Here is a 51943-nt window from a genome sequence, read left to right on the forward strand (position 1 = left end):
TGCTTTTGTATGTGTGGCATCGACAATAATAGTTTTACTTTTAATGATTTCTTTTTCTAATGCAATTTCAACCGTCTTTCCAATGAGCATGTCTAATAAACCCACATCTTGAAGACGGAGTTTACGGAATTTCGTTAATGAACTTGGATTGATAACTGGATCCTCAGGTGCCATATCTAAGAAATATTTAAATGACATATCATATATTGAGCGTTCAACTAGATCTACGTCTGATAAATCATAGATTGATTTCAATAGTAAATATTTGAACATACGGATTGGAGATACTGCATTTCTGCCATTATCAAGGCAATATTTTGTTTTTAGTTCTTCTAGAATGAAATTGAAGTCCACTAGTTCATTAATTTGACGAAGCATATTATCCTTCGGCACGACGATATCATAAATCGCCATAAACGGACTAAGTTTGAGGGTTTCTTGATTTGAAATCATTTCGATACCACCTACACACATTGATATCTTTAGTATAAAGCAAAAGAGGGTCAATCGCTCGACTAATATCGAGCAATTGACCCCCTGATTGTAAAAGCGGACTTTTTCAGTGCCCTCGATTGTTAGGGTGAGTTTTTTCTAATGAATAATTTACACAGTATGTAAGTGTAGAAGAAAGCATTTTATGGAATGATGAATTAAAAGAATACTAAAGTATTTATAATGAAAGGCGTTAGATAAATGGTTTCTAATTTTGGAAGATTTTCATTAGATAATATTTGGTTATCGCAAGATACTCTCTTGTATATGATTTTGGAATGGCTATGGTTGGAGTTTCTGCTGGGATGCCTTTTAAGCTCAAACCTTGGTCTTTAGCAATGGACTGGGAACGGTATAGATGGAAGTCATTTGTTACAAGTAATCCCGTTTCGAGATAATTCGGAATTAGTTGTTTGGAAAATTTGATATTCTCTTTCGTATCCGTTGATTTATCTTCTAATAAAATTCTGTTTCCATCAATGCCTTGTGCAAGTAATCCTCTTTTTATCGCTTCTGCCTCAGTAATTTCCTCTCCTGGACCTTTTCCTCCGGAAGCGATCGCAATCGTTTCTTTATTTTTCTTCAAGTAGCTTGCCGCTGCGTCTATTCGATATTGAAGAGCCAACGAAGGTATCTCTCCCTTAACGCGTGCCCCTAGAATAATAATATAGTCAGCATGATTAGGTATTTCTATATTCGTATGTTCTCTAATTTTAAAATGTAAAAAAGCAAAGTATAGCAGCATAATTAGTGTAAAAATACCTATGCAGGTAAAAAAAGTCTTCCGTGTCCTCATCATTCAAATCCATCCCTCTATAACTAATCTTAACTCCACTTTATTCTACCATAGTTTTCCATGTTGATAACCAGAGTTTAAGTCCCTATACATGCTAAATTACTGGGAATTATTTTATAGTGCCTTGGCATACTAAACGAGACAATGTGTAAAGGAGTTTGGTATATGAACTTTTATCCATATGAAGAAGATTCACTGCTTTTTTCAAAAAAATCCGCACGAAATGTTTTTATCGTATTAGTAGTTGTATTTTTTTCTATTTATATTGGATCTGAACAATTTGGATATTTTGATATGGCCTTATACGGGTATTTATGGGCAACTATTTTGTGCTTTGTTCTATTAACTATAAGAATCACCTCATGGACCTTACGACCTCCAACCAGAAGGCTGTGGAAGCAGGGAATCAAAATGATGTTTAGCGCCAAGGGGCTAGCGTTTGTCTTGAAGACTCTGTATACCAATATAGGAGAGCAAAAGTTTATTAGAAATCGATCAGTCTATCGCTGGGCACAGCATATGTTTATTTCTTGGGGAGTATTGTTTTCATTTGGAATTACCTTTGCACTTGTACTTAATTGGCTTCATTTTGAATTAGTTGAACCGAAGACATATGCAGCAGTAGTTTTTGGTATTCCATTATTCCGTATGGGAGTAGACTCACCTCTCGCTATTGCCATTTATCACGGTTTAAATTGGACGGGTATCGCCGTTATTATTGGCTGCGGTATGGCACTGTATCGAAGAGTAACAGACGAAAAAAAGATTGTCGAACAATCAAAGGAATATGATTTTTTTCCACTCTTTCTACTAATAGCAATCTCCATAACTGGCTCCTTATTAACCGTATCAGCTTTGTGGATGGAGGGGGCTTTCTACTTAGGTATTGGTCTTGCGCATCAAATAACCGTCATTGTTTTTCTCTTATATTTTCCTTTCAGTAAGTTCTGGCATTTACCGCTGCGATTTTTAGCTGTGATCGTTCCTATGTATCATGCGATGGGGGAACAGAAACAATGTGCAAGATGTGGGATAGAATATGCGACAGCCACACAAATCAAGGATGTTCAATTAGCATTAGAAAAAAGACATTTGACTGTCCCCATTGATCAGACAACCCTCCATTTTTCAGACCTGTGTTCACAGTGCCGAAGAATTAGTCACAGATTAGGAGCCTATGGCTCCGATGTTCATTTCCGTAAGGCGAACCTCGTGTTAGAAAGCAATGAGAAAAATGGACTTCAATTGAAGAAGGGAGGAGGCCAGTAGATGGGTCATGCACAAAATAAGGATTACTCGCAAAGAGATTATGATGCGATTTTACGAGATGGCGAGGAGCTGATATCTACCCATTGTTGTTTCTGCGGCATGCAATGCGGGATGAACATTCGTGTCAGCAAAGAGGATAAAAAAGTCCTTGGAGTCGAGCCAAGATATGATTTTCCGATGAATGGAGGCAGGCTTTGTCCGAAAGGAGTAAGTGCTTATCGGCAGGCAGAGCATGTGGAGCGGCTTACTCACCCGCTTATTCGAAAAAATGGAAAGCTTGAACAAGCTACCTGGGATGAAGCAATGGATTTGATTGTATCAAAAATCCAAGAAATTCAAGGCAAGTATGGGAAAGATGCCTTTGGGATTTATAGCGGTTCATCTATGACAAACGAAAAGTGTTACTTAATGGGTAAATTCGCACGGATAGGACTTGGGACAAAAAATATCGATTATAATGGCCGTTATTGTATGTCATCGGCATCTGTCGGGTTTAATCAAAGTATTGGAATTGATAGAGGATCGACCAATCCTTGGTCAGATATTAAATTCTCTGATGTCTTGCTAATCGCAGGCTCAAACACAGCAGAGTGTCATCCTCTGTCAATGCCGTACATTTGGGGCGCAAGAGATAGAGGAGCTAAATTAATTGTCGTCGACCCTAGACAAACAAAAACAGCTTTAGTAGCAGATGTCCATCTAAATATTCGACCAGGTACCGATGTTGCTCTCGCAAATGGTTTACTGCATGTCATGATTGAAGATGATTTAATCGACCATGACTTTATACAAAACCATACAACTGGCATTGAAGAATTAAAGGGACTTGTAAAGAAATATACACCTGCATATGTTTCTGAGATTACGGGGGTTGCTGTTGACAAAATCATAACGGCTGCTCGAATATTCGGCCAGGCAAAGAACGGGATGACGATGTTTGCCCGCGGAGTCGAACAACACGCGACGGGTACGGACTCTGTTTCAAATTATGTCAATCTATGCTTAGTAACTGGGAAAATGGGACGAAAAGGATCAGGTGTTGCAACCTTTACAGGCCAGGGCAATGGTCAAGGTGGCAGGGAACACGGTCAAAAAACAGACCAGCTGCCAGGATTCCGGAAAATTACCGACCCGAAAGCAAGAGAGTATATTGCAGGAGTTTGGGGTGTAGATGAATCGGAAATCCCTGGTCCAGGATTATCTGCCTTTGAAATGTTACAGGCACTCGGAAAAGAAATTAAGGGGTTATTATTAATCTGCAGCAATCCGATCGTCTCATCACCAACTGTTGGTGATGTAGGTGAGTATCTTAAGGGGTTAGATTTTTTTGTTTGTATGGATTTCTTTTTATCAGAATCTGCCGAATTAGCCGATGTTGTTCTGCCATCAACCGTTTGGATTGAAGACAATGGAACAATGACTAATGTTGAAGGCCGTGTGTTGCGTGTGAAAGGAATTGACCGTACACCAGGTGAATCGAAACGAGACTGGAAGGTCATTTGTGAAATTGCTGAACGACTTGGCAGGGGGCAATACTTCCAATTTAACTCTCCAGAGGAAATCTTTAATGAATTGCGTGTTGCAAGTAAAGGTGGGACCGCAGATTATTACGGAATCACCTATGAAAAGCTTGATAAAATGCAGGGGGTATTTTGGCCTTGCCCAACAGAGGAGTCGCAAGGGTTGCCAAGATTGTTTGAGGATTTGAAATTTAATTTCCCTGATGGAAAAGCAAGAATCCTAGCATTTGAACATAAGGGACCAAATGAAAAAACGAGTAAAGAATACCCAATCATTTTATCGACTGGACGAGTTGTATTTCACTATTTAAGCGGAAATCAAACCCGAAGAATAGAGGCACTTCGAAATCTTTGTCCAGACCCGTATGTGGAAATTCATCCTAATTTAGCGAAAAAGTATAACATTGCCCAAGGAGAACCTGTTAAGGTATCAAGTCCAAGGGGTAGTATCGAGCTCCCAGCGAGAATTACAAAAATCACGAGAGAGGACATGGTGTTCGTTCCCTATCATTGGGGGAAATCCTTGGCAATTAATCATTTGACGAATCCAGCCCTTGAACCAAAATCAAAGATACCAGAATTTAAGGTTTGTGCTGTCAAATTAGAAAAGATTTCCTCGCATGTAGGTGAAAAGCATGGGTAAGGTCTTATATATTGATTACGAAAGATGTATTGGCTGCCGGGCTTGTGTCATCGGATGTGAGGAATGCAGCGGACATGACCATTTATCGAGAATGTTTGTTGACGAATTAAATCCAGGGGAAACGGTGGCAGCTTCGCCAACCCCCTGTATGCACTGTGTTACACCAGCATGTGCTGAATCATGTCCAGTGCAAGCCATTTCAGTCGCGGACGATGGAACGGTATTATCTGCCTCCTTAGAAAAATGCATTGGCTGTAAAAACTGTACGTACGCTTGTCCATTTGGAATTCCAAGAGTAGATGATGTAAAAAAAGTTATGTACAAGTGTGATATGTGCTATGACCGTACTTCAAAAGGAAGACCGCCAATGTGTGCTAGTGTATGTCCGACAGACACGATTCGTTTTGTTGATGAAGACGATATTAAATTCGAACCACCGAAACCTGTACAATTTCAATGGGATTTTGGCGGTACTGTCATTGAAACTCGTACGGTTATTGGAATGCCGGATACGGAAACAAACAGATATGGATATAGAGAAGGCGATGGTGTTTAATCATGAAGAAAATAGAAGAATTTCTTCGTAGGTTGTCTTTTAATATCAAAAGAGATAAAGAATTAGAATTAAATCGAAGAGGTTTTATTGCCTCTTCCTTATCCCTTATGGGCGTATTATTTGTAAGTTCAACCCCATTAATAGCGTTATCCAAAAATCGTGTAAAAGAAGCCCATGAGTCTGAGGTATTTATCGTTAAAGAAAAAGATATTGATGTGGGTCAGAGTGTTTCATTCTATTATCCTGATGAAAATGATTCTGCAATATTGGTAAGAATTTCTGAAAAAGAATATAGGGCTTATAACAGCAAATGTACTCATTTAATGTGTCCTGTCTATTGGGAAAAGGATACTGGGAAGCTAACTTGCCCATGTCATAATGGCTTCTTTAATGTGGAGGATGGATCAGTTCTCGCTGGTCCGCCGCCACGTGCTCTCCCATCCATTAAGTTGAAATTTAAGAATAAAAAAATCTACGCTGTTGGAATTACTCATGCGCAGCATTAGGAGGCGGCTTATATGAAAATGGCATGGTGGATTTTTATGAGTCTGCTGACCGTGCAAATTATCCTTATTCAATACATGGTAGAGGAATATCTAGCAGGGCATTACGGAAATCTTTTATACTATGTACTGGCCTTAGGCTTTATGTTTGTTTTGACGCTGATTACTTATCTATTCTTTAGAAGAGTGGACAAGGTAATGGATCATTAAAGGAGGTTGGAAGTGTTGCAAATAAATGATGAAAAAATAACTTCAGTCGTGAAAGACTTCTTTCAAAAAATTCATGCTGATGATCTTATGAGCAAATTTTTTAAGGACCATGACCAGGAGAGAATCCAGCATCATCCAAAGACATTTTTAGAGCATGGACTAGGTGAAGGAAAATACAGTAATGAACAAATAACAAACACACATAAAGATATCCCAATCAACGATGAACATTTTGAAGCAATGGTCGGGAACTTCATTTCCACACTGGATGAACATGGTTTTAGTGAGGATGACAAACAAAAAGCACATGGGATATTACAAGGATACAAAGGAAATATTTTAGGAAAATAAGAATGGTGGTGCCCCGTATTGGGACACCACCATTTTTTTAAGCAATAGTATCTTGTACTTTATCGGCTAATTCGTTGTATTTATCAAAGAGCAGGGATCCTCTTTTATATATAGAAGGTTCATAATCATCTTCTCTTGGAGCTAAGATTGGCATTTGGGCAATAAGATTTGTCCCCAATTTTGCTGCTAATTGCTCTGACCCGCCTTTGCCAAACAAATAATATTTTTGGTCGAGGTCTGGCGGCTGAAAATATGCCATATTTTCCACGATACCTAAAATATTATGACTATTGATTGCAGCCATTTTGCCTGCCCTTTCTGCTACATGTGAGGCAGTAGGATGTGGGGTTGTGACGACAATCTGATGGGAGCTTGGAATCAGGCGGTTTACGTCCATTGCAACATCACCTGTCCCTGGCGGCATATCGATTATGCAGTAATCAAGAGGACCCCATATCACCTCATTGATAAATTGATTGATTACTTTTCCTAGCATAGGTCCTCGCCAAACAACAGGATCATTATTTTTTACGATAAAGCCCATTGACATGATTTTTACGTTGTGTGATTCGACGGGGATAATCTTATTATTCATTGATTTCGGACCGTAACTAATATTCATCATATTGGGGATACTGCTTCCGTAAATGTCGAAATCAATTAAACCAACCGCTTTTCCCTGTCTGGCTAATGAAACTGCAAGGTTGGCTGAAACAGTCGATTTACCGACCCCGCCTTTACCCGAGATCACCGAAATGACTTTACCAGATAACATGCGCTCACCTCTTTTTTGTTTATAGACAATTTTTCATCGAGCTTTGAAGGTACTCTATCCAAGGCTCCCAATTTTTAATCATATATACTGGTTCCCCATCAGACAAATACCCTAAAAAACTTTTGGAATCGTCTACTATCACATCATTCCCTTGTTTTAATCGAGAGATAATGTCGTGAATAATGATATATTCCTCCAATAGTAATTCACTCGAGTACTCTAGTTTAATACTGATATTATTGATGTGGATATTGCCTAGCCCCTTGTCGGAGTTGTCAAGATAGATTTCATAGTGGCTATAAGACCTCTTTTTTAAAAAAGGTAAGTCATATTTGGCAAGGTCAACTTTTCTGTTAAATGTTAATGTAGTAGATAACAATCTGCGTTCCTCCTTTACACTCTATAACAGTATTTACCAATACCACTCAAAAAATCCCGATTTTGAAGGAAGTTAAGATATGCATAAAATATGTATAAACATACATTATTAAATGAAAGCGTTTTCAAAAATAGTGGTAAAAAAATTCGATAAAAACTGAAAATTAGGCAATTTATTTATTGAATAATTATTAATTAGAATGTATAATGATTCATTATATAGAAGACGCAGGAGTGAATGAAATGAAAGCAGCGATAATTGGAGGGACTGGTTACGGAGCCATTGAATTGATCCGATTGATTCAAAAGCATCCTTATTTAGATGTTGGTACGGTTATTTCAAATTCGCAAGCAGGTTCCGATTTTAGTGACAGTTATCCACACCTGTCAAACATTGTTAATCTAACACTTGAAAAATTTGATGCTGAAATGATAAGCAGGGAAAACGATATTGTATTTCTCGCAACGCCGTCGGGTGTTAGCAGCTCATTAGTTCCGCAACTTTTCGATAAGGGTATTAAAGTAATCGACCTTTCAGGGGATTTCCGGCTTAGGTCGCAAAATGAATATGAAACATGGTATAAGCATTCAGCACCAACCGAGGAGTATTTAAGCAAGGCAGTTTATGGGTTGAGTGAGATTTACGCAGAAGAAATTAAAGGTGCAACGCTAATTGCCAATCCGGGCTGCTACCCAACTGCAACTAGCCTAGGTTTGTTGCCAATCCTGAAAGCAAATCTTGCTGACTCGAAATCTATTATCATTGATGCAAAATCAGGGGTATCCGGTGCAGGCAGGGGTCTTTCATTAACATCGCATTATGCAGAAATAAATGAAAATCTTAAAGCCTATAAACTAGGTGCACATCAACATATTCCTGAAATAGAACAGGTTCTAACAGATGAGACTGGTGATCCAATAACTATCACATTTACTACACATTTAGTTCCGATGACGCGGGGAATTATGATCACCGCATATGTTAACTTAACAGAAAAGATTTCAACTAATACTGTTAATGATTTATACAAAGAGTTTTATGAAAATCATCCATTCGTAAGGATTAGACCAGAGGGAACTTATCCAGCAACAAAAGAAGTCTATGGAAGTAACTATTGTGATATCGGATTGCATGTTGACCCTCGAACGAATCGACTTACGATTATTTCGGTAATCGATAATTTAGTTAAAGGGGCAGCAGGGCAAGCGATACAGAATGCTAATTTAATGAATGGTTGGGCTGTTAGTACAGGGCTTGAAGACATACCATTATATCCTTAATAAAAATATTGATTGAATAATAGATGAAAAGTTTTATAGAGGCATGAGATGCCAAATAATGAAGACGATCAAGGGGGAATTAAATTGTTGCCAGCAATATCAAATAAAGAAATCGTTGTATTAGAAGAAGAAAGTGTTACGTTGCCAAAGGGATTTAAAGCAGGTGGCATGCATTGTGGGATAAAAAGAAAACGCCTTGATCTTGGTTATATTGTGTCCGAAGTTCCAGCTGTAGTTGCTGGCGTGTATACAACGAACATTTTTCAAGCAGCTCCCCTTTTAGTTACTCAAGAGAGTATAGCAAAAGAACATAAAATCCAAGCTATCATCGTCAATTCCGGTAATGCCAATGCCTGTACGGGGGAACAGGGATTGTTAGACGCTTTTGAAATGCAAAAAGGTTTTGCCAACGAGTTAGGCATCGAGGACCACCTCGTTGCAGTTACCTCAACAGGAGTTATTGGAGAACTGTTGCCGATGGATAAGGTGAAAACAGGCATAAATCAAATTCTTCAGACCAAATATGCAACGGAAGAAAATTTCAAGAATGCAATATTAACAACGGACACTTGTATCAAGCAGGTTGGCGTTCAAATGAAAATTGACGGGAAGACAGTCAGTATTGGCGGAGCGGCTAAAGGTTCTGGTATGATTCACCCGAATATGGCGACAATGCTCGGTTTTGTCACAACTGACGCCAATATTGCATATGAGGATTTGCTTTCTGCTCTTAAAGAGATAACGAATCAGACATTTAATATGATTACGGTTGATGGTGATACAAGTACAAATGATATGGTTTTAGTTTTAGCAAACGGGTTAGCAGGTAATGACCAGCTGACAAAAGACCATCCAGATTGGGACTTATTCAAATCAGGATTAAAACTAGTGAGTGAAGAGCTTGCTAAAAAAATTGCAAGAGATGGTGAAGGAGCAACCAAGCTCGTTGAAGTTCAAGTAAACGGAGCATACAGTCATGAAGCAGCAAGAGCTGTTGGAAAATCCATTATATCTTCAAATCTTGTGAAAACAGCTATCTACGGCACTGACCCTAATTGGGGACGAATTGTTACAGCCATTGGATATTCAGGAATTCCTGTTGAACCTAATAAATTGAAAGTAGCAATTGGTCCTTACAAAGTATTCGAAAATGGCTTACCAAGTCCTTTTGTAGAAGAAGAAGTTAAAGAGTACCTAGAACTGGAAACAGTTAAAATACTTGTTGAATTAAATCAAGGTAAAGAAAGTGCAACGGCATGGGGCTGCGATTTAACCTATGATTATGTGAAAATCAACGCATCCTACCGCACGTAAGTGGAGGGTTAAAGATGAACTATATAGTCATTAAGTGTGGCGGAAGTGTGTTAGAAAATCTGCCAAAGTCGTTCTATGAAGATGTCATATCCCTCCATCAAAAAGGAGAATGGACACCGATTATTGTCCATGGCGGCGGTCCACTTATTAACAAGCTATTAAAAAACTTAAATGTAGAAACTACCTTTGTAAATGGTTTAAGAGTAACCAACCACGAGGTATTAGATATTGTAGAAATGGTTTTAAGCGGAACGGTGAATAAACAAGTAGTACGGAACATCATTGAGGCAGGCGGTAGTTCATTTGGTGTAAGTGGAGTGGATGGGAGTTTGTTAAAAGCGATCCCGACTTCAGATGAAAGTTTAGGTTTTGTAGGAGAAGTCGTTGAAGTGAATACAGCAGTCATCGAAAGCATAGTAAACCAAGGACATATACCCGTCGTTTCACCAATAGGAATTGATTCAGATGGACAGCGATACAATATAAACGGAGACGTTGCAGCAAGTGCAGTTGCCAAGGCGCTCGGAGCCAATCTTTGCTTTATCAGTGATATACCAGGAATCTTAGTCGAAGAAAATGGTAAAAAAGCTAAATTAGATAAGGTTACCAAAGCAAGAGTGGAAGAACTAATCGAAAATAAAACGATTTATGGCGGGATGATCCCTAAGGTCAAAGCTGCCATCGATGGGTTAGTTCATAAAATACCGATGGTCGGTATCATTGATGGATTTGAAAAAAATAGCTTGGTAGAATACGTGAACGGTAAAAATATTGGAACAAAAATTGTTTTAGAAGAGGAGATTGCCTAATGACCATTAAAACTTCCGTCTCCCCAATTTCGCCAGTAATGGCTACGTATAGCCGCTTTCCTATTACATTGGTTAAGGGGAAAGGAAGCTATGTATGGGATGATCAAGGGAAAAAATATTTAGATTTTACTTCAGGCATTGCCACTTGTAACTTGGGGCATGTACCTGATGTCGTTAAAGAAAAGCTTGAAGAACAGCTTCAAAATCTTTGGCACTGTTCAAACCTTTATAACATTCCAAATCAGCAGGAGCTTGCTGCACTGCTTACTGCCAATAGCTGTGGGGATAAGGTCTTCTTTTGCAACAGCGGAGCGGAAGCAAATGAGGCTGCCATTAAGCTTGCAAGAAGATATGCACAGAAGGTTAAAGGAACAGATTCCTTCGGAGTCATTACCTTTCAGCAATCCTTTCATGGCAGAACATTGGCAACATTATCGGCCACAGGACAGGAAAAAATCCAACAGGGATTTGCTCCATTAGTCAAAGGCTTTAGTTATCTGCCATTTAATGATATTGAAGCACTTGATCAGTTAAAAAGACTTCAGCCAGCAGCGATTTTACTGGAGCTCGTCCAAGGTGAAGGCGGGGTCATTCCGGCAAATCCGGAATGGGTAAAGAAAATCGCAGAAATCTGCGAAGAGAAAGACATTCTTTTAATGGTTGACGAAATTCAAACAGGAATCGGCAGGACTGGAACACTGTTTGCTTATGAACAATATGGTATTCAACCGGATGTCATCAGTGTTGCAAAAGGTCTTGGCTCAGGTTTTCCAATTGGGGCAATCATTGCGAAAGAAAAGGCGGCAAAAGCGTTCGAACCTGGTACTCACGGAAGTACCTTTGGGGGAAATCCATTAGCAACAGCAGCGGGAGTAGCGACTGTAACCCATATTCTCGAAAGCAATTTGTTAAATCAAGTAAATGAAACTTCAGTGTACTTAGATGAACAGCTTAACAAGTTCAAAGAAAAGTACGCTTTTATAAAAGAAATAAGAGGAAAAGGTCTGCTTAAAGGGGTTGTTGTTGAAATCAATGCGCTAGAAATTGTCCAAAAAGCACATGAACATCAACTTCTAATTCTTACAGCCGGACCCAATGTGTTAAGAATATTACCGCCATTAACAGCATCTAAAGAAGAAATGAACGAATTCACCAAAGCATTGGAAAAAACTTTCCAAAGTATAGAGAAAGGCGAGTGAGTGTTTTGGAACAGGGATATCTTACTTTGGAAACCGGAGAAGTTTTTGAAGGAATACTAATAGGTGCAAACAAAGACACTTTTGGAGAAGTTGTATTTAATACAAGCATGACTGGCTATCAGGAAATCATTACAGATCCTTCATACGCTGGCCAGCTGATTACGTTCTGCTATCCAATTATCGGTAGCTATGGAATCAATGCGATGGACGATGAAGCTATTTCACCTGCCTTAGCTGGAGTAGTTATTGGAGATTTATGTGAAACTCCAAGCCATTACCAATCCATTAATAAATTCTCTGAAAAACTAATGCAGGCAGGCGTTCCTGGGATTGCAGGTGTGGATACAAGATTACTTGTGAAAACGATTCGCAGCCGCGGGACGGTAAAAGGATTTTTAAGTAAGGCTAAGCAAGAGAATTTCTCTGGATATGAAACAACACCATTTTGGGTGGAGAAGGTTTCTACAAAAAAAATCCAATATTTCTATAATAAAGGACCACACGTCGTACTAATGGATTTTGGATTTAAAAAATCAATTCTTAATGCGTTACTAGATCAAAATTGTTCGGTTACGATTGTACCTTTTAATACATCTTTTGAAAAAATCAATGCATTGAATCCAGACGGAGTGCTATTAAGCAACGGACCTGGAGATCCGATGGCGCTAAAGCAATGGTTCCCAGATATCAAAAGAATTACCCAGCATTATCCGACATTAGGAATTTGTCTTGGTCACCAGTTAATAGCCCTTGCATATGGTGCAAAAACAGAGAAACTTGCCTACGGACATCGTGGAGGGAATCATCCCGTTAAGGAATTGGGAACAGGTAAGGTGAAGATTACTGCTCAGAATCATGGGTATGTGGTGGTCGATGAAAGTATTGACGCGCAGGTATTTCAAATTACTTACCGTAATGTTAATGATAAATCGATCGAGGGATTAAAGCACAGACACTATCCAATTCAAACGGTTCAATTTCATCCGGAGGCACACCCTGGTCCAAGTGATACCGAATATATACTTGAGGATTTTGTATATCAGATAAATTCAGCAGGAGAAAAACGTTATGCCATTAAATAAAAACCTAAAAAAAGTATTAGTCATTGGATCAGGACCTATTGTAATAGGGCAGGCAGCGGAATTTGATTATGCAGGAACACAAGCCTGTATCGCTCTTAAAGAAGAGGGAATACAGGTAGTATTAATCAATAATAATCCTGCAACTATTATGACTGACGAAACTGTAGCCGATAAAGTATATATCGAACCATTAAACGTAGAAACCATTGAAAAAATTATCCAAAAGGAAAAGCCTGATGGAATTATCGGGACCTTAGGCGGACAGACCGGATTAAATCTAACCGTAGAACTCTATGAAAAAGGCATTCTTCAAAAATATAATGTACAGCTATTAGGAACCTCTGTAGAATCGATAAAAAATGGCGAGGACCGTGATCGGTTCCGCAGTTTAATGATAAAGATTGACGAACCAATCCCGGAATCAGCTATTATTCATACCTATGAAAAGGGTGTATCGTTCGTCAAAGAAATAGGTTTTCCCGTTATCATCAGACCGGCATATACACTAGGCGGACACGGCGGGGGCTTTGCCCATAATGATGAAGAGCTTGAAAATGTTCTGAAGAAGGGTTTAGCTGCAAGCCCGATTCATCAGGTACTTGTTGAACGAAGCATTAAAGGCTGGAAGGAAATTGAATATGAAGTCATAAGAGACGCCAATGACACATGTATTATTGTTTGTAATATGGAAAATATGGACCCTGTCGGAGTTCATACAGGTGATTCAATTGTAGTCGCTCCATCACAAACATTGACGGATGTCCAATACCAAATGCTGCGAAATTCTTCTCTAAAAGTAATTAGAGAATTAGAGATTATTGGCGGCTGCAATATCCAGTTTGCACTTAATCCAGAATCCAACCAATATTGCATTATTGAAGTAAATCCAAGGGTAAGCCGTTCTTCCGCATTAGCGTCAAAAGCAACCGGTTATCCGATTGCAAGGATGGCAGCAAAATGTGCCGTTGGTTATCATTTGGATGAGATTGTGAACCCTATAACAGGTAACACCTTTGCATCATTTGAGCCAGCGATTGATTATATTGTTGTAAAACTTCCACGCTTTCCATTTGATAAATTCCCAGAAGCGGATCGTACGTTAGGAACACAAATGAAAGCAACTGGGGAAGTAATGGCGATTGACAGGACCTTTGAAGGAGCACTGAACAAAGCCATCCGTTCGATGGAAATAAATATATTTGGACTTTGTTTGGAATCAAATAAAAATGTAGACAATGAGGTTTTATTTGAAAAATTAGAAAGACCAAATGACCAAAGATTATTTATGATAGCAGAAGCATTAAGAAGAGGGATTTCCCTTGATACAATTAAGGAACTGACAGAAATGGATTCATGGTTTTTATACAAGATCCACTCAATTGTTGCTTTAGAAGTGGAATTAGCTTCTTATGCATGGAATGATGTACCCCTTTCTTTGTTAAAAACAGCGAAGCGTCATAATATTTCCGATAAGCTGCTTTCACAAATTTACAGCATTGATGAAAAGCAAATAAGGAGTAAATGGAAAGAACTTAACTGGAAACCAGGCTATAAAATGGTCGATACGTGTTCTGCGGAATTTGATGCGGTCACCCCTTATTACTATTCAACATGGCTTGGAGCGGATGAGGTGGAGGTAACAAATACGAAGAAGATTCTTGTTCTTGGTTCAGGACCAATCCGAATTGGTCAAGGAATTGAATTTGATTACTGCTCTGTCCATGCTGCAAAAGCAATTAAGAAGATGGGCTATGAGGCAGTCGTAATCAATAATAATCCTGAGACAGTTAGTACGGATTACTCTGTGGCAGACCGCCTTTACTTTGAACCATTAACTGCTGAAGATGTTCTTACTGTTATTGAAAAAGAGAAGATTGAAGGTGTGTTAATTCAATTTGGCGGGCAAACAGCCATTAATTTAGCGCATGATCTTCAAGAAGAAGGTGTGAAAATTTTAGGCACAACTGTTGAAAGTGTCGATACCTTCGAGGATCGGAAAGAATTTTATCAATTGCTTGAAGACTTAAACATTCCACATATTGTGGGTGAGACTGTCCTTCATAAAGATGAATTATTTGATGCAGCTGCAAGACTTGGCTACCCAGTGCTGGTTCGACCGTCCTATGTAATTGGCGGGCAATCCATGTTTACTATTTTTACAGAAGAAGAACTAAACTACTATATCAAGCAGCTTGAGGAGAACTCCTCACAGGAAAAAATGTGGCCGTTATTAGTGGATCGATATATACCTGGATTAGAATGTGAAGTCGATGTCATTAGTGATGGAAAGAACGTAATCGTCCCAGGAATCTTTGAACATATCGAAAGAGCGGGAGTACATTCTGGAGATAGTATTAGTGTTTTTCCACCTATCTCATTAGCGAAAGAGATGAAAGAAACATTAATTGATTACGCTGAAAAAATCGCCAAATCGGCACCGATTGTTGGCATTATGAATATCCAATTTGTTATTTATCAGAATCAAGTTCTTGTTTTAGAAGTAAATCCGCGTTCTTCACGTACGGTTCCAATTATGAGCAAGGTTACAGGAGTTCCAATGATTGAGTGGGCTGTAATGGTTCAATTAGGAGTATCCTTGGATTCTCTATCTAATGAAAATGGTTTATTAGTAGAGCCTAATTATTATTCGGTAAAGTCACCTGTATTTTCAAGGAGTAAATTAAAGGGAGTCGACCACGTATTAGGGCCGGAAATGAAATCAACAGGTGAAGTTTTAGGTTTAGGAGCAACTTTTCATGAAGCGCTCGAAAAAGCTTTCCCTACAACAAGCGGAGAAACGGAGAACTATCTATTCTGCTCCATATCCGATCGGGAAAAACCAGCCAGTCTGTCAATTCTCAAGCAGTTTGTGAATGAAAATTACAAGCTAGCTGCAACGGAAGGGACAGCAAGATTCCTTCAAGAAAAAGGCTTTACAATTGAAAAGGTTATTAAGAATAACGAAGATGTAAATGAACTTTTAAAAAACAATACCATTCAAGCTGTCATTAATATACCGAACCAAGGAAGAAATAAAATTAAATTTGGTTTTTATATTCGTGAACAAGCAACTCGCTACAATGTACCGGTTTTTACTCATCTAGATACAGTTGAGGCAATGATTGGTCTTCAGGCTCAATCTATTACTCATTCAGAGGTACGTACAGTAACGGAATATTACAATATCAAAGAGAGCGGTGTGGAGCATGTCAAATGTGATTAAATGGAACACAAAGGGTGTGTCACAACAGCCACAATTAAAAGGCAAGGATTTCTTATCCTTGTCCGATTTTCATACTGATGAGATTCTTTACCTTTTAGAGGAAGCAAAGGAATTAAAAAGGCTTCAGAAACAGGGGAAACCACATCCTTATTTGAGCGGAAAGGTTCTAGGGATGATTTTTGAAAAGTCTTCTACTCGTACTAGGGTTTCCTTTGAGGTAGGGATGCTCCAATTAGGGGGGCATGCGATATTCTTAAGTTCGAGAGATATTCAGCTTGGCAGAGGAGAAAGTATTTCAGATACAGCAAAAGTTTTATCAAGATATATCGATTGTATGATGATTAGAACTTTTTCACACGACTCTGTTAAAGAACTTGCAGAGCATGCAACCGTTCCGGTTATTAACGGTTTAACAGATTTGCATCATCCGACTCAAGTGATGGCGGACTTATTAACGATTCAAGAGCACAAAGGTAAATTAGCCGGTTTAAAAATGTGCTATTTAGGAGACGGAAACAACAATATGGCACATTCATTAATGGAAGGAGCCGCAAAGGTTGGAATGCATATCAGCATTGCAAGCCCCCTTGGATATCTACCTGATGGAAAGATAACGGAAAAGGCGATTGAAACGGGCAAATTAACGGGAAGCAAAATCACCATTACACATGATCCTGTAGAAGCAATCAAGGATGCTGATATTGTTGTCACCGATGTTTGGACCAGTATGGGTCAAGAGGCCGAAATGCAAAAGAGACTAAAAGATTTAGAAGACTATCAAGTAAATGCGGAAATTTGTCAGCATGCTAAACAAGATTATATCTTTTTACATTGCTTACCTGCACACCGAGGGGAAGAGGTAACAGCGGAAATCATTGATGGCCCACATTCTGTTGTGTTTGATGAAGCAGAGAATAGACTTCATGCTCAAAAAGCAATTTTAAAACTTTTACTAGAATAGTAGATTTTTTTGAAATTTGATGTATAATAATTCTATTGGTTGAATATAAATTCATGTAAATGCGAGGAGAATATATAATGGCTAAGGAAAAAATTGTTTTAGCATATTCAGGAGGATTAGATACTTCGGTTTCAGTTAAATGGATTCAGGAGAAATATGGCTATGATGTCATTGCACTAGGTCTAGATGTTGGTGAGGGTAAGGATCTAGAAGCGATTAAACAAAAGGCATTGAATGTAGGGGCTATTAAAGCTTATATGATCGATGCAAAAGAATTGTTAGCACAAGAATATATTTTGCCAGCATTGAAGGCAAATTGTTTATATGAAGGAAAATACCCATTATCTTCTGCACTATCTCGACCGTTAATTTCAAAATTATTGGTAGAAGTAGCTGAAAAAGAAGGGGCAACAGCTGTTGCTCATGGCTGTACAGGAAAAGGGAATGACCAAGTTCGTTTTGAAGTTTCCATTCAGGCGTTAAATCCAAGTTTAAAGGTTGTTGCACCTGTTCGTGAATGGGGCATGACTCGTGATGAAGAAATTGAATATGCACAGGAAAATGGAATTCCAATACCTGTTAATTTAGACAATCCTTTCTCAATTGATGCGAATATCTGGGGACGTGCTTGCGAAGCAGGGGTCCTAGAAGATCCATGGGCAGAGGCGCCTGAAGCTGCTTTTGATTGGACTGCTCCAATTGAATTAACACCGGATCAAGCGGAATATATGGAAATTGAATTTGAGCAAGGTGTTCCTGTTGCTCTGAATGGTGAAAAGCTGCCATTGGTGCAATTAATCGAAACCTTGAACGAGCTTGGTGGTAAACACGGCGTTGGTCGTATCGATCATATTGAAAATCGACTAGTAGGAATTAAATCTAGAGAAGTTTATGAAAATCCTGCTGCCTTAATTTTGATTAATGCTCATAAAGAATTAGAATTCTTAACACTAACACGTGAAGTAACACAGTTCAAAACCCAAGTAGAACAGCAAATGGCAAAAATCATCTACGAGGGACTTTGGTATTCACCAATAAAACCAGCTCTCGATGCCTTTATTGATGAAACGCAAAAAGTAGTTACGGGTACTATTCGAGTGAAACTCCACAAAGGCAACCATACAGTTGTCGGTCGTAAGTCACCAAACAGTCTTTATAATGAAGAATTGGCAACTTACTCTAAAGGCGATGCTTTTGACCATAATGCGGCTGTTGGATTTATTAAAATTTGGGGATTACCAACAAAGGTATATTCTGAGGTAAATAATAAAGAAACGATAATGAAATAATAATCGGGTGCCCTCGAAACCTTTTCGAGGGCAAACTTGTTAGTTTTTAAGGAGGAGCAATCAATGTCCAAATTATGGGGCGGACGATTTACGAAAGAAACCAATAAGTTAGTTGAAGAATTTACAGCTTCCATTTCCTTTGATCAAAAGCTTGCCAAAGAGGATATCGCCGGCAGCATGGCACATGTTCAAATGCTAGGCGAATGCGGTATTATTCCATCTGAGGATGCTGATAAAATAAAAGCTGGCCTTCTTGAAATCAAAAAGATGGTGGATCAAAACGAGATTGAGTTTTTAGTTGAAGATGAAGATATTCATATGAATATTGAAAAATTATTGATTGAAAAAATAGGTCCTGTAGGTGGTAAGCTTCATACTGGTCGTAGTCGAAATGACCAGGTTGCAACCGATATGCACCTTTACTTACGCACAAAGACAACAGAATTAATTAAATTACTTGAAGATGTTCAAGGCTCATTGCTTGTACAGGCAAAGGGGAATGTTAACACGTTAATCCCAGGTTATACTCATCTCCAGCGAGCCCAGCCGGTCTCATTCGCACATCATGTAATGGCTTATTTTTGGATGTTTGAACGAGATAAAGAGAGACTGATTGATAGTTTAAAGCGTGTTAATTGGCTACCACTTGGTTCAGGTGCCTTAGCAGGAACCACTTTTCCTATCAAACGTGAACGCGTTGCAGAGCTGCTCGGCTTTGAAACGATTTATCCAAATAGTATGGATGCAGTAAGTGATCGGGATTTTATCTTAGAATTCCTCTCGATTGGTTCCATTATCATGACTCATATTTCAAGATTATCTGAGGAGCTTGTTATTTGGTCAAGCCAAGAGTTTCAATTTGTTGAGCTTGATGATTCTTTTTGTACGGGATCCAGCATTATGCCGCAAAAGAAGAACCCTGATGTTCCTGAGTTGTTAAGAGGAAAGACTGGTCGTACTTTTGGGAATTTGATTGGCCTCTTGACGGTCCTTAAGGGCTTGCCGCTTGCATACAACAAGGATTTGCAGGAAGATAAGGAAGGGATGTTCGATACAGTGGAGACACTGGAAGGGTCCCTGATGCTGTTGGCACCAATGATTGAAACGATGACAGTTAATAAAGACATCATGCGTAAAGCGATTAATAATGATTTCTCGAATGCCACCGACATTGCGGACTACTTGGTTCGAAAAGGTTTGCCATTTAGAGAGGCACACGAAGTCATCGGGAAGATTGTTTTATATGCAATTCAACAGCAAAAGTTCTTACTTGATTTAAGTTTTGCGGAATACCAAGAGTTCAGTTCGTTATTTGAAGAGGATATTTATCAGGTTTTATCACCAGAGAATGTTGTTGCCGTTCGAAATAGCTTCGGAGGGACATCACCTGCACAGGTGATAAAACAAATCGAGCTTGCAGAGGGAAAACTAGGTAAATAATCGAAAACCACCTAATGGTGGTTTTTATTTGTATAACTATCAAAAATATTAGATAATTTCACCAAGAGATTTAATTCTAGAGGAGGAGAACAATGAAATTACGCGTATCTGTTGTACAGTATCATCTACATACAATTCACTCTTTTGAAGAATTTGCCGCACAATGCGAGCATTATATAAAAACGGCTGAGGAATTTGGAGCAGAGTTTGTACTTTTCCCTGAGTTCTTCACCACACAACTTCTATCGATTGGAAATGGGCAGGGGCAGAGTCTGACAATAAATGACCTACCAGGTTTCACGCAAGCATACCGTGAATTGTTCTCGAAGTTTGCCAGACAAACGAACATGCATATTATTGCTGGGACTCATGTTATTGAAAAGGGCGGAAAGCTATATAATACAGCTCATTTATTTTATCCTGATGGAAGGGTTGGCGAGCAGGCAAAGCTTCATATTACGCCTACAGAAGTGAACGAGTGGAACATGGCTAAAGGTGAAAGTTTTCAAATTTTTGATACAGACAAAGGTAAAATCGCCCTGCTCACCTGCTATGACATTGAGTTCCCTGAAATCGTGCGTATGGCAAAGGCAAAAGGAGCAGATGTGATTTTTTGTCCTTCATGTACCGATGACCGCCACGGCTTTCATCGCGTTCGTTACACTAGTCATGCTCGTGCTGTTGAAAACCAGGTATATGTTGTTTTAACCGGAACTGTCGGTGCCTTGCCGACTGTTGATTTCATGCGTGCTAATTTCGGCCAGGCAGTAATCATAACGCCAAATGATATTCCGTTCCCACCAAAAGGTATTCTGGTGGAAGGAGAACTGAACAACGATATGGTTGTTACAGCCGACCTTGATTTGGAGTTATTATATGAAGTTAGAGAACGAGGATCAGTAACAACCTGGCGTGATCGCAGAACAGATTTATATCCGGATTGGGAATAAGAAAAGCGAAAGCGCCCGTTCAGCGGCGTATGGACTGTAGCTCTTTGAATGAGATAAAGGAAACACGGAGAGCGGTAGCGATTCGATGTTGACTTATCGTAGGGAAAAGGGCGAAGTACACTAGCCGCTGGGCGCTGGAGCTAGACAGTAAACTAAGTTCAAAACTTACACTTACTTTAAATAATAAAGAAGGGTGGAGTTGCTTTGTATCATAGTGAATTTTACGTTTTTGACCAAGAAAAGCCAGTTCCAGTGGTCATTCGTAATTACACTCAAGAAGATTTTGCGGCGCTTATCCAAATACAATCAGAATGCTTTCCTCCTCCATTTCCGTCAGAGTTATGGTGGAATAAAGAGCAATTATCAAACCATGTAAAATTATTTCCTGAGGGCGCACTATGTATTGAAGTAGATGGTATATTAGCAGGTTCCCTTACAGGGCTTTGTGTCCAGTTCGACCCTAACCATATTGCACATACATGGGAAGAAATTACGAATCATGGCTACATTAAGAACCATAATCCAAGTGGAGATTCACTCTATATTGTGGATATCAGTGTACGACCAAAGTTTCGAAAACTTGGTCTTGGAAAACTGATGATGCAGGCCATGTACCATGTCGTGATTCAGAAAAAACTAGTGCGGCTGCTTGGCGGAGGCAGAATGCCGGGCTATCATAAAGTAGCGGATCGAATGAAACCAGATCAGTATCTAAATGAAGTATTAATGGGGAAGTTGAAAGACCCCGTTATAACTTTTCTGCTTCGGTGCGGAAGAGTGCCAATTGGCATTGTAGAAAATTACCTTGAAGATGAAGAATCATGTAATTATGCTGCATTAATGGAATGGAAAAATCCATTTATAAAATAATAGGGAGAGTCTTAGCTTATGGAATATAAACGTATAACAAGTATTACAGACCCAAACTTTAAAAAACTGCATGAATTAATGGGAGAAATTTTCCCGCCAGAGGAAGTATTAGAGTATGAGTTATGGAAAGAGCCTTTAGAGGATCCAGGCATTCGTGTATTTGTTGCTGTTGATGGTGATGAGGTTGTAGGGGCAACTGAGTACCGTTATTATCCTGATTGGAATATAGCGATGACAGACTTTACGATCATTAGTAAGCCTGGACTAAGCTTAGGGCGATTTTTAGCACAGAACCGCTTAAAGGACTTGCAAAAGCTTGCTGCTGAAAACGGTAAGGAGCTTTTCGGCATGTTTGCCGAAATATATGATCCTTATCGGGTGGGTCATGAGTTTGGTGGTGTAAAGGTAATGGACCCTTATGTGCGTCGTGAGGTTCTTTCACATTTAGGTTATAAACGAATTGATTTAGACTATGTACATCCATCATGGGAAAATAATGGTGAGGCTGTTAAAGGACTCGATTTTTGCTTTATGCCAATGAACGATGAGCTAGAAACTATTCCTGCATTCCTTGTGGCTGATTTCATTACCACCTATTACTCCATTCTTTCAAATAAACCACAGGAATGGCTCGATATGATTGAACTTGTGAAAAGAAAAGATACCATTTCCTTATTACCACTTTAAATAAAATAGTTTCTAATTATCAAGTTCACATACCATCCATATTTCTAACATTAATATGTAAAAAAACTGTGAAATCCGTTGTTATTGGTATGGAAGGGGAGTATAGTGAAGATGTAAAGGAGATAGTGATTCCATTCACAATCACCTAGTATCGTTTTACCGGGTCCTATGCCGTTTTTGGCACTAATCTCTCTATAGGACACGATGATTTAATCATTTTCCCCCCCTTTATAAATTTTTAAAGAAGCAGGATTATCCTGCTTCTTTTTTTTACACCTTAATAGGGTACTGCCTATTTTTTTTTAAAAGGGTTATTTTCTTCGCTTGTTTGTAACACGCTGGTTAGCTGCATTTGCTCGTGCCATCGCTTCAAGGTCTGCATGATCTGCAAATTCAGCGGAATACTCCACATCATTTCCATCTGATTTCATGTTTTTTGGAACCTGTGGAAGTGATGCTTTATTTTTATCACGAGCGTTATGTCCATGTGAACGACCCATTCGTAAAAAACCCCTTTCACAGTTAACTAAGTGAGAACAGAAAAGTTCCCACTAATAGCTTTTCCTTATTATAAGAGTTCATGAATGGAAAAAACTCCAACTTATTGTCTAGCTCCAGTCGCCATCGGCTCGGGGGAAAAAGAAAAAAACACTTTTTCCTCGGTCATAAGCTTGTCTAGTTGCGGCTCCTTGGGACTCGAGTCATAAGCCGCCCCCTGAAGAAGGCAAAAAGCGCCTTCTTGCAGGGTTCGTCTTATGCCTTCGTCCCAGGTCAGTCGCCTCCACATTTCAAACAATCCGTCAAAAAGGTTAAAGAGCAACCTTTCTGCCGGCTCGCCTTATGCCTGTCGCCGATAAGCAGGCGCCTTCCGCTTTTCTTATAAACGAGTTTTTTTGTCATGGAAACCGCCAGCACGGTCTGCCATTTTAAACTCACGCTGGTAGGATACTTCCTGCATGCTGGTGAGTGAATATTTACCTCTATCCTTATCTTTTTTCTTCTTTTCTGCCATATTGCTCATTCCTTTCAACATTTAATTTGTTAATTGTTAAAAAGCTTATGGAAAAAATTAAGCACATTCTCCATTTTTACCTTTTCAGAATGGAATGATACTCAATTGTTGAAAAAATATGGTAAAGTATTGGTGAGGTGAATGATATGGCTGTTATTACAAAAATCACCACTCAGCAGAAAAATAAAGACCGCTTTAATATTTTTATGGATTATGGTAAAGGTGAAGAATATGCCTTTAGTGTCGATAGCGATGTACTTATTCGGTTTCAATTAAAAAAAGGGCTGGAGATTGATGATTTTTCCATCATAGAAATACAGTTTCAAGACGACATCCGCAAGGCCTTTAATCTAGCGGTTAATTTTTTGGCAAGAAGAATGAGATCTGAAAAAGAAATAAGGGATTATCTTATACAAAAGGAAGTAGAAGAACCTATCATCAATGAAGTTCTTCATAAATTGGCTGCTCATAGATATATAAATGATGAGGAATATGCATTTTCCTTTGTAAGAACTCAAATGAATACGACAGATAAGGGCCCAGACTTAATCCGCATGGAGTTAAAAGACAGAGGAATTAATGAGGCTATAATTAAACATGCTATGGCCGAGTATCCTAAAGAGGATCAAGTTGAAAAAGCGATTAAGGTAACTGAAAAGTTAATAAAAAAAAGTTCAAAGGAGTCGCAACGAATTGCTAAGCAAAAAGCAGAGCAATTTCTGTTAAGGAAGGGCTACCCCTTTGAAGTTATTCATTTAGCACTAAATGAAGCAGAAACGGATAAAGAACAAGATGAGGAAATGGAAGCCATTAGGTATCAGGGCGAAAAAGCTTATCGGAAGTATAGTAAATATAGTGGTTTTGAATACGAACAAAAAATGAAACAAGCCTTATATCGTAAAGGCTTTTCAATGGAACTTATTGAAAAATATCTAGGAGAAAGTAAAAAATCATGACACTGCTTGTCATGATTTTTTACTTTCGATGATAATCTCATCCTGAGAAATTTGCTCCATAATAATTTTGGCCACCTCATTAGGTGAACGGAAGCGGGAAGAGTCTGCTACGTGATTGCTTCCTTCCCAAAATGGTGTATCCATGCCCCCCATATAAACGGCTTTAATTTTAATGGAACTATTTTCGTATTCCTTTTGCAGACTCTCAGTAAAGCCTCGAACTGCAAATTTACTTGCGGCATAAACAGCTTCATTGACTTTTCCTCTTAATCCTGCAGTTGAAATAATATTCATCAGCAGACCATCACCCTGTTCTTGCAGCAATGGCAATACAGCTTTTGTCATAAAAATGGTTCCAAGAACATTTGTGTTGAGCATTTCGGTAATTGCTTTTTCACTTATATCAACAAATGGACCGAAATGACCGACACCTGCGTTATTGACTAAACCAAAAATCGTGTGACTATTGCTAATTTCTTCAACTTTTTTTAAAATATCCGCTTCCTTTTGAACATCCAGCTCAATGTAATCGGCCGCACCGCCTGCTTGTTCGATTTCCTTTTTAACAGCAGAAAGTTTATCAACGGACCTTCCAGTCAATAAGAGATGATAGCCTTTCTGAGAAAATAATAAAGATAATTCCTTCCCTAATCCAGAACCTGCTCCGGTTATAATGATGGTTTTCACTGAAATCTCTCCCTCACCCTTTATTAATTACATAAAAATAACTATACTAAAATAAGAGGGAAAACGAAAATGGGAGTGTAAGGAATGCAACAGGAGAAACGATATAGTACGATGACAGAGCATGAATTAAAGCATGAAATTGCCCAGTTGTTAGAGAAGGGTAGAAAAGCGGAGCAAATGGGAATGGTAAGTGAATATGCTGTACTCGAAAGAAAAGCAGCAATGGCTCGAGCCTATTTATTAGATCCTACTGATTTTAAACCTGGTGAGATTTATGAGCTTGAAGGAGGCCCTGGTGAATATTTTAAGATTGATTATATGAATGGTGTTTTTGCCTGGGGGTACCGTTTAAAGGGTGATGGCAAAGAAGAAGCACTTCCGATATCAATGTTGAAGCGGTTAAAATAAAAAGCAAACCAGAGAAATAAATCTCTGGTTTGTAGCCTTTTAATGAGATCTCTTCTTAGTTTCACGCTGTAGAATGATTAAGTCTTGGGTAAGTTTACTTTCGCCATTTATTTGGGAATGCGCATGTTTTGCATTAGCCCATGGTGTGGAAAATGGTTTGTTTTGAAAGAATTTTTGGTTTCCCATAGTAAAACCTCCCAATTTTTAAAAATACTCAGGTGTATCCTTTTCACGCTGACCAGAAGCTCGCATCCGCTCCTGTGGATGGGTATTGATTGTGCCATCGGCTCTTTTTGAAGCATATTCTGCTTTTGCTCGAGGCTCTCCCTCTAGCTTGTTGTTATTTTGATTTGGGAAATTGACTGCTTTATTTCTCATGCTGTACCTCCATCAAAAGGGAATGAGAAACCGTGAATAGCAAAGTGTCGTCACAACAATGCTTACCACGTGATATTAGTATTTGAATTTTAGGAGTAGGTTATGTTATAAGAAATTGGCAATGAGGTGAATGTATGAACGATTACCATGAAAGATTAGCAAAGCTTCTGTTAGAAAAAAACGAATTACTATCCTATAATCAAGCACGAACATGGGTTGAATTAATGTGGGAGGATTTTGAAACGACCGCTGCAAAGGCAGGAAGAGATTACCTAGGAAGCGAAATGACAGAAAGAATTGTAAGACAATGGATTGAAAATTATGGCGGGCGACTCCATGACTTTGTTGCTAAAAATCCAAAATATAAAGATTTTCTAAGTCAAGACAAGAAAACACTTAGCTAGTGACCGCAATTTCTAAATTGTGGTCTTTTTTTTTGAATTTGTAGATATAATTAGAAAATGTGTAGATATCTTGAGTATTTGTGTAGATATCTCTAAAATGTTTGTAGATATCCCAAGAAGTTGTGTAGATAAATTATAAAAAATAACAAAAAGAAGCGAAATCGACTATGATTTCGCTTTTAATAGCTAAAAATTTGGATTCAACTTGGAATAATACTTAGCTTTTTCCGTAATTTCTTTTCACTGAACACCCAGCCGGTATATGAACTGATTGGATTTAACTCAAGATCTAACTGTACCACCGCAACGAACGGATAATGCCCATTGCTTCGATACCGCAGGTCAATAAATCTAACCTCGAAATAGTCATCATACTCATCTAATTCCCAACGATAAACAGGTGAAAAAGAAAGAAATGCAGCAAGGTTTTTATCCTTTTTGGCAGCTTCGAGTACAGGTGTATTTGGGACAGGTACCCGTTTAAAACGATCTAATATTTCAACATTTGTCCCCTCAGCCTTGCCTACAAAGAACTCTTCATTGTTCATAGCTGCGATTCTCCATAGATGGAACTTCATGGTTGGTGCAATAATGATATCTGTAGCATCCGGAATCAGTTTTTTAACCTCAGTCCGTACTTTACCTTGAGCATAAAACCGAAGGAGATAATATCCAATTAAGACCACAAACATCGACAAAAAAGTATAGCCAGGATCTGCCCCAAAAATCCAAATAACAATTGCTACAATATGAATTCCAAAGATGATAGGATCAAAGGTGTTTATTACCCCGAGCGCCACCCATTTTGTGGTAAAAGGTCTAAGGGCCTGAGTACCATATGCGTTAAAAATGTCAACAAATACGTGGATGAATACCGCTGCAAATGTCCATCCCCAAAGGTGGAAAAGATTTGCACCAGGAAAAAAAGGATAAATCACCGCTAAAAGTAAAAGTGGCCATAAAATCACAGCGGGTATGGAATGGGTAACACCGCGATGATTACGAATATAGATGGCATTATTTCTTAACTTTAAAACGGTATCGATATCAGGTATTTGTGAGCCTGCAATCGTCGCAATTAATACACTTGTTGCTGTTACAGAGCTGCTAGCTACTACAGGGTCAAGAGTCGCAAGACCGCCAAGGGCAATTCCCATTACAACATGAGTTCCAGTATCCAAAAGGAAAAATCCTCCTTTAATAAGTTCTTGTATAAAACACCAAATTGGCTTATCGTTAAAAAATGCATATTATTATATTCCCTTAATTCGTTTTGTTTAACAGGCTGGAGGCATTTTAGTAATGGAAAATGAGTTGAAAAATATAGAAAAAATCTCGATAAAAAAATTTCAAGAAGATTTAATCTCCTGGTTTGAAGCAGAACAACGCGAGTTACCATGGAGAAAAGACCAGGACCCCTATAAAGTATGGGTTTCAGAAATCATGCTGCAGCAAACAAGAGTAGATACAGTTATCCCTTATTTTAATCGATTTATCGAATGGTTTCCAACAATAGAAGACCTTGCAAACGCAAATGAAGATAAAGTTCTAAAAGCATGGGAAGGACTAGGTTATTATTCGCGAGTAAGAAATTTACATTCAGCTGTAAAGGAAGTAAATGAGAAATACGACGGTCAGGTTCCAAATACACCAAAAGAAATTTCAAACCTTAAGGGGGTTGGTCCCTATACAGCTGGCGCAATCTTAAGTATTGCCTATGGAATACCTGAACCTGCAGTGGATGGTAACGTGATGAGGGTTTTATCCAGAATCCTATCGATTTGGGAGGATATAGCAAAGCCATCTACTAGGAAGGTGTTTGAAAACGCTGTTAGACAGATTATCTCCCATGATAAGCCCTCCTCATTTAATCAGGCTTTAATGGAGCTCGGTGCATTAATCTGCACCCCTACATCCCCTTCATGTCTACTCTGTCCAGTTCGGGAGCATTGCAAAGCGTTTCATGAGGGAGTAGAGTCAGAGCTTCCAATTAAAACGAAAAAGAACTCACAAAGAAGTGTTGAACTAGCAGCAATTATTGTGAAAGACGAAAATGGAAAAATATTGATTCATAAACGTCCTGCAAGTGGGCTGCTAGCAAATTTATGGGAGTTTCCAAATGTTGAAATTCATCACCCGTTTGTGATGGAACGTGCCCAAATAGCAGACCTATTCACAGAATCATTTGAATTGAATATTAAGCTAGAAAAGAATATTGGTCAAATCGAACACATTTTTTCCCACTTAGTCTGGAATATTCGCGTATATACAGGCACAATAAGCCCGGGATTTTCAGAAAATAATGAATGGAAATTTATCACCCTAGATGAAATAGAAGGATATGCATTTCCAGTTTCTTTTCATAAAATGCTAAAGCTATATAAAGAGTGTAGTTAAAAAAGAACGCCATGTAAGGCGTTCTTTTGCATTAATCATAACCAACTTCGGTTCCATGTGTATAATCTGCTTCCTGGCGCTTTATCCCGCCTCGATTTTCAATTTCTTCAATGATTTCACGATGAATGGTTACGCCTTCACTATTTAAGTAGGGTGCTATTTGCTGTAATGAGTGGTGAAAGAAGGCTAGTTCGCTTTCCCTCCATTCGGCTTTAGAGACCATAGAAAGTTCTGTCATATCCCGTCCTACATACATAATCTTCTTCCTTTCTCATTTAATAGCCTTAGGTTTTGTAATCCATTGTCATCTATGCATTAAAACGCTAAAATGAATACAAAACATGTTTATGAAGGGAATTTGAGCATATGACACAAAAAGTAGCACTTATAACAGGAAGCAGCAGAGGAATAGGTAAGGCAACAGCCTTAAGGCTTGCTCAAGATGGATATGATATTGTTATCAACTATGCAAGAAGTAAAACATCGGCACTCCAAGTAGCTGAAGAAATTGGAGCTTTAGGAAGAAAAGTATTAGTGGTAAAAGCGAATGTTGGTGATGTAAGTAAAATAAAGGCTATGTTCAAACAAATCGAGGAAGAATTCGGCAGGTTGGATATTTTTGTTAATAATGCTGCCTCTGGAGTTCAACGTCCTATTATGGAACTAGAAGAAAATCATTGGGATTGGACATTAAATATTAACAGTAAAGCCTTGTTATTTTGTGCTCAAGAAGCAGCGAAATTAATGGAGAAAAATGGCGGCGGGAAAATTGTCAGTATAAGTTCTCTAGGATCTATTCGGTATTTAGAAAATTACACGGTGGTAGGTGTTTCTAAAGCTGCCTTAGAAGCCTTAACCAGGTACTTAGCTGTTGAGTTAGCTCCGAAAAATATTGTCGTTAATGCTGTCTCTGGTGGAGCTGTTGATACAGAGGCATTAACTCATTTTCCAAACCGTGAGGAGCTTCTACAAGAAGCAAAGGAGAAAACTCCGGCAGGACGAATGGTTGAAATTGATGATATGGTAAATTGTGTTATGTTCCTTTTAGCAGAAGAATCTAGCATGATTCGCGGGCAAACAATTATTGTAGATGGCGGTATTTCCTTACTTGTTTAAGCAGATATTTTAAAATCATTTTTTTGGATAATCTCCACGAAAGGGGACATATTAATTTCGTGGAGGTGATTACAATGGCAAACAATCAACAACCAAACAAAACTTCTGCTGGAACTAACATCCAAGAAGTAAGACAACAAAACGCTCAATCTTCAGGTGCAGGTGCAGCTGGAGCAGCTGGCCAATTCGGAACTGAATTTGCTAGCGAAACTAATGCTGCAGAAGTGAAAAAGCAAAATCAGCAATCTCAAGCTAATAAAAACCAAGGCGGTTCTGGCCAATTTGGTCAAAGCTAAAAGAAATCGTAAGCAGAAGGCACTCTTATTCGTAAAGAGTGCCTTCTTTATGTTTAAGGACAAAATACGACAAAACTTTTTCTCAGTCTACATAAGTAGTCAAAGGATAAATCTGTTTATTAAAGAATACATATTTAGAAAGAAAAAATAAGGCGGTGTGGTAAATGGATCATTTTAACCGTTTAGTATCTGAGCAGATGATGACAATGGAAAAATTACTATACCTTCAAGGAGAGCTTGAACGTTGTCAAGAAATTGAAGAACAACTACAGACTTTGCAGAATGAAACTGAGTTAGAGAGTGTCCAATTTGATATCAATCAAATGAAAAAAGAGTTAAAAGAAATTCAGGGAATATTTGAAAAACAAACAGAAGAAGTGATTCAATCCTATCGTGAAACTAACTTAGAGCCTTCAAGATAGGTCGAAAATCAAAAAAAGGTTGGAAAATATGCAATTTTTTTCAAAGAGTCATTGAAATCAATGGCTCTTTTGTTTTAAATTCTGTATTCAACCGTTATAATAATAAGAAATAGTAAATAACTTTGTTACCATTTGTCGTTTTATTGCAGGAGGATCGGTTACAAAGCTTTTAGGAAGGAAGAAGGGGAGAATCATGGGCGTACCCATCGAAGGTGAACCAATACAAATACATAGCTATAAACACAATGGGCACATCCATCGCGTCTGGGAAGAAACGACCGTTTTAAAGGGATCTCAAAATTTAGTGATTGGCGGGAATGATCGCACAATTGTAACGGAATCAGATGGAAGAACATGGATTACAAGGGAACCAGCTATTTGTTATTTTCATTCACAGTACTGGTTTAATATTATTGGAATGATTCGTGAAGATGGTATTTACTACTATTGTAATCTCAGCTCACCATTTATCTTTGATGGTGAAGCAGTTAAATATATTGATTATGACCTTGATATCAAGGTATTCCCTGATATGACGTTTAATTTGTTAGATGAAGATGAATATGAACGCCACCGTCGTGAGATGAAATATCCCGAAGTTATTGACCAAATCCTGAAAAGAAATGTTGATAAGCTTATTCACTGGATTCGGCAGCGTAAAGGACCATTTGCGCCAGATTTTATTGATATCTGGTATGAGCGTTATTTAACTTACAGACGTTAATGGAAAATGTTTGAACGCCTAGGAAAGATGATGAAGGCTCCTACAACCGCCATGGTAGTTGCCTTCATCATCTTTCCTGTGTTGTTGACTCAACAGGATTTTGTTTGTTATAAAGCAGTAAATCAAGGAAGAGGGGCTAATTTGAGTAGTGTACGCAGATACCTTCAATTTGTAAAACCATATCGACTTCAAATTATTGGAACAATCATTATTGGCGTAATAAAATTTGCCATTCCGCTTATGATACCAATGCTCATTAAGTATGTAGTTGATGATATTATTGGGGTAAATGGTCTAACTAATGATGAGAAAGTAAATAAATTACTCATCATTATGGGTGTTATGATTGTTGTGTTTGTAGTATTAAGGCCGCCTATTGAGTATTATCGTCAATATTTTGCCCAATGGACTTCAAGTAAAATTTTGTATGATATACGGGATCGAATGTATACACATATTCAAAAACTAAGCTTTAAGTATTATGCCAATACACGATCAGGAGACATTATTTCTCGTGTTATTAATGATGTTGAGCAAACGAAAACATTCGTCATTACGGGGTTAATGAATCTTTGGCTCGATATAGCAACAATTATTATTGCAATCGTAATTATGTTTTACATGAATGTCAGTCTTACTTTTGTTTCTATATTGCTATTTCCACTTTATGCTATTTCAATAAAGTACTTTTTTGGTAATCTTCGTAAACTCACTCGGTCACGCTCACAAGCACTTGCTGAGGTTCAAAGCTATTTACATGAACGTGTACAAGGAATGCCAGTTATTAAAAGCTTTGCAATAGAAGAGTTTGAACAAACACAATTTGATAAGCAAAATAAAAACTTTTTAGAAAAAGCTCTTGAGCATACAAGCTGGAATGCTAAGGCGTTTGCTGCAGTTAATACTATAACAGATGTTGCACCCCTTCTTGTCATAGGCTACTCAGCTTACCTAGTTATTCAAGGAAGTTTAACACTAGGAACGATGATTGCGTTTTTTGCTTATATTGATAAATTGTACAATCCATTAAGAAGACTAGTAAATTCATCAACAACCCTCACTCAATCATTTGCCTCAATGGATAGGGTGTTTGAATTCTTAGATGTTAAATACGATATTGTCGATTCCCCCAATGCTATTGTGTGCAAGGACGTGAAAGGGGACATTATCTTTGACAATGTTCAATTTACATACAATGAATCTGAAGAAATGATTTTGAAGAATATCAGCCTTAATGTGGAAAAAGGAGAAACTATCGCCCTAGTTGGGATGAGCGGAGGCGGCAAGTCGACACTTGTAAGTCTAATTCCTCGATTCTACGATGTATCGGAAGGGAAAATTCTTTTAGATGGTGTAGATATCCGCAATTTTAATGTTCAATCCTTACGAGACAAAATTGGCGTAGTTTTTCAAGACAATATCTTATTTAGTGAATCAGTAAAAAACAATATTTTATTAGGAAAACCAGGAGCATCAGATGAAGAGGTTTATCAGGCAGCAAAAGCGGCAAATGCGCATGATTTTATTATTAATCTTGCAAATGGTTATGATACAAAGGTTGGAGAAAGAGGAGTAAAGCTTTCAGGCGGGCAGAAACAAAGAGTGGCGATTGCTCGAGTATTTTTACGGAATCCTCCTATTTTGATCCTAGATGAAGCAACATCAGCCCTTGATTTAGAAAGTGAACACCTAATTCAGGAAGCACTTGAAAAGTTAGCAAAGGACCGGACAACGTTTATTGTGGCCCATCGATTATCAACCATCACCCATGCTGATCGAATTATATTAATCGAACATGGACAAATTGTCGAAATGGGCACACATAATGAATTAATGGGTAAACAAGGAAATTATTATAAATTATTTCAAGTGCAGCAGCTTGAGCATCATAAAGAAAAAAATCCGCTGCAAGCATAGAAATAAGCAACAAGAAATGACGTATGGCATACGTCATTTTTTTATCGTTTAGGAAACTAAGGAAACTATAAAACCCCTAGACTTGTGGATAACTGTTCGGTAAAATTTCAAATAAAGTTGATGGGTCTAGGATGCGAAAGTGGACCAAATCCCGTTTTTGTTTGCTTTACTTGTAAAATTGGAAGATGAGAGCACGTGAATTTCAAAAAGAAGAAGGAGCGGCCACTCATAAAGTAGATGAGAGCCCGTGAATAGCTAAAAGAAGGATGAGCGGTTACTCATAGGGTAGATGAGAGCCCGTGAATAGCTAAAAGAAGAAAGAGCGGTCACTCATAGGGTAGATGAGAGCCCGAAAATAGCTAAAAGAAGGAAGAGCGGTCACTCATAGGGTAGATGAGAGCCTTGAATAGCTAAAAGAAGAAAGAGCGGTCACTCATAGGGTAGATGAGAGCCCGAAAATAGCTAAAAGAAGGAAGAGCGGTCACTCATTCGGTAGATGAGAGCCCGTGAATAGCTAAAAGAAGGATGAGCGGTCACTCATAGGGTAGATGAGAGCCCGTGAATAGATAAAAGAAGAAAGGACGGTCACTCATAAGGTAGATGAGAGCCCGAAAATAGCTAAAAGAAGGAAGAGCGGTCACTCATAGGGTAGATGAGAGCCCGAAAATAGCTAAAAGAAGGAAGAGCGGTCACTCATTCGGTAGATGAGAGCCCATGAATAGCTAAAAGAAGGAAGAGCGGTCACTCAAAAGGTAGATGAAAGTCCATGAATAGCGTTAGTGATTTAATTCTTTACCCACTTTTAAAATACTATTAGAAGTTCTTCTACTACTTTCCGCCTTTTAGTTGAAGAGGAAACTATATTCACTAACGTTCCCAATTTTCAGGAACGAGTAACCATACATAGTTATGAATAGGATTGACAATCATAATGTATTAATCATATAATACACCTAAAGTGTATGAACCATTTAATACATACACTTAAGTAATGTAGTTACTTAAAAGGTCGTATAGGAGTTGTTTCGATGAATGTAAATTTTAATAATCGTGATCCGGTCTATTTACAGATTGTTCGTTATTTCAAGGAAAAAATCGCAGTTGGTGAATTGATGCCTGGTGAGGAAATCCCATCGAGACGTGAGTTGGCAAATAGGATGAAAGTAAATCCTAATACCGCGCAACGAGCGTATAAGGAAATGGAGGAACAGGGTTTGATTTATACGGAGAAGAATCATCCAAGTAAAATCACAACAGATAGGAAAACATTAGGTAAGGTGAGGGATGAGCTGCTTGTTGAAGCAGTTGATATGTTTGTGACATCTGTTCGTTCTATTAATGTACCGGTCGAAGAGCTGCTTGACTTGGTTAGAGTAAAGTACACAGCTAACGATGATAAGGAGGCTTAAACATGATAGAAGTAAAAGCTGTTGAAAAGAAATTCGGACGTAAGAAAATATTAAAAGGCGTATCTTTTACGGCGAACAAGGGTGAAATCACTTGTTTAATTGGAATAAATGGGGTTGGGAAGACGACGATTTTAAATGCAATTATGGCGCTTACCCCAATTAATAAAGGTCAGATTTTAATAGACGGAAAACAGATAGATAAAAATACATTCGAAAAAATCACCTTTATCCCTGATGCCATTACGATGCTTCCACACATGACAATAGCAGAGGCGATGGAGTTTATGAATGACTTTTATACTTGTTGGAATCAGAAACGTGCAACCGAATTACTAGGTTTTTTCAGATTAAATCCAAGCGACCGAATTGCTTCTTTATCAAAAGGAAATACAGCAAAGGTTAATCTGTTACTTGGTTTAGCACTTGATGTAGATTATGTTTTAATGGATGAGCCGTTCTCGGGAATTGACATGTTCAGTCGTGAGGAAATTGCAAATGTATTCACAAGTCATTTGATTGAGAATCGCGGCGTAATCATTACGACACATGAAATAGGTGATATTGAACATTTAATAGATAAGGTTGTCCTACTAGACGACGGAATGGTTACAAAGGAATTTAGCGCGGAAGAGGTACGTGAAAACGAAGGGAAGTCTGTCATTGATGTGATGAGAGAGGTGTATCAGAGATGAAAAATTACTTGAAGCTCGTAAACTTCGAACTTAACCGTATTACGAAACTATTTGCAGTCTTACTAGGTATCACATTTGTCACTCAAATTGTAGGAGTTATTGTGGTATCAAGAGATTATCTAAACATGGCTAATGAAAAACTCTATGAAGAAATGATGTCAAAAGCAGTGTTTCTGGAATCTTTCGGTCAAATGAGCTTTTTACAGATAGTAAAAAGCGTATGGTTTGTTGGTCCAATCGCGTTATGTATCGCTGGTGTTGCATTCTACATCTTTATCATTTGGTATCGTGATTGGGTTGGAAAGAACACATTTATTTACCGATTATTAATGCTCCCAACAACAAGATTGAATATTTTCTATGCAAAGATTACCAATATCCTAATCATGACATTTGGTTTAGTCGCATTTCAACTCATTATACTACCAATCGAGATGCTGGTTATGAAAGGCATGGTGCCTAATGAATTTAGAACGGATATGTCTGTGAAAGAAATTGTGAACAGCATGCCTGAATTAACTATCATTATTCCAAATAGCGTTATTGAACTTATCTTATATTATGGAGCGGGATTGTTGGTTGTATCCATTCTATTTACCGCGATCTTAATGGAAAGAAGTTTCAGATGGAAAGGGATTTTTGCTGGCCTTATCTATAGTGCTTTAGCTGTAGTTGTATTGATTTCGCCATTACTTTTACAAGAGTTTGTTCTAAATGGTTTTTTCTATCCGATTGAATTGCTTGTGCTTGAAATCGTAATGGGATTAATTGTTCTTGCGGCATCTATTTGGATGAGTGGATTCTTATTAATGAAAAAGATTACCGTATAAGGAGTGTTTAACATGAAAAAGTACTGGAAATTTGCCGCAATCATCATTGTTATTGTGCTTAGCATTGGAACTTTCTATGTGAATTCTGCTACGTCAGCGAAACAATACCCAGAGTTTGTTATCCAAACACATAGCGGTGATGCAGATGAGATTAAACCATTAGTGTTGGAGGGATCTTATACAGATACTACCTCTATGAATTATGTGAGTACGAACTTAAAAATCACCGCGGACGGATCTACATACAATAGTCGTTCCTTTCTAGATCAGGTAATCGGACAGCCTCCGACTGTGGTCAAGGAATTACAGGAAGAATATCGTACCTTCATGCGAGGAAAGGATCACTTGGTTGACTTGTTTTTTGAGAATAATCAGGTTCTGGCTTATGCAGATGTAAATTATAAGATGGGTTCGTTAAGGTCGCGTGATTTTAAGTTTGATATATCTGTGTTAAACAAAGAGGATGGGAACATAAACTCCTTCACGATGGAGGTTCCAGATGGTGGAGAACTGGAGTATGTTTTTGTAGAGGATGTACAGATGGTTAAGGATGAGTTAACCCTTATCACCCAAAACACGATGAGAAATAATGATGAATTCTATGATGAAAAACATATCTATACAATTAATATGGCTAATCAAAAAATAAGCAACCACAAAGCCATTAATCAGGTTCCTGAAGGGCAAGATGATACCCGTATCGACGTACAATTAATTAGAACAAGTCCTACAAAAGCGAATGAACATCTTATCATTGTAAAAACGGAAAAAAAAGTGATTGAAGATTCGGAGTCTATAAGAGAAGAGGTTATCAATCAGGAAATTATTTCCTACAATTTAGAAACAAAAGAAAAGGAAAAAATAAATGTGCCAGAATTGCGATTAGATGAGAACCAACTTAGCTTCTTTGATGGTTCTACTATTTATTTCATGACATTAGAAGGGCAAGAGCTCGTAGTAACACCTTATAGTTTAGTAGACGATCAAGTTGGTCAAGCATTTAGTATCCATCTATTCGGTGAAGAGGATATTGTGCATGGCCAACTGACAATCGTAAAAGACGGTAAACTTTATCTTGCTTCCTCACAAATGAATTCAAACATAAATGCGGATGTGATTGTTGCAGACGTGAAAACAGGTGAAATACTTTTTAAAGGTCAATTAGCCTTAGAAGATTCATCGAATGAACATGGGAATTTCGAGTTATATATGCATGAAATGTTTGTGAATTAGGATTATAGGCAGGGGCGTTCGGTTCTTTCCTTCTTTCAAGGGTGTAAATGAAGCAGGATTACCGTCACTTCTGGAGCACGGATTGTAGTAAATCTCTCTTTCTAGAAAAAAAGAGGATGGTAGATGTGAAAACAAAATTAAATAAATCCATTTTTTTAGAGAATGTTGCTCAATGTATAAATGAAAAAAAGATAAATGAGGTTTATGTGGAATATAACAAGAAGTTGTACAGACTGGCACTTTCCTATGTGAAAGATAGGTATTTAGCGGAAGACCTTGCTCATGAAATTCTTGTGAAGTGTTATCTAACTCGTGAAAAGTTTAACGGGGATAGTTCCTTTCATTCATGGATGTATCGAATTGCTAGCAATCATTGTATCGATTTTTTACGAAAAGCTTACCGTCATCGGGATTTTCTGTATGAAGATTTAGAGCTGTTTAACAATGAGGAAGTGTGTACACCTGAATCTGAGGTTTTAAACATTTGTGATAAAGAAGAACTCAGAAACAAATTAAGACTGCTACCTTCAAAGTATGAAGAGGTCATTACGCTCTACTACTTTAAGGACCAATCTTTGAAAGAAATCGAAAATCATTTGAATATAAAGCTTTCGACAATAAAAACAAGGTTGTTTCGGGCCAAGCGGATGTTGAGGGAGATGTATTAGGATTTCCTTGATAGTTGTGTGTGCCGCATTACTTTTAATAACAATGAATTGATTTAGCTAAGAATATCTTTAATAGAACAAGGGAACCTCAAGATAATATGGAGTTCCCTTTTATCATTTCGAAAATCAACATTATCCTTTAACATAGCTAAAAATAAAAATGAACCACCTCGGATGAGTCAAATTAATGGTTTATATACATATTTTGCACCCTGTTGATTGTAGCGGAAATCAACAGAGCCATTTAACCAGCTGAAAAATAAAAAAATAAGAGGGGCATCCAAAGGTCAGTAACCTGACTTTTTGGACAGCCCCTTCTTTTTTCATTCCATTTCCTTCTGTTCAATGGTTACTTCATTATGATGAAATGAATGAAAGCTTGTTATCAATGTATCAAGATGTTCAACCTGCTCCCCGTAATCAATAATGGAAGAAATAATTTGCATGGTATGATAAAGATGGGGATCATCTTGATCCGCAAAAAGCTTCTGGTGAGCTAAGAAGAGGTCAAATAGTTCCTTTTTATTAATACAGATATTTGTCTCACTATCTAACGGTGTTGGTACTTTGCCAATAAATCTAAGCATTAATTGCTCATGATGATAGATAACACTGTCGAGCTGCTCTTGAATTGACTGTTGAAAGATTTCTGGCAGATGAAGCATTTCATTTTCAAATCTATGAAGTTTTTTTAATGTATCAAGTGCCCTTTTGGCAGCGGATGTCATTTGCCTGAAGATCACCAGTTTTCTTGACTTTTCTAAACTATTCTTCTTGAAATAGCTTCTTTCTTCTTTATACATTAAATAAAACTGACCTATTTTAATTAAATTGTCTTTTAATTTTTCAATATCAGCTTTTAGAAGATTATGGTCGAAGTCATGTCGAGTACTTAATCGTATCCAACGAATAATTTCTTCTGTTGTCCCTGATATTTTAAAATAAAGCTTATTCTCGTATTTAGGCGGGAGAAAAACCAGGTTGACAACAAAGGCTGAAAAAACCCCAATCATAATGGTGGAAAAGCGAATTCCTGCAAATGGAATAAAGTCAGTACCAGGGGTTTCCATAATTGAAACTAACGTAACAAGTGAAAGTCCGATGGTGTTTTCAATTTTTAATTTAAGGTTAATAATAATAACAATAATAGCAGCTAAACCAATGATGATTAAATGGTTTCCTAATAGAAGGACAAAAATGACGGCAAGTATTGCACCAATTAAATTCCCTTGTATTTGTTCAACAATCGTTAAAAAAGAACGATAAATCGTTGGCTGAATCGCAAAGATTGCGGCAATGCCTGCCAATACAGGAGAGGGTGAGTGCAGCAGCTGTGCTAAGTAAAGTGATAAGACAATTGCAATTCCCGTTTTAAAAATGCGGGCACCTAACTTCATTCCAAATGGTTTCCTTTCAAATTTAAGTGATTTGTACATAGTTTACTCAGTTAATGAACAATTACGTACTATACAGGGATTAAAACATTTTATCAAGAGATATTATATGAATTTAATTAAGTTATAGTTAAAGATATTTTCTAATACGAAAAAAAGAACGCCCGCCTAAAAGCGGACGTTCTCTTATTAATCATTCCGTAGATACAGCTGGATCAGCTTGTTCTTTTACTGGAACAATTTGAATAAAGTGATCTTCTGGGTTAGTGAGTAATGCACGAAGCAGATTTGCTTCTTCTGTCTGTCCGTCGCTTGCCAGTAAATCTGTATATTTACCAAGAAGCTCATTCACATCTTTTTTCCCATTTTTGCTTAAATTCATGACTGAAACTTTAGCACCTTTAGCAATCCTTCTCATAATTGCTTCTGCCGTTAAACCGACTTCAGGCTGTTGGCGAACATAAACGACACCACCGGTCATTCCAGCGCAAATCCATGGACCTGGGTCTCCTAAAACTAATCCCCGACCGTTCGTCATATATTCAAATGCAAATCCTTTAATATTCGCATTGGCACCAATATTTCCAGTCTCTTTTTCAGGAATAGGCTGCTTCACAAAACCGCCGACGATTAAATCAGCTCCAGAAAGACGTATCCCTGCTCGGGCATCGGCATTACCCTGGGCTACTAGAAGACCTTTTTGTGCACCATACCCGAAACCTTTTCCAACAGAACCATTATAATAAATTCCATTTTTTCCTTTAGACTTCAGAATAAAGATATTTCCGCCAAAAGAAGTTTTACCAACTCCATCTTGACCGCCGCCGTTAACAGTGATTTCAATACCTCCACTATTATACGCTCCTAAGCCATTACCAGGAATCGAGCCATTCTTATACTTAAGCTGTACAGGAGGGAGCTGTTGATATGATCCATCAAGTCTTCCTCGAACACGGTGACACGAAACTCTGCTTCCTAAGACGCGCTGTTCAGAGGTGACACTTTCAAATTCACGAGATGAATGTAATTGATCCACGCTTGCGTCTAAATACTCGGCACCCGCAGCTACTTGCATTTGGACCTCTTGAAACGTCTTTGTTTCTTGTGTTTTTGTGAATTGGCTAATCTCTAGCGGCATTAATAGATGAGATAGGCTAAGTTTATTCTTACCTTTAACCTGCTCTAATAAATCAGAACGACCAACCGCATCCTGTAAATGTGTAATTCCTAGCGAAGCAGCCAGTGCTTTTAACTCACTTCCAAAGGATGAAAATAGATTCATGATTCCATTAACGGCTAAGTCAAGCTGACGTGGTACAAAACGGCGAAGTCCGTGTTCCTTTGCTTGAACTTCAGACTCAATTTGGGTAGCAATACCGACGTGACATGTGTCTAAATGACAGCCACGACAAGTTGTACAGCCGATTGCCAGCATGGATAAAGTTCCAAAGCCGACACGGTTTGCACCAAGGAGCATGACCTTCATGACATCCATGGCACTCTTCATGCCGCCATCTGCCCAAATTTCTACTTTATTACGGAGTCCGCTTTCAAGAAGGGCATTGTGTGCTGCTTTTACACCAATTTCAACTGGGAGCCCAACATGCTGAAGCGCATGGATTCTGGCAGCACCAGTACCGCCATCAAAACCGCTTAGTGTAATAATATCAGCCCCTGCTTTCGCAATACCAACAGCAATGGTTCCGATATTTGGTACTACAGGTACTTTTACTGCAATTTTCGCTTGGTCATTACCTGTTTTTAATTCTAGGATCATTTGTGCTAAATCTTCAATTGAATAAATATCATGGTTGTTTGATGGTGAAATTAAATCAGAACCAAGTGTTGCATTACGTGCAGCAGCAACCTTAGCTGTTACCTTCGAACCAGGTAAATGTCCACCTTCACCAGGCTTTGCACCTTGACCGATTTTAATTTCTAATAGATTAGAAGAATTTAAAAGCTCAGCGTTAACTCCAAATCGTCCAGAGGCAATCTGTTGTCCTCTTGTTTTTGGATATTTACCCAGCATATCCTTAATTTCGCCGCCTTCTCCATTAAGACTGACCATGTTAAGACGATCAGCACCTTCAGCGTAAGCTCTAAAGGCAATCTCATTCTGTGAACCAAATGACATGGAGGAAATAATAAATGGCAAATCATGTTCTCCAACTGTAATGTCAACATCTGCTGGTGAAATTGCTTGACTGCTCTTCTTTAATTGAACTAAATGGCGAATGGTCGTTGGATTTTGCTCCTCCTGTTCGCTGATTTTATCTCGGTATGCACTGTAATCACCCGTTGTAGCAACTTCACCTATAGCCTTCCAAATACGTGGGAAGAGGTGGAAGGTTTTTCCGACTCTTTCCTTTTCATTTTGGTAATCCTCAGCTCTTGAAAAGGAATCATTCTTCATTGCTTCAAAATCATTCTCGATATCTTTAGAACCAAAGAAGTTCACAATATTTAATACATTCGCAATATCTTCATGTAAGCCAATGCTTGAGTAAAGTCGACCATAGCCGCGTAGTTCATGAATCCCAATGGTTGATATTACTTTTTCTAGTCCCTTTGATAGCGCACCATAAAGATTAATTAGAGGTTGATTAGCATCATCAAGGACTGTCATGAACATGTAATAAGGGCTGATTAAATCTGCTCCTAAACCAAACACAGTTATCATGTCATGCAGCGAACGAATGGCTGCTGAGCGCAACACTAATGAACAATTTCTTCTTAATTCTGCCTTTACCAAAGCTTGATCAATAGCAGATGTAACTAAATGTGGATCAATCCAGTAAAAGTCTTCCTGATGTGCGTTTGCATCATCTAAAACTAACAGGGTCTTTCCTGAAAGAACCGCTTGAACCACTTCATCTGAGATTCTTGTCAGAGCAGAATCAATATTCTCATCTTTCCTAAATGTTGTCGAAATAAAGGCGACAAGCTTTTCCTTTTGGAAATGCTGAACTACTTGATCAAAGCTAGGTTGACCTAAGGTTTCTGAGCAGCTATAACCAGCTTTACCCTCTAAAAGAAGGGGGGTGGTCAGCTCAAGAACAGTTTCGGTTTTTTCATTAGTAAATAAATTAGGACGCTTTCCAATAATCACTCGCGTAGAAAAATGCTCCGTTTCACGGTCGCGGTCAATGGCCGGATTTGTAACAACTGCTACACTTTCTTTGATATAATCCGCAATGTTTTTGCGCTCAGGATTAAGAGCTGCCAGTGGAGCGTCATGACCTAGGGAACGAATTGGCTCAACACCCTTTTCAGCCATTTGCTCGATTAATTGGATATGGTCTCTTTCCCAGCCAAATGCTTTATATTGTCCATTATGAATTTTGTCGGGATAATTCATGGTAATTGTTTTTTCTAAAGATGGTACTTGTAAACGTAATCTTGCATCTTGTAGATTTAAGCGGTTTGTAAAACGATTATAAACCTCTTTCTGGAAGCGTCTCTGCTCGTAAACTTCTAATTTACTATCATTCCACTTAAAGCCGACTTTTTCACCAGGGGCTAATGGCTTAGGATCGTTTACATACTCACTAGAAGGAATGATACCTGGCTCAGAAGAAAATAAATAAGAAGTCTCGGTTTCAAGCATCCACAGCGGCCTAAGACCTAATGCATCTACGCTAAAAACAGCTTCATCTCCATACCTAGAAATAATTCCAGCTGGTCCTTGAGCAAAATGACCCCATGCTTCGCGAATATAAGTATATAAATCTTGTGAATCTTCAGAGTAGGCCTTAATTTCATTGATAATTGGCGGGAATAAAAGGTCGATTGCCTCGAATAATGTATATCCTTCACGGCAAATTAATGTTTCCATCGTCCGGCTTAAATCTTGTGAGTCACTGCCATCCTTTACGAGTGGAACACCAATCATTCTTGCTTCGTCACGAAGCTTTGCAATCGTATTAATTTCTCCATTGTGGCCAAGCACACTAAAAGGCTGTACCCGGAAAAAACTTGATAGTGTGTTGGTAGAATAACGGTTATGACCGAGTGTTATAGTAGAGGCAACAATTGGACTAGCTAAATCCTTGTAATAACGAGGGAGAATATCTCCGGCACCCATTACTTTATATACAGCATGATTTTGACTTAGAGACGCAACATGTACATGTTCATTGGTTTCTAAATCAATTATCACTTCGAATAAGACCTTAGTTAATTCTTGCCCTGTTTTTTCAGAAAGGCAAGCAAATTGCCAGAAAACAGGATTTTCTTGGATGGCAATTGGACCTAAAGCACTTGAATCGGTTACTTGATTTGTTTCAAAAATGATATCTAAATCATAGTTTTGTAGTTTCTCAAGTAATTCTTGTTTAGTAGATAACCAGTTAGCCTTTTGGCTGATAAATACATGACCTACAGCAAAGCTCTCTTTGTCTACAAGTGATGGGTCTACCCCAGCACTTTGTAGTTTTTCTTTCCAAAGCGCTTTTGGAATATCTACATGAATCCCAACACCATCTCCCTCACCGTTAATAAAGCCAGCACGATGATTCATGGTAACTAAGGCATCTATGCAATCAAAAATGTTTTTTCTAGTAGGCAGCTTGTTTTTTTCAAGACATGCTACAATTCCGCAGGCATCGTGTTCATGTTTATGGAAATCTTTAAATAGGGAAGGGGTCCATCTTTTGGTCATATATATTGGGCTTCAGGGACGTTCCTCTAAAGCCGCTTCACCTCCTATATAGGTTATTAGTGTGAGATTTGTTGCCACAAAAAGCGGGGGAAGATAGAAAAATTTATTGTAAGAAAAATAATAATCTTATAGTATCATACGAATATTCAGAAATCAAATAATTATACAAATTTATGGATAGAAATATTAGGTAATATTATGGCTAATAAGTGAGGAAAGGTTACAATGTAAACGTTTTCAAAGAGAAGAACAAAATAAAGAGAGTGTAAACCACTCTCTTTTAGTGTATAAAAAATGTATAATTATTCGCCTTTAAGGAGAGAAAATGAATTATTTACTGCATGGAGTGTTGCTTCAATATCCTCTTCTGTATGAGCAATGGTTAGGAACCAGGCTTCGTATTTAGAAGGAGCCAAGTTAATTCCTTGTTGTAGCATAAGCTTGAAGAATTTTCCAAACAATTCACCATCTGTATTTTCTGCTTGCTCATAGTTTTCAATTTTTTCATTTGTAAAATAAACAGTAAAAGCACCTTTTAAACGATTAATGGTGATTTGAATATCATGTTTTTTAGCTGCTTCTAATATACCTTCTTCAAGTATTGCTCCTAAACGATCAAGGTAGTCATAGATTCCATCTTGCTTCAGTACTTCCAAACAGGCAATACCGGAAAGAATGGATGCTGGATTACCAGCCATAGTTCCCGCTTGATAGGCTGGTCCTAGTGGTGCAACTTTTTCCATTATTTCCTTACGTCCACCATAAGCTCCAATTGGCAGACCGCCGCCAATTATTTTCCCTAGGGCGGTTAAATCAGGCTGAATCCCTAATAAATCCTGTGCACCTCCATACATAAAGCGGAAAGCTGTAATGACTTCATCATAGATGACAAGTGCCCCTGCTTCATGGGTGAGATCATTTACTTGTTGTAAGAATCCAGGTTTCGGTTCAACAATTCCAAAGTTCCCGACAATTGGTTCCACTAGAACCGCAGCAATTTGGTCGCCCCATTTTTCTAACGCTTCTTTAAAAGGAGCAATATCATTAAACGGAACCGTAATGACTTCTTGTGCGATACTTTTTGGAACACCAGCAGAATCAGGTGTCCCGAGAGTAGATGGTCCCGACCCAGCAGCAACAAGAACAAGGTCAGAGTGACCATGATAACAACCGGCAAACTTGATAATCTTATCTCTTCCTGTATATGCACGGGCAACACGAATCGTTGTCATTACAGCTTCAGTACCTGAATTCACAAAACGAACCTTTTCTAAAAAAGGCATTGCTTCCTTCAGCATTTTAGCAAACTTTACCTCATGCGGGGTGGGAGTTCCATAAAGAACACCACTCTCCGCTGCCTTTTTAATTGCTTCTGTAATATGAGGGTGAGCATGACCTGTGATAATCGGACCGTAAGCAGCAAGATAATCAATATATTGATTTCCATCGACATCCCAGAAATAGGCTCCTTGAGCGCGCTCCATTACCACTGGGGCACCGCCGCCTACGGCTTTGTAAGAACGAGAGGGGCTGTTTACCCCGCCGACAATATGCTCTAAAGCTTCATTATGTATCCGTTCAGAATTTGTAAATTGCATTATTTTTCCTCCTTGAAATGGATTCCTTCCTAATAATAGCACTTTTTTAATGGACTTTTATTTGTTTTACTTTTGAAAAATTTTACGGTCCCGCCACTTTAATAAGGATTGTTGATATTTTATCGTCCAAGCTGGCATAGAAATAGACTAACTGATGTCAATTGAGGTGCTGCTAGTGTTCTATTTCTTACTTCCAATCGTTATTTTCTGTATTTTTATGAGTATAAGAACGTTGTTTATTCCAAACACCATTAAAGGAAAGTTTGTATCGATTGAAAATGCTCTTTTTTTGGGTTCCATCTATCTAACTGTTATTCTCGGATTTGGGCTCATCTATTTATTGTTTGAATTAAAAGGGATCTCATTGCTTGTGGAAATAAATCATGAAAACAACTATAACATGTTTGAAACAAGCTTTTATTTTAGCGCAATGACATTATTTTCCGTTGGGAATGGAGATGTTATTCCTCATGGCTTAGGGAGGATGGTTGCTGTTGTTGAAGCTTTGATAGGATATACGATGCCTGCAGCTTTTGTAGCTCGTGCATTAATGGATAGAGAATTTAAAGATATTAAATAGTTGTATTGTTGATAATGTTTGGTTAGGCTTATGGAAGAGAATATTTTCCATGAGGTGATATAGTCATGACAATAGAGTTAGGCAAGCAAGCTCCAGATTTTGAATTGTTAGCTAGCAATGGTGAAAAAGTGAAGTTGTCAGATTTTAAAGGTAAAAATGTTGTATTGTATTTCTATCCAAAGGATATGACACCGGGTTGTACGACTCAGGCATGTGATTTTAGAGATTTTCACGGTGACTTTTCACAGTTAGATTCCGTTATTATTGGAGTCAGCCCCGACCCTATAGAAAAACATGAAAAATTTAGAGATAAGTATAACCTGCCTTTCTTACTTTTATTTGATGAAGATCATAGTGTTTCTGAATTGTATGAGGTTTGGAAATTAAAGAAGAATTTTGGTAAAGAGTATATGGGAATTGAAAGATCTACATTTGTAATTGATAAAGAAGGTAAAATAGCTAAAGAATGGCGAAAAGTAAAAGTAAAAGGACATGTGGAAGAAGCGCTGCAGTATGTAAAAGAGAATCTAGCATAAAGTCCCATGTCTAACACTAAAAGTGCTTTACTTCAATTGGAGTAAAGCACTTTTAGTTGTGTATAGGAAATTATAGATTCAACTTAGTGTGAATAACCTGGATTTCATAGAAGTGGTCACAAGAGGGTTGCTTGGGACCAAAAGGCAGCTTGAAATTCATAGATATGGTCATCGGAATAGTTGCCCCTCATTTGTATTTTCCTTGTTCTCAGAAAGAGCACTTCAGTACTTGTCGTGCGCTAACCGTGCGATTGCGACTTTTGTTCTTTATTCCATCAAAAAGCGGGGGAAATCCCCCGCCTCTAAGTTAATATTCGCTCTTCACATGTCTCCGATAACCGAAACTACCTGAAATTTCTTTGCTGATACCTATTAAATAACGTGATAGTTCATTATGTTCATTTTGAGGGATAAACTCAGAAAAGCCTACAACGGTTACGGACCCAAGAAGTTTTTTCTGATAGTTTAATACCGGGATGGATACGGATGACACGGATGGTACCAGTGGTTCCCTTGCAAAGGCAATTTCTTTTCCCCATATGATTCTGCATTCGTCTTCAAGCAGACCTATCTTTTCAGGAGGGATTTGCATAAATTCTTTCTCTTTCCATTCACGAATCATTTGCTCATCCATGAAGGCCATAAACACTTTGCCTGAGGCAGATCGAATAGGAAGTAAGGTTCCTATTTGAGCGCCAATATTTAACCCTCGATTTTTGTTCAACTCTTTAACGATCATTGGACCATTATGGGTCCAGCTAGAAAATACAACGGTACTCGAAAATTTCTCATTAATTTCATGCAGAAAAGGTGAAACCCGGTCGATAACATTTTCTTGACCGACAGCAGCCATCCCATATTCAATCAACTTGCTTCCTAATACATATTCTCCCGTAACCTTGTAACGATACAGGATGCCTAATTGTGTGAAGGTATTCAAATATTTATAAAGATTACTTTTAGTAATCTGTGTTAACTCTTGGATATCAGAAAATTTTAAAGGCCTGCCTTGTTTGGCGATTGTTTCTACAATGCTCATCCCTACTTCTAATGATTGAATAGTCGTTCCTTTTTTAATGACTTCCATATTGAACCCCCTATAAACCTTAATCCCTATATTATCATAGCTAGTGTTGTAAACAAATATAGAGAAAACCTATGTCCGTTATTTCAGTTGAGTCTGTTCCATTACAATACGCAGGTCTTGCAATCGGTTTAACAATTGGTATTGGTGAGTTAATCGGTGGATTCTTAAATCCAATGGTGAATGGTGCTTTAGCAGACATGTTTGGTATTCAAACACCATTATACGTAGCAGCTGCTGCAGGTGCTCTTGCATTCCTATTATGTTTCCTCTATAAAGAAACAGCACCAGCTAAAGTTCAATCATCACCAAAGCAAGATGTCGATACTAGTGTCCGAGTATAGTATAAGTTTGTAAATAACAACTTGGCCCGCCTCTCTTAAAAAAGACGCGGGCAGAGGTGTTTATTTTATCAAGGGGGGATATGGTGTTAAAAAAGAACAATATAGAAGTATATCCTGTTAATGTACCGGCTTCCAATAAATTGAAAAGTTTTAACTTTTTCTTAGTTAAACAGGAGAATTCCTTAACGCTAATTGATGCTGGATTGAACACGGATGATTGCTGGAATGCCTTACAAAAGACCTTAAAGGATCGTGATTACATTCTTACTGATATATCAGGAATTTACCTAACTCATCATCATACAGACCATATTGGCTTAGTCAACCGCATTGTATCTACCCATGACATTCCGGTGTACGTGCATCCTTATGCCAAACTTGTACTAAAAAGAGACACACAATATATAAAAATGAGAGTAGAGTTTTTCAGTATTATGTCTGAAATTATTGGTTATCTAGATTATCTTGAATTACAAGGGAAAATCAATAAGGAAATAGAGAAAGGAATTTGGCATTATTATTTATAGCCTATTTTCTATAGTGAAGGCATTTGTCCAATGCAAAAGAATGCACCTTGAATATCATTTTATTAGGGCATACCTCCTCAGATAAACTTGTTGGGTCGATTATCGACCCTTTTTTTATGTCTCTTGTGTTATTAGAAGTTAAATAGGTGATGAGATGAAGAAAAATAACTGAATTAATTAATACCATTGCTTACATACATATATTAGTATTAAAACAAATGAACTTTTATGGGGGAAAGAATATGAAGATTTATACGAAAACTGGAGATAAAGGGACTACATCTTTAATTTATGGGCAAAGGGTTGCGAAAAACGACTTGCGTGTTGAGGCATATGGAACCTGCGATGAAACAAATTCAATGATTGGACTTGCACTAAGTTATTTAAAAGGTGAATCTTTTCAAAAGAAAGAATTAATAGAGAATATGTATCATAAAATACAAACAAATCTTTTTCACGTTGGTGCGGAGCTGGCTACCCCTAAAGGTAAGGAAGTAAAGTGGTCTCTTAAAGCGAGTGATATTGAGGAAATGGAAAAGCAAATTGACGAATTAAATGAATCACTTCCAGAACTAACTAATTTTATCCTGCCTGGAGGACATTCTTCCGGTGGGGCATTCCATGTTGCACGTACAACTACTAGAAGAGCAGAAAGATGTGCGGTTTCATTAGGAGAAGATGTAAATCCTCTTGTTTTAGCTTATTTAAATAGGCTATCTGACCTTTTATTTGTAACCGCTCGATATGTTAATCATGCCTTGGGGATTAGAGAGCAAACATTACACAATGATAAATGATAATCAATTGCATCATAATGATATTACAATATTGACAAAAGTATTAATTACTTAGTAAACTAATTATAACAATTATAATTTAAGAATTTTTTTGGAATAGAGGTGCATGGCGATGAATCAGTTAAAAGAAGCATTGGAAACATTAAAGGAAACTGGAGTACGTATTACTCCACAACGTCATGCGATACTTGAATATTTAATAAACTCGATGTCACATCCTACTGCTGATGATATTTATAAAGCCCTTGAAGGAAAATTCCCTAATATGAGTGTGGCAACAGTTTACAATAATTTAAGAGTATTTCGTGAAGTAGGTTTAGTAAAAGAATTAACATATGGTGATGCTTCAGCACGGTTTGATTTTGTAACAACACATCATTATCATGTGATTTGTGAGAACTGCGGAAAAATAGTTGATTTCCATTATCCAGGATTAGATGAAGTGGAACAACTTGCTTCGCATGTTACAGGCTTTAAAGTGAATAATCATCGTCTGGAAATTTACGGGACATGTCCTGAGTGTACAAGTAAAGAAGTACATTAATTAATAAAAAACAAAAGCCGATTTATAATCGGCTTTTTATTTTTGAGATTTTTTATTATACGATTCATCAAACTCTTTGCCTTCTAGCTTTGGATCAAGAGTCAATGGTTCACGACAATACATACACATATCCACTTTCCCTAGCATTTTCGTGTGTTTACCACAGTTTGGGCATTTTACTTGTATCGTTTTAGTTGATAACATCCCGATCCAGAAGTATACAACTGTACTTGCAATGATAAATAGTAGTCCTAAAAGCATGAAAATGGTCATAATAAGTGGTGAGTTGCGAAAGTATATTCCACCATACATAACAATAAAGCCGATAAATATTAATGATAAAGCAAAGCTTCGGATTTTATTTATTTTACTTGAATATTTAGCCATATTTCTCCCTCCTAGACAAACTATACCATATTTACATCTTGTGAAAAAATGTTATGTTAAAGAATGTCGAAATTTGTCTTCTATACAAGAAGGAGATTTTTTATTACTGTCGAACATATAGTTATCGAGAAAAATGGAGGAATGAGTGAATGAAAGACATTCTTCGGCCTATTTATCAGGAACGGGCTAGTCAATCCAATACACTTGGGGTATTGATGATAGAAAAGAGACATAAATCAAGTCATACTACAGATACTTTTGATGTAATTCTTTTAATTATTGTAAAAGAGGGAGAACAGCCGTTATTAATAAAGCATTATACCTATAATGACAGCAAGGCAGCGATGCATATTATTACGGAGGGCCAATTAAAAGACTGGCTTCTATTAGGCACGAATCGAAAAATATTTGAATGGCTCCATACCGCGAAAATATTATTTGATCGAAATGAATATATTGCAAATCTAAAAACTGAGCTCCGTGAATTTCCGTTTAATGGACGGAAGGTTAAAATGGGGTTAGAATTTGCGAAGCTGATCAGACGGTATGTCGATGGAAAGGCCCTCTTTGAAAACAAACAATATCTTGACGCCTATAATTATGTTGTTCATTCTTTGCACCACTTAGCAAGACTAGCAGTGATTGAAAATGGTCTACATCCTGAATTAACTGTTTGGCAGCAGGTTAAACAAATAGAACCTGAAATTGTGAAATTATATGAAGAGCTTGTAAACAGTGAAGAGCCAATTGAAAAAAGGTTGGAGTTATTATTTTTGGCCAGTGAGTTTATGATTCATTCTCGTACCAAAGTGGGATGTGCTCATCTTTTAGATGTTCTTTGTACGAAAGAATACTGGACTTTCAATGAAATTCAGAATGAGAAAGAGCTAATCCCTTATTCTGTTGACTTGGCGGTACTAATTGAGTATTTAATTGAAAAAGGATTAATTGATGTTGTTAGTCTTGATACAAAAGGACATGGTATTTATCATCGATGCTATCAGGTGAGTAAAAAATTATCTTAAAAAAATAATAAAACCTATTGACCTTTTATGAGATACTTGTTATATTAATAACCGTCGCTGCGAACGAATGAATTAAAGTTTTCGTGAGTGACGGTTTTCTTTTAAAAAAATATTGACACTGTGAAATGCATTGTGTTATATTAATAAAGTCGCTTACGAGCGAAGGTAAAATTGCTCTTTGAAAACTAAACAAACAAGAACGTCAACAATCAATAAAAATTAGTTTCTTCTATAGAAACTAGCCAACGTAACAAAATGAGCTAATCAACTTTCTTGGAGAGTTTGATCCTGGCTCAGGACGAACGCTGGCGGCGTGC

Annotated in this window: 55 protein-coding genes; 39 read left to right on the forward strand and 16 right to left on the reverse strand. The window is 37.8% G+C overall.

Translation table 11 applies throughout. The features are described 5' to 3' along the window. The coding region (locus TR08_RS16540) for a transposase (RefSeq protein WP_045519988.1) at positions 1–453 on the reverse strand (453 nt) is incomplete at its 3' end. A 247-nt stretch (positions 454–700) separates the two neighbouring features. Further along, entirely contained in the window at positions 701–1288 is a 588-nt protein-coding gene (locus TR08_RS16545) for a YdcF family protein (protein WP_045520072.1), read from the reverse strand. A gap of 165 nt (positions 1289–1453) precedes the next feature. Between TR08_RS16545 and TR08_RS16550 the strand changes: the two genes are divergently transcribed. From TR08_RS16550 to TR08_RS16575, 6 genes are read left to right on the forward strand one after another with little or no spacing between them, the layout of a single operon-like run. After that, complete coding sequence (locus TR08_RS16550; RefSeq protein WP_052427491.1) at positions 1454–2557, forward strand: hypothetical protein; 1104 nt, start codon at positions 1454–1456, stop codon at positions 2555–2557. After that, on the forward strand, positions 2558–4720 hold the full coding sequence (gene fdhF, locus TR08_RS16555; protein ID WP_081954520.1) for a formate dehydrogenase subunit alpha: 2163 nt from the start codon (positions 2558–2560) through the stop codon (positions 4718–4720). Beyond that, a complete protein-coding gene (locus TR08_RS16560) occupies positions 4713–5276 on the forward strand; it encodes a 4Fe-4S dicluster domain-containing protein (RefSeq protein ID WP_045519992.1) in 564 nt (187 codons plus the stop codon). The genes fdhF and TR08_RS16560 overlap by 8 nt, the downstream gene beginning before the upstream one ends. 2 nt (positions 5277–5278) lie before the next feature. Next, positions 5279–5782, forward strand: a complete 504-nt coding sequence (locus TR08_RS16565) for a ubiquinol-cytochrome c reductase iron-sulfur subunit (protein WP_045519994.1) — start codon at positions 5279–5281, stop codon at positions 5780–5782. Between the two features lie 12 nt (positions 5783–5794). Further along, a complete protein-coding gene (locus tag TR08_RS16570) occupies positions 5795–5989 on the forward strand; it encodes a hypothetical protein (protein ID WP_045519996.1) in 195 nt (64 codons plus the stop codon). A gap of 12 nt (positions 5990–6001) precedes the next feature. After that, positions 6002–6340, forward strand: a complete 339-nt coding sequence (locus tag TR08_RS16575) for a group I truncated hemoglobin (protein WP_045519998.1) — start codon at positions 6002–6004, stop codon at positions 6338–6340. 37 nt (positions 6341–6377) lie between these two features. Here TR08_RS16575 and TR08_RS16580 read toward each other — a convergent pair whose 3' ends face one another. Further along, positions 6378–7115 (reverse strand): Mrp/NBP35 family ATP-binding protein, encoded by a 738-nt coding sequence (locus tag TR08_RS16580; RefSeq protein WP_052427492.1) that lies wholly within the window; start codon positions 7113–7115, stop codon positions 6378–6380. Positions 7116–7134: 19 nt separating this feature from the next. Then, positions 7135–7494 carry a hypothetical protein gene (locus TR08_RS16585; protein WP_045520000.1) on the reverse strand — a complete coding sequence of 120 codons (360 nt, stop codon included), beginning with the start codon at positions 7492–7494 and terminating at the stop codon, positions 7135–7137. A gap of 242 nt (positions 7495–7736) precedes the next feature. Here TR08_RS16585 and argC point away from each other — a divergent pair, with 242 nt between their 5' ends. From argC to TR08_RS16645, 12 genes are all read left to right on the forward strand, one after another. Continuing rightward, positions 7737–8774: an N-acetyl-gamma-glutamyl-phosphate reductase gene (gene argC / locus TR08_RS16590; protein WP_081954522.1), complete on the forward strand. Its 1038-nt coding sequence runs from the start codon at positions 7737–7739 to the stop codon at positions 8772–8774. A gap of 87 nt (positions 8775–8861) precedes the next feature. Then, entirely contained in the window at positions 8862–10088 is a 1227-nt protein-coding gene (gene argJ / locus TR08_RS16595) for a bifunctional ornithine acetyltransferase/N-acetylglutamate synthase (protein WP_152597443.1), read from the forward strand. A gap of 14 nt (positions 10089–10102) precedes the next feature. Continuing rightward, entirely contained in the window at positions 10103–10897 is a 795-nt protein-coding gene (gene argB / locus TR08_RS16600; RefSeq protein ID WP_045520007.1) for an acetylglutamate kinase, read from the forward strand. Then, complete coding sequence (locus tag TR08_RS16605; RefSeq protein WP_045520010.1) at positions 10897–12096, forward strand: acetylornithine transaminase; 1200 nt, start codon at positions 10897–10899, stop codon at positions 12094–12096. Before argB ends, TR08_RS16605 begins: the two co-directional genes overlap by 1 nt. A gap of 5 nt (positions 12097–12101) precedes the next feature. Continuing rightward, complete coding sequence (locus TR08_RS16610; RefSeq protein WP_045520077.1) at positions 12102–13178, forward strand: carbamoyl phosphate synthase small subunit; 1077 nt, start codon at positions 12102–12104, stop codon at positions 13176–13178. Then, positions 13165–16401 carry a carbamoyl-phosphate synthase (glutamine-hydrolyzing) large subunit gene (gene carB, locus TR08_RS16615; protein ID WP_045520012.1) on the forward strand — a complete coding sequence of 1079 codons (3237 nt, stop codon included), beginning with the start codon at positions 13165–13167 and terminating at the stop codon, positions 16399–16401. The genes TR08_RS16610 and carB overlap by 14 nt, the downstream gene beginning before the upstream one ends. Next, on the forward strand, positions 16385–17362 hold the full coding sequence (gene argF / locus TR08_RS16620; protein WP_045520014.1) for an ornithine carbamoyltransferase: 978 nt from the start codon (positions 16385–16387) through the stop codon (positions 17360–17362). Before carB ends, argF begins: the two co-directional genes overlap by 17 nt. A 77-nt stretch (positions 17363–17439) precedes the next feature. Next, on the forward strand, positions 17440–18651 hold the full coding sequence (locus tag TR08_RS16625) for an argininosuccinate synthase (protein ID WP_045520016.1): 1212 nt from the start codon (positions 17440–17442) through the stop codon (positions 18649–18651). A 63-nt stretch (positions 18652–18714) separates the two neighbouring features. Beyond that, positions 18715–20091, forward strand: a complete 1377-nt coding sequence (gene argH, locus TR08_RS16630; protein ID WP_045520018.1) for an argininosuccinate lyase — start codon at positions 18715–18717, stop codon at positions 20089–20091. 92 nt (positions 20092–20183) lie between these two features. Further along, positions 20184–21041 (forward strand): carbon-nitrogen hydrolase family protein, encoded by an 858-nt coding sequence (locus TR08_RS16635; RefSeq protein ID WP_045520020.1) that lies wholly within the window; start codon positions 20184–20186, stop codon positions 21039–21041. A 204-nt stretch (positions 21042–21245) separates the two neighbouring features. Further along, positions 21246–21911, forward strand: coding sequence for a GNAT family N-acetyltransferase (locus tag TR08_RS16640; protein WP_045520022.1), 666 nt, complete (start codon positions 21246–21248; stop codon positions 21909–21911). Between the two features lie 18 nt (positions 21912–21929). Then, entirely contained in the window at positions 21930–22598 is a 669-nt protein-coding gene (locus tag TR08_RS16645) for a hypothetical protein (RefSeq protein ID WP_045520024.1), read from the forward strand. 311 nt (positions 22599–22909) lie between these two features. Here the strand turns inward: TR08_RS16645 and TR08_RS16650 are convergent, their stop codons facing one another. Together TR08_RS16650 and TR08_RS31130 are read right to left on the reverse strand one after the other, a co-directional pair. Then, positions 22910–23098: a YfhD family protein gene (locus tag TR08_RS16650; protein WP_045520026.1), complete on the reverse strand. Its 189-nt coding sequence runs from the start codon at positions 23096–23098 to the stop codon at positions 22910–22912. 377 nt (positions 23099–23475) lie between these two features. Continuing rightward, positions 23476–23610, reverse strand: coding sequence for a YfhE family protein (locus TR08_RS31130; RefSeq protein ID WP_081825373.1), 135 nt, complete (start codon positions 23608–23610; stop codon positions 23476–23478). A gap of 146 nt (positions 23611–23756) precedes the next feature. Between TR08_RS31130 and recX the strand changes: the two genes are divergently transcribed. After that, positions 23757–24566, forward strand: a complete 810-nt coding sequence (recX, locus tag TR08_RS16660; protein ID WP_045520029.1) for a recombination regulator RecX — start codon at positions 23757–23759, stop codon at positions 24564–24566. 9 nt (positions 24567–24575) lie between these two features. Here the strand turns inward: recX and TR08_RS16665 are convergent, their stop codons facing one another. Continuing rightward, positions 24576–25253 (reverse strand): SDR family NAD(P)-dependent oxidoreductase, encoded by a 678-nt coding sequence (locus tag TR08_RS16665; protein ID WP_045520031.1) that lies wholly within the window; start codon positions 25251–25253, stop codon positions 24576–24578. Positions 25254–25337: 84 nt separating this feature from the next. On the opposite strand from TR08_RS16665, the gene TR08_RS16670 reads away from it, so the two are divergent. After that, on the forward strand, positions 25338–25661 hold the full coding sequence (locus TR08_RS16670) for a YfhH family protein (protein ID WP_045520033.1): 324 nt from the start codon (positions 25338–25340) through the stop codon (positions 25659–25661). A gap of 39 nt (positions 25662–25700) precedes the next feature. Here TR08_RS16670 and TR08_RS31135 read toward each other — a convergent pair whose 3' ends face one another. Together TR08_RS31135 and TR08_RS16675 are read right to left on the reverse strand one after the other, a co-directional pair. Beyond that, complete coding sequence (locus tag TR08_RS31135; protein ID WP_081954523.1) at positions 25701–25847, reverse strand: YpzG family protein; 147 nt, start codon at positions 25845–25847, stop codon at positions 25701–25703. A gap of 18 nt (positions 25848–25865) precedes the next feature. Beyond that, on the reverse strand, positions 25866–26039 hold the full coding sequence (locus tag TR08_RS16675; protein ID WP_045520035.1) for a small, acid-soluble spore protein K: 174 nt from the start codon (positions 26037–26039) through the stop codon (positions 25866–25868). Positions 26040–26173: 134 nt separating this feature from the next. On the opposite strand from TR08_RS16675, the gene TR08_RS16680 reads away from it, so the two are divergent. Further along, complete coding sequence (locus TR08_RS16680; RefSeq protein WP_045520037.1) at positions 26174–26443, forward strand: YfhJ family protein; 270 nt, start codon at positions 26174–26176, stop codon at positions 26441–26443. Positions 26444–26643: 200 nt separating this feature from the next. Here TR08_RS16680 and TR08_RS16685 read toward each other — a convergent pair whose 3' ends face one another. Then, positions 26644–27624, reverse strand: a complete 981-nt coding sequence (locus TR08_RS16685; protein ID WP_045520038.1) for a metal-dependent hydrolase — start codon at positions 27622–27624, stop codon at positions 26644–26646. 121 nt (positions 27625–27745) lie between these two features. On the opposite strand from TR08_RS16685, the gene mutY reads away from it, so the two are divergent. Next, positions 27746–28840, forward strand: a complete 1095-nt coding sequence (gene mutY / locus TR08_RS16690; RefSeq protein WP_045520039.1) for an A/G-specific adenine glycosylase — start codon at positions 27746–27748, stop codon at positions 28838–28840. Between the two features lie 31 nt (positions 28841–28871). Here the strand turns inward: mutY and TR08_RS16695 are convergent, their stop codons facing one another. After that, entirely contained in the window at positions 28872–29096 is a 225-nt protein-coding gene (locus tag TR08_RS16695) for a hypothetical protein (RefSeq protein WP_045520040.1), read from the reverse strand. 110 nt (positions 29097–29206) lie between these two features. On the opposite strand from TR08_RS16695, the gene fabL reads away from it, so the two are divergent. From fabL to TR08_RS16745, 10 genes are all read left to right on the forward strand, one after another. Next, the gene (fabL, locus tag TR08_RS16700) at positions 29207–29956 is read left to right on the forward strand and encodes an enoyl-[acyl-carrier-protein] reductase FabL (RefSeq protein WP_045520043.1); all 750 of its coding nucleotides are present in this window, start codon (positions 29207–29209) and stop codon (positions 29954–29956) included. A 74-nt stretch (positions 29957–30030) separates the two neighbouring features. Next, the gene (locus TR08_RS16705; protein ID WP_045520044.1) at positions 30031–30252 is read left to right on the forward strand and encodes a gamma-type small acid-soluble spore protein; all 222 of its coding nucleotides are present in this window, start codon (positions 30031–30033) and stop codon (positions 30250–30252) included. Between the two features lie 164 nt (positions 30253–30416). Next, positions 30417–30674 carry a YgaB family protein gene (locus TR08_RS16710; RefSeq protein WP_045520046.1) on the forward strand — a complete coding sequence of 86 codons (258 nt, stop codon included), beginning with the start codon at positions 30417–30419 and terminating at the stop codon, positions 30672–30674. Between the two features lie 193 nt (positions 30675–30867). Next, positions 30868–31398, forward strand: a complete 531-nt coding sequence (ntdP, locus tag TR08_RS16715; RefSeq protein WP_045520047.1) for a nucleoside tri-diphosphate phosphatase — start codon at positions 30868–30870, stop codon at positions 31396–31398. 141 nt (positions 31399–31539) lie between these two features. Next, complete coding sequence (locus TR08_RS16720; RefSeq protein WP_045520078.1) at positions 31540–33315, forward strand: ABC transporter ATP-binding protein; 1776 nt, start codon at positions 31540–31542, stop codon at positions 33313–33315. A 1028-nt stretch (positions 33316–34343) separates the two neighbouring features. Beyond that, entirely contained in the window at positions 34344–34724 is a 381-nt protein-coding gene (locus TR08_RS16725; RefSeq protein WP_045520049.1) for a GntR family transcriptional regulator, read from the forward strand. A 2-nt stretch (positions 34725–34726) separates the two neighbouring features. Next, positions 34727–35416: an ATP-binding cassette domain-containing protein gene (locus tag TR08_RS16730; RefSeq protein WP_045520051.1), complete on the forward strand. Its 690-nt coding sequence runs from the start codon at positions 34727–34729 to the stop codon at positions 35414–35416. After that, positions 35413–36246: a hypothetical protein gene (locus TR08_RS16735; RefSeq protein WP_045520053.1), complete on the forward strand. Its 834-nt coding sequence runs from the start codon at positions 35413–35415 to the stop codon at positions 36244–36246. Before TR08_RS16730 ends, TR08_RS16735 begins: the two co-directional genes overlap by 4 nt. 12 nt (positions 36247–36258) lie before the next feature. Beyond that, on the forward strand, positions 36259–37479 hold the full coding sequence (locus tag TR08_RS16740; RefSeq protein WP_045520055.1) for a hypothetical protein: 1221 nt from the start codon (positions 36259–36261) through the stop codon (positions 37477–37479). Positions 37480–37604: 125 nt separating this feature from the next. After that, positions 37605–38147, forward strand: coding sequence for an RNA polymerase sigma factor (locus TR08_RS16745; protein ID WP_193747764.1), 543 nt, complete (start codon positions 37605–37607; stop codon positions 38145–38147). A gap of 323 nt (positions 38148–38470) precedes the next feature. On the opposite strand, the gene TR08_RS16750 is transcribed toward TR08_RS16745, so the two are convergent. The 3 genes from TR08_RS16750 to TR08_RS16760 all read right to left on the reverse strand — a co-directional run bounded on the left by TR08_RS16750 (position 38471) and on the right by TR08_RS16760 (position 45802). Continuing rightward, positions 38471–39544, reverse strand: a complete 1074-nt coding sequence (locus TR08_RS16750; RefSeq protein WP_045520057.1) for an FUSC family protein — start codon at positions 39542–39544, stop codon at positions 38471–38473. 190 nt (positions 39545–39734) lie between these two features. Beyond that, positions 39735–44204, reverse strand: coding sequence for a glutamate synthase-related protein (locus tag TR08_RS16755; protein ID WP_045520058.1), 4470 nt, complete (start codon positions 44202–44204; stop codon positions 39735–39737). A gap of 302 nt (positions 44205–44506) precedes the next feature. Continuing rightward, positions 44507–45802 (reverse strand): glutamate-1-semialdehyde 2,1-aminomutase, encoded by a 1296-nt coding sequence (locus tag TR08_RS16760; protein WP_045520060.1) that lies wholly within the window; start codon positions 45800–45802, stop codon positions 44507–44509. Between the two features lie 175 nt (positions 45803–45977). Between TR08_RS16760 and TR08_RS16765 the strand changes: the two genes are divergently transcribed. Together TR08_RS16765 and bcp are read left to right on the forward strand one after the other, a co-directional pair. Then, a complete protein-coding gene (locus TR08_RS16765; RefSeq protein WP_238579157.1) occupies positions 45978–46382 on the forward strand; it encodes a potassium channel family protein in 405 nt (134 codons plus the stop codon). 65 nt (positions 46383–46447) lie between these two features. Further along, complete coding sequence (gene bcp / locus TR08_RS16770) at positions 46448–46918, forward strand: thioredoxin-dependent thiol peroxidase (RefSeq protein WP_045520064.1); 471 nt, start codon at positions 46448–46450, stop codon at positions 46916–46918. A 307-nt stretch (positions 46919–47225) separates the two neighbouring features. Here the strand turns inward: bcp and TR08_RS16775 are convergent, their stop codons facing one another. Next, positions 47226–48005 (reverse strand): IclR family transcriptional regulator, encoded by a 780-nt coding sequence (locus TR08_RS16775; protein ID WP_045520066.1) that lies wholly within the window; start codon positions 48003–48005, stop codon positions 47226–47228. A 71-nt stretch (positions 48006–48076) separates the two neighbouring features. Here TR08_RS16775 and TR08_RS16780 point away from each other — a divergent pair, with 71 nt between their 5' ends. The 4 genes from TR08_RS16780 (at position 48077) to perR (ending at position 50214) form a co-directional block, all read left to right on the forward strand. Further along, a complete protein-coding gene (locus TR08_RS16780) occupies positions 48077–48346 on the forward strand; it encodes a hypothetical protein (protein ID WP_045520067.1) in 270 nt (89 codons plus the stop codon). Positions 48347–48429: 83 nt separating this feature from the next. Continuing rightward, positions 48430–48873: an MBL fold metallo-hydrolase gene (locus TR08_RS16785; protein WP_238579158.1), complete on the forward strand. Its 444-nt coding sequence runs from the start codon at positions 48430–48432 to the stop codon at positions 48871–48873. 242 nt (positions 48874–49115) lie between these two features. Continuing rightward, positions 49116–49670, forward strand: coding sequence for a cob(I)yrinic acid a,c-diamide adenosyltransferase (locus tag TR08_RS16790; protein ID WP_045520068.1), 555 nt, complete (start codon positions 49116–49118; stop codon positions 49668–49670). A gap of 106 nt (positions 49671–49776) precedes the next feature. Further along, entirely contained in the window at positions 49777–50214 is a 438-nt protein-coding gene (gene perR, locus TR08_RS16795; RefSeq protein WP_045520069.1) for a peroxide-responsive transcriptional repressor PerR, read from the forward strand. Between the two features lie 36 nt (positions 50215–50250). Here perR and TR08_RS16800 read toward each other — a convergent pair whose 3' ends face one another. Next, a complete protein-coding gene (locus TR08_RS16800; RefSeq protein WP_045520070.1) occupies positions 50251–50601 on the reverse strand; it encodes a YgzB family protein in 351 nt (116 codons plus the stop codon). A 149-nt stretch (positions 50602–50750) separates the two neighbouring features. On the opposite strand from TR08_RS16800, the gene TR08_RS16805 reads away from it, so the two are divergent. Continuing rightward, a complete protein-coding gene (locus tag TR08_RS16805) occupies positions 50751–51626 on the forward strand; it encodes a nucleotidyltransferase-like protein (protein WP_045520071.1) in 876 nt (291 codons plus the stop codon). The last annotated feature ends 317 nt before the right edge of the window (positions 51627–51943 follow it).

This window comes from Neobacillus niacini (assembly GCF_000759675.1).
GTDB classification, from domain to species: domain Bacteria; phylum Bacillota; class Bacilli; order Bacillales; family Cytobacillaceae; genus Neobacillus; species Neobacillus niacini_A.

Coding starts and splice junctions, on each gene's coding strand:
- TR08_RS16650 (WP_045520026.1), bottom strand. CDS start 23,098: ATGGGTCGTTCACATGGACATAACGCTCGTGATAAAAATAAAGCATCA.
- ntdP (WP_045520047.1), top strand. CDS start 30,868: ATGGGCGTACCCATCGAAGGTGAACCAATACAAATACATAGCTATAAA.
- TR08_RS16805 (WP_045520071.1), top strand. CDS start 50,751: ATGAAAGACATTCTTCGGCCTATTTATCAGGAACGGGCTAGTCAATCC.
- TR08_RS31135 (WP_081954523.1), bottom strand. CDS start 25,847: ATGGGAAACCAAAAATTCTTTCAAAACAAACCATTTTCCACACCATGG.
- argC (WP_081954522.1), top strand. CDS start 7,737: ATGAAAGCAGCGATAATTGGAGGGACTGGTTACGGAGCCATTGAATTG.
- TR08_RS16565 (WP_045519994.1), top strand. CDS start 5,279: ATGAAGAAAATAGAAGAATTTCTTCGTAGGTTGTCTTTTAATATCAAA.
- TR08_RS16580 (WP_052427492.1), bottom strand. CDS start 7,115: ATGTTATCTGGTAAAGTCATTTCGGTGATCTCGGGTAAAGGCGGGGTC.
- TR08_RS16800 (WP_045520070.1), bottom strand. CDS start 50,601: ATGGCTAAATATTCAAGTAAAATAAATAAAATCCGAAGCTTTGCTTTA.
- TR08_RS16680 (WP_045520037.1), top strand. CDS start 26,174: ATGAACGATTACCATGAAAGATTAGCAAAGCTTCTGTTAGAAAAAAAC.
- argF (WP_045520014.1), top strand. CDS start 16,385: ATGTCAAATGTGATTAAATGGAACACAAAGGGTGTGTCACAACAGCCA.
- TR08_RS16550 (WP_052427491.1), top strand. CDS start 1,454: ATGAACTTTTATCCATATGAAGAAGATTCACTGCTTTTTTCAAAAAAA.
- TR08_RS16710 (WP_045520046.1), top strand. CDS start 30,417: ATGGATCATTTTAACCGTTTAGTATCTGAGCAGATGATGACAATGGAA.
- TR08_RS16740 (WP_045520055.1), top strand. CDS start 36,259: ATGAAAAAGTACTGGAAATTTGCCGCAATCATCATTGTTATTGTGCTT.
- TR08_RS16780 (WP_045520067.1), top strand. CDS start 48,077: ATGTCCGTTATTTCAGTTGAGTCTGTTCCATTACAATACGCAGGTCTT.
- TR08_RS16675 (WP_045520035.1), bottom strand. CDS start 26,039: ATGAGAAATAAAGCAGTCAATTTCCCAAATCAAAATAACAACAAGCTA.
- TR08_RS16605 (WP_045520010.1), top strand. CDS start 10,897: ATGACCATTAAAACTTCCGTCTCCCCAATTTCGCCAGTAATGGCTACG.
- TR08_RS16760 (WP_045520060.1), bottom strand. CDS start 45,802: ATGCAATTTACAAATTCTGAACGGATACATAATGAAGCTTTAGAGCAT.
- TR08_RS16750 (WP_045520057.1), bottom strand. CDS start 39,544: ATGAAGTTAGGTGCCCGCATTTTTAAAACGGGAATTGCAATTGTCTTA.
- TR08_RS16570 (WP_045519996.1), top strand. CDS start 5,795: ATGAAAATGGCATGGTGGATTTTTATGAGTCTGCTGACCGTGCAAATT.
- TR08_RS16625 (WP_045520016.1), top strand. CDS start 17,440: ATGGCTAAGGAAAAAATTGTTTTAGCATATTCAGGAGGATTAGATACT.
- TR08_RS16775 (WP_045520066.1), bottom strand. CDS start 48,005: ATGGAAGTCATTAAAAAAGGAACGACTATTCAATCATTAGAAGTAGGG.
- TR08_RS16755 (WP_045520058.1), bottom strand. CDS start 44,204: ATGACCAAAAGATGGACCCCTTCCCTATTTAAAGATTTCCATAAACAT.
- TR08_RS16790 (WP_045520068.1), top strand. CDS start 49,116: ATGAAGATTTATACGAAAACTGGAGATAAAGGGACTACATCTTTAATT.
- TR08_RS16635 (WP_045520020.1), top strand. CDS start 20,184: ATGAAATTACGCGTATCTGTTGTACAGTATCATCTACATACAATTCAC.
- argB (WP_045520007.1), top strand. CDS start 10,103: ATGAACTATATAGTCATTAAGTGTGGCGGAAGTGTGTTAGAAAATCTG.
- recX (WP_045520029.1), top strand. CDS start 23,757: ATGGCTGTTATTACAAAAATCACCACTCAGCAGAAAAATAAAGACCGC.
- fdhF (WP_081954520.1), top strand. CDS start 2,558: ATGGGTCATGCACAAAATAAGGATTACTCGCAAAGAGATTATGATGCG.
- argH (WP_045520018.1), top strand. CDS start 18,715: ATGTCCAAATTATGGGGCGGACGATTTACGAAAGAAACCAATAAGTTA.
- TR08_RS16705 (WP_045520044.1), top strand. CDS start 30,031: ATGGCAAACAATCAACAACCAAACAAAACTTCTGCTGGAACTAACATC.
- TR08_RS16560 (WP_045519992.1), top strand. CDS start 4,713: ATGGGTAAGGTCTTATATATTGATTACGAAAGATGTATTGGCTGCCGG.
- carB (WP_045520012.1), top strand. CDS start 13,165: ATGCCATTAAATAAAAACCTAAAAAAAGTATTAGTCATTGGATCAGGA.
- TR08_RS16730 (WP_045520051.1), top strand. CDS start 34,727: ATGATAGAAGTAAAAGCTGTTGAAAAGAAATTCGGACGTAAGAAAATA.
- TR08_RS16670 (WP_045520033.1), top strand. CDS start 25,338: ATGCAACAGGAGAAACGATATAGTACGATGACAGAGCATGAATTAAAG.
- fabL (WP_045520043.1), top strand. CDS start 29,207: ATGACACAAAAAGTAGCACTTATAACAGGAAGCAGCAGAGGAATAGGT.
- TR08_RS16645 (WP_045520024.1), top strand. CDS start 21,930: ATGGAATATAAACGTATAACAAGTATTACAGACCCAAACTTTAAAAAA.
- perR (WP_045520069.1), top strand. CDS start 49,777: ATGGCGATGAATCAGTTAAAAGAAGCATTGGAAACATTAAAGGAAACT.
- TR08_RS16545 (WP_045520072.1), bottom strand. CDS start 1,288: ATGAGGACACGGAAGACTTTTTTTACCTGCATAGGTATTTTTACACTA.
- mutY (WP_045520039.1), top strand. CDS start 27,746: ATGGAAAATGAGTTGAAAAATATAGAAAAAATCTCGATAAAAAAATTT.
- TR08_RS31130 (WP_081825373.1), bottom strand. CDS start 23,610: ATGGCAGAAAAGAAGAAAAAAGATAAGGATAGAGGTAAATATTCACTC.
- bcp (WP_045520064.1), top strand. CDS start 46,448: ATGACAATAGAGTTAGGCAAGCAAGCTCCAGATTTTGAATTGTTAGCT.
- TR08_RS16735 (WP_045520053.1), top strand. CDS start 35,413: ATGAAAAATTACTTGAAGCTCGTAAACTTCGAACTTAACCGTATTACG.
- TR08_RS16725 (WP_045520049.1), top strand. CDS start 34,344: ATGAATGTAAATTTTAATAATCGTGATCCGGTCTATTTACAGATTGTT.
- TR08_RS16695 (WP_045520040.1), bottom strand. CDS start 29,096: ATGTATGTAGGACGGGATATGACAGAACTTTCTATGGTCTCTAAAGCC.